Origin of the sequence: Streptomyces sp. NRRL B-3229 (genome assembly GCF_000719505.1) — a bacterium.
Lineage (GTDB): Bacteria > Actinomycetota > Actinomycetes > Streptomycetales > Streptomycetaceae > Streptomyces > Streptomyces griseorubiginosus.
On record NZ_JOGP01000019.1, the window covers coordinates 1 to 56,209 of the forward strand.

The 56,209-nt window shown below is 70.0% G+C and carries 53 protein-coding genes and 2 pseudogenes (1 of these 55 cut by a window edge); 27 read left to right on the forward strand and 28 right to left on the reverse strand.

Annotated elements, in window-relative coordinates; genetic code table 11:
- From IF54_RS0127665 to IF54_RS0127685, 5 genes are all read right to left on the reverse strand, one after another.
- The coding region (locus IF54_RS0127665) for a DUF475 domain-containing protein (protein WP_030323458.1) at nt 1-1,060 on the reverse strand (1,060 nt) is incomplete at its 3' end.
- Nucleotides 1,061-1,186: 126 nt separating this feature from the next.
- Nucleotides 1,187-1,762: a TerD family protein gene (locus IF54_RS0127670; protein WP_030323460.1), complete on the reverse strand. Its 576-nt coding sequence runs from the start codon at nt 1,760-1,762 to the stop codon at nt 1,187-1,189.
- 98 nt (nt 1,763-1,860) lie between these two features.
- Nucleotides 1,861-2,436, reverse strand: coding sequence for a calcium homeostasis/redox stress adaptation protein (locus tag IF54_RS0127675; RefSeq protein WP_030323468.1), 576 nt, complete (start codon nt 2,434-2,436; stop codon nt 1,861-1,863).
- A 115-nt stretch (nt 2,437-2,551) separates the two neighbouring features.
- Complete coding sequence (locus IF54_RS0127680; RefSeq protein WP_030323471.1) at nt 2,552-3,010, reverse strand: peroxiredoxin; 459 nt, start codon at nt 3,008-3,010, stop codon at nt 2,552-2,554.
- Between the two features lie 109 nt (nt 3,011-3,119).
- Nucleotides 3,120-3,551, reverse strand: a complete 432-nt coding sequence (locus tag IF54_RS0127685; protein ID WP_020116104.1) for a DUF3052 domain-containing protein — start codon at nt 3,549-3,551, stop codon at nt 3,120-3,122.
- Nucleotides 3,552-3,895: 344 nt separating this feature from the next.
- Here IF54_RS0127685 and aceE point away from each other — a divergent pair, with 344 nt between their 5' ends.
- Nucleotides 3,896-6,628 (forward strand): pyruvate dehydrogenase (acetyl-transferring), homodimeric type, encoded by a 2,733-nt coding sequence (gene aceE, locus IF54_RS0127690; RefSeq protein ID WP_030323473.1) that lies wholly within the window; start codon nt 3,896-3,898, stop codon nt 6,626-6,628.
- A 132-nt stretch (nt 6,629-6,760) separates the two neighbouring features.
- The gene (locus tag IF54_RS0127695) at nt 6,761-7,498 is read left to right on the forward strand and encodes a potassium channel family protein (protein ID WP_020136456.1); all 738 of its coding nucleotides are present in this window, start codon (nt 6,761-6,763) and stop codon (nt 7,496-7,498) included.
- Nucleotides 7,499-7,838: 340 nt separating this feature from the next.
- On the opposite strand, the pseudogene IF54_RS43580 reads toward IF54_RS0127695, so the two are convergent.
- Together IF54_RS43580 and IF54_RS0127700 are read right to left on the reverse strand one after the other, a co-directional pair.
- A pseudogene (locus IF54_RS43580) lies at nt 7,839-7,970 on the reverse strand (small hydrophobic protein); the annotation flags it as partial.
- A gap of 274 nt (nt 7,971-8,244) precedes the next feature.
- On the reverse strand, nt 8,245-9,864 hold the full coding sequence (locus IF54_RS0127700) for an MFS transporter (protein ID WP_030323479.1): 1,620 nt from the start codon (nt 9,862-9,864) through the stop codon (nt 8,245-8,247).
- A gap of 66 nt (nt 9,865-9,930) precedes the next feature.
- On the opposite strand from IF54_RS0127700, the gene IF54_RS0127705 reads away from it, so the two are divergent.
- From IF54_RS0127705 to IF54_RS0127715, 3 genes are read left to right on the forward strand one after another with little or no spacing between them, the layout of a single operon-like run.
- The gene (locus tag IF54_RS0127705) at nt 9,931-10,566 is read left to right on the forward strand and encodes a TetR family transcriptional regulator (protein ID WP_030323483.1); all 636 of its coding nucleotides are present in this window, start codon (nt 9,931-9,933) and stop codon (nt 10,564-10,566) included.
- 54 nt (nt 10,567-10,620) lie between these two features.
- Nucleotides 10,621-11,838, forward strand: coding sequence for an alpha/beta hydrolase (locus IF54_RS0127710; protein ID WP_030323484.1), 1,218 nt, complete (start codon nt 10,621-10,623; stop codon nt 11,836-11,838).
- Between the two features lie 58 nt (nt 11,839-11,896).
- Entirely contained in the window at nt 11,897-12,754 is an 858-nt protein-coding gene (locus IF54_RS0127715) for a DUF4429 domain-containing protein (protein WP_037820695.1), read from the forward strand.
- Between the two features lies 1 nt (nt 12,755).
- Here the strand turns inward: IF54_RS0127715 and IF54_RS0127720 are convergent, their stop codons facing one another.
- Together IF54_RS0127720 and IF54_RS0127725 are read right to left on the reverse strand one after the other, a co-directional pair.
- Nucleotides 12,756-13,772: an aldo/keto reductase gene (locus IF54_RS0127720; RefSeq protein ID WP_030323486.1), complete on the reverse strand. Its 1,017-nt coding sequence runs from the start codon at nt 13,770-13,772 to the stop codon at nt 12,756-12,758.
- On the reverse strand, nt 13,769-14,236 hold the full coding sequence (locus IF54_RS0127725) for a MerR family transcriptional regulator (protein WP_030323488.1): 468 nt from the start codon (nt 14,234-14,236) through the stop codon (nt 13,769-13,771). Before IF54_RS0127725 ends, IF54_RS0127720 begins: the two co-directional genes overlap by 4 nt.
- Before the next feature lie 97 nt (nt 14,237-14,333).
- On the opposite strand from IF54_RS0127725, the gene IF54_RS0127730 reads away from it, so the two are divergent.
- A complete protein-coding gene (locus tag IF54_RS0127730; RefSeq protein ID WP_030323489.1) occupies nt 14,334-14,804 on the forward strand; it encodes a GNAT family N-acetyltransferase in 471 nt (156 codons plus the stop codon).
- Nucleotides 14,805-14,823: 19 nt separating this feature from the next.
- The gene (locus IF54_RS0127735) at nt 14,824-15,639 is read left to right on the forward strand and encodes a serine hydrolase domain-containing protein (RefSeq protein WP_030323491.1); all 816 of its coding nucleotides are present in this window, start codon (nt 14,824-14,826) and stop codon (nt 15,637-15,639) included.
- Here the strand turns inward: IF54_RS0127735 and IF54_RS0127740 are convergent.
- Nucleotides 15,636-16,289 carry a pirin family protein gene (locus tag IF54_RS0127740; RefSeq protein WP_030323493.1) on the reverse strand — a complete coding sequence of 218 codons (654 nt, stop codon included), beginning with the start codon at nt 16,287-16,289 and terminating at the stop codon, nt 15,636-15,638. The two genes, IF54_RS0127735 and IF54_RS0127740, sit on opposite strands and share 4 nt — an antisense overlap.
- 92 nt (nt 16,290-16,381) lie before the next feature.
- Between IF54_RS0127740 and IF54_RS0127745 the strand changes: the two genes are divergently transcribed.
- The 5 genes from IF54_RS0127745 to fabF all read left to right on the forward strand — a co-directional run bounded on the left by IF54_RS0127745 (nt 16,382) and on the right by fabF (nt 21,307).
- The gene (locus IF54_RS0127745) at nt 16,382-17,587 is read left to right on the forward strand and encodes a PucR family transcriptional regulator (protein WP_030323496.1); all 1,206 of its coding nucleotides are present in this window, start codon (nt 16,382-16,384) and stop codon (nt 17,585-17,587) included.
- A gap of 89 nt (nt 17,588-17,676) precedes the next feature.
- Nucleotides 17,677-18,600, forward strand: coding sequence for an ACP S-malonyltransferase (locus IF54_RS0127750; protein ID WP_030323497.1), 924 nt, complete (start codon nt 17,677-17,679; stop codon nt 18,598-18,600).
- A gap of 16 nt (nt 18,601-18,616) precedes the next feature.
- Nucleotides 18,617-19,615 carry a ketoacyl-ACP synthase III gene (locus tag IF54_RS0127755; RefSeq protein ID WP_030323499.1) on the forward strand — a complete coding sequence of 333 codons (999 nt, stop codon included), beginning with the start codon at nt 18,617-18,619 and terminating at the stop codon, nt 19,613-19,615.
- 77 nt (nt 19,616-19,692) lie between these two features.
- Nucleotides 19,693-19,941 (forward strand): acyl carrier protein, encoded by a 249-nt coding sequence (locus IF54_RS0127760; RefSeq protein WP_007381745.1) that lies wholly within the window; start codon nt 19,693-19,695, stop codon nt 19,939-19,941.
- An 85-nt stretch (nt 19,942-20,026) separates the two neighbouring features.
- Nucleotides 20,027-21,307: a beta-ketoacyl-ACP synthase II gene (gene fabF, locus IF54_RS0127765; protein ID WP_030323501.1), complete on the forward strand. Its 1,281-nt coding sequence runs from the start codon at nt 20,027-20,029 to the stop codon at nt 21,305-21,307.
- Nucleotides 21,308-21,441: 134 nt separating this feature from the next.
- Here the strand turns inward: fabF and IF54_RS0127770 are convergent, their stop codons facing one another.
- A complete protein-coding gene (locus IF54_RS0127770; protein ID WP_030323503.1) occupies nt 21,442-21,936 on the reverse strand; it encodes a DUF3145 domain-containing protein in 495 nt (164 codons plus the stop codon).
- A gap of 250 nt (nt 21,937-22,186) precedes the next feature.
- Between IF54_RS0127770 and IF54_RS0127775 the strand changes: the two genes are divergently transcribed.
- Both IF54_RS0127775 and IF54_RS0127780 read left to right on the forward strand, forming a co-directional pair.
- Nucleotides 22,187-23,071 carry an SGNH/GDSL hydrolase family protein gene (locus IF54_RS0127775; protein ID WP_030323504.1) on the forward strand — a complete coding sequence of 295 codons (885 nt, stop codon included), beginning with the start codon at nt 22,187-22,189 and terminating at the stop codon, nt 23,069-23,071.
- A 10-nt stretch (nt 23,072-23,081) separates the two neighbouring features.
- Nucleotides 23,082-24,053, forward strand: coding sequence for an aldose epimerase family protein (locus tag IF54_RS0127780; protein ID WP_030323506.1), 972 nt, complete (start codon nt 23,082-23,084; stop codon nt 24,051-24,053).
- Nucleotides 24,054-24,148: 95 nt separating this feature from the next.
- Here the strand turns inward: IF54_RS0127780 and IF54_RS0127785 are convergent, their stop codons facing one another.
- Nucleotides 24,149-26,593: a glycoside hydrolase family 3 protein gene (locus IF54_RS0127785; protein WP_030323507.1), complete on the reverse strand. Its 2,445-nt coding sequence runs from the start codon at nt 26,591-26,593 to the stop codon at nt 24,149-24,151.
- Between the two features lie 103 nt (nt 26,594-26,696).
- Between IF54_RS0127785 and IF54_RS0127790 the strand changes: the two genes are divergently transcribed.
- On the forward strand, nt 26,697-27,275 hold the full coding sequence (locus tag IF54_RS0127790) for a TetR/AcrR family transcriptional regulator (protein WP_030323508.1): 579 nt from the start codon (nt 26,697-26,699) through the stop codon (nt 27,273-27,275).
- Between the two features lie 9 nt (nt 27,276-27,284).
- Here IF54_RS0127790 and IF54_RS0127795 read toward each other — a convergent pair whose 3' ends face one another.
- Entirely contained in the window at nt 27,285-27,614 is a 330-nt protein-coding gene (locus IF54_RS0127795; RefSeq protein ID WP_030323511.1) for a YrdB family protein, read from the reverse strand.
- Nucleotides 27,615-27,742: 128 nt separating this feature from the next.
- Between IF54_RS0127795 and IF54_RS0127800 the strand changes: the two genes are divergently transcribed.
- On the forward strand, nt 27,743-29,029 hold the full coding sequence (locus tag IF54_RS0127800; protein WP_051735564.1) for a pyroglutamyl peptidase: 1,287 nt from the start codon (nt 27,743-27,745) through the stop codon (nt 29,027-29,029).
- Here the strand turns inward: IF54_RS0127800 and IF54_RS0127805 are convergent.
- On the reverse strand, nt 29,026-29,838 hold the full coding sequence (locus IF54_RS0127805; protein ID WP_030323522.1) for an EI24 domain-containing protein: 813 nt from the start codon (nt 29,836-29,838) through the stop codon (nt 29,026-29,028). The genes IF54_RS0127800 and IF54_RS0127805 overlap by 4 nt on opposite strands.
- Nucleotides 29,839-30,098: 260 nt before the next feature.
- Here IF54_RS0127805 and IF54_RS0127810 point away from each other — a divergent pair, with 260 nt between their 5' ends.
- A complete protein-coding gene (locus IF54_RS0127810; protein ID WP_030323524.1) occupies nt 30,099-31,253 on the forward strand; it encodes an EstA family serine hydrolase in 1,155 nt (384 codons plus the stop codon).
- 174 nt (nt 31,254-31,427) lie between these two features.
- On the opposite strand, the gene IF54_RS0127815 is transcribed toward IF54_RS0127810, so the two are convergent.
- Together IF54_RS0127815 and IF54_RS0127820 are read right to left on the reverse strand one after the other, a co-directional pair.
- Complete coding sequence (locus tag IF54_RS0127815; RefSeq protein WP_030323526.1) at nt 31,428-31,850, reverse strand: organic hydroperoxide resistance protein; 423 nt, start codon at nt 31,848-31,850, stop codon at nt 31,428-31,430.
- Nucleotides 31,851-31,946: 96 nt separating this feature from the next.
- Nucleotides 31,947-32,945: an NADP-dependent oxidoreductase gene (locus IF54_RS0127820; RefSeq protein WP_020136432.1), complete on the reverse strand. Its 999-nt coding sequence runs from the start codon at nt 32,943-32,945 to the stop codon at nt 31,947-31,949.
- A 100-nt stretch (nt 32,946-33,045) separates the two neighbouring features.
- Here IF54_RS0127820 and IF54_RS0127825 point away from each other — a divergent pair, with 100 nt between their 5' ends.
- A complete protein-coding gene (locus IF54_RS0127825) occupies nt 33,046-33,480 on the forward strand; it encodes a MarR family winged helix-turn-helix transcriptional regulator (protein ID WP_030323529.1) in 435 nt (144 codons plus the stop codon).
- A gap of 203 nt (nt 33,481-33,683) precedes the next feature.
- Here the strand turns inward: IF54_RS0127825 and IF54_RS0127830 are convergent, their stop codons facing one another.
- From IF54_RS0127830 to IF54_RS0127855, 6 genes are all read right to left on the reverse strand, one after another.
- Nucleotides 33,684-34,988 (reverse strand): SCO2400 family protein, encoded by a 1,305-nt coding sequence (locus tag IF54_RS0127830; RefSeq protein ID WP_030323531.1) that lies wholly within the window; start codon nt 34,986-34,988, stop codon nt 33,684-33,686.
- A 160-nt stretch (nt 34,989-35,148) separates the two neighbouring features.
- On the reverse strand, nt 35,149-36,171 hold the full coding sequence (gene yjfF / locus IF54_RS0127835; protein ID WP_030323532.1) for a galactofuranose ABC transporter, permease protein YjfF: 1,023 nt from the start codon (nt 36,169-36,171) through the stop codon (nt 35,149-35,151).
- Nucleotides 36,171-37,247: an ABC transporter permease gene (locus IF54_RS0127840; protein ID WP_030323533.1), complete on the reverse strand. Its 1,077-nt coding sequence runs from the start codon at nt 37,245-37,247 to the stop codon at nt 36,171-36,173. Before IF54_RS0127840 ends, yjfF begins: the two co-directional genes overlap by 1 nt.
- The gene (locus tag IF54_RS43985) at nt 37,244-38,782 is read right to left on the reverse strand and encodes a sugar ABC transporter ATP-binding protein (RefSeq protein ID WP_030323534.1); all 1,539 of its coding nucleotides are present in this window, start codon (nt 38,780-38,782) and stop codon (nt 37,244-37,246) included. The genes IF54_RS0127840 and IF54_RS43985 overlap by 4 nt, the downstream gene beginning before the upstream one ends.
- A 115-nt stretch (nt 38,783-38,897) precedes the next feature.
- On the reverse strand, nt 38,898-39,902 hold the full coding sequence (locus IF54_RS0127850; RefSeq protein ID WP_030323535.1) for an ABC transporter substrate-binding protein: 1,005 nt from the start codon (nt 39,900-39,902) through the stop codon (nt 38,898-38,900).
- A gap of 154 nt (nt 39,903-40,056) precedes the next feature.
- A complete protein-coding gene (locus tag IF54_RS0127855) occupies nt 40,057-41,100 on the reverse strand; it encodes a LacI family DNA-binding transcriptional regulator (RefSeq protein WP_030323537.1) in 1,044 nt (347 codons plus the stop codon).
- Nucleotides 41,101-41,527: 427 nt separating this feature from the next.
- Between IF54_RS0127855 and IF54_RS0127860 the strand changes: the two genes are divergently transcribed.
- The 9 genes and pseudogenes from IF54_RS0127860 (at nt 41,528) to IF54_RS0127900 (ending at nt 52,681) form a co-directional block, all read left to right on the forward strand.
- A complete protein-coding gene (locus IF54_RS0127860) occupies nt 41,528-42,685 on the forward strand; it encodes a mandelate racemase/muconate lactonizing enzyme family protein (RefSeq protein ID WP_030323539.1) in 1,158 nt (385 codons plus the stop codon).
- Nucleotides 42,682-43,686 (forward strand): zinc-dependent alcohol dehydrogenase, encoded by a 1,005-nt coding sequence (locus tag IF54_RS0127865; RefSeq protein WP_030323542.1) that lies wholly within the window; start codon nt 42,682-42,684, stop codon nt 43,684-43,686. Before IF54_RS0127860 ends, IF54_RS0127865 begins: the two co-directional genes overlap by 4 nt.
- A gap of 108 nt (nt 43,687-43,794) precedes the next feature.
- On the forward strand, nt 43,795-44,766 hold the full coding sequence (locus IF54_RS0127870; protein ID WP_030323544.1) for a hypothetical protein: 972 nt from the start codon (nt 43,795-43,797) through the stop codon (nt 44,764-44,766).
- A 140-nt stretch (nt 44,767-44,906) separates the two neighbouring features.
- Complete coding sequence (chvE, locus tag IF54_RS0127875) at nt 44,907-46,013, forward strand: multiple monosaccharide ABC transporter substrate-binding protein (protein WP_030323546.1); 1,107 nt, start codon at nt 44,907-44,909, stop codon at nt 46,011-46,013.
- Between the two features lie 49 nt (nt 46,014-46,062).
- Complete coding sequence (gene mmsA, locus IF54_RS0127880; RefSeq protein ID WP_030323548.1) at nt 46,063-47,613, forward strand: multiple monosaccharide ABC transporter ATP-binding protein; 1,551 nt, start codon at nt 46,063-46,065, stop codon at nt 47,611-47,613.
- Complete coding sequence (gene mmsB / locus IF54_RS0127885; protein ID WP_030323550.1) at nt 47,610-48,854, forward strand: multiple monosaccharide ABC transporter permease; 1,245 nt, start codon at nt 47,610-47,612, stop codon at nt 48,852-48,854. Before mmsA ends, mmsB begins: the two co-directional genes overlap by 4 nt.
- A gap of 78 nt (nt 48,855-48,932) precedes the next feature.
- Nucleotides 48,933-49,985: pseudogene (locus IF54_RS0127890) on the forward strand (aldose epimerase family protein); the annotation flags it as partial.
- A gap of 175 nt (nt 49,986-50,160) precedes the next feature.
- Nucleotides 50,161-51,864, forward strand: a complete 1,704-nt coding sequence (locus IF54_RS0127895) for a pyridoxal phosphate-dependent aminotransferase (RefSeq protein WP_030323552.1) — start codon at nt 50,161-50,163, stop codon at nt 51,862-51,864.
- 13 nt (nt 51,865-51,877) lie between these two features.
- Nucleotides 51,878-52,681 (forward strand): alpha/beta fold hydrolase, encoded by an 804-nt coding sequence (locus tag IF54_RS0127900; RefSeq protein WP_078852129.1) that lies wholly within the window; start codon nt 51,878-51,880, stop codon nt 52,679-52,681.
- Between the two features lie 3 nt (nt 52,682-52,684).
- Here the strand turns inward: IF54_RS0127900 and IF54_RS0127905 are convergent, their stop codons facing one another.
- From IF54_RS0127905 to IF54_RS0127930, 6 genes are all read right to left on the reverse strand, one after another.
- Nucleotides 52,685-53,215, reverse strand: coding sequence for an SUKH-4 family immunity protein (locus IF54_RS0127905; protein WP_030323555.1), 531 nt, complete (start codon nt 53,213-53,215; stop codon nt 52,685-52,687).
- 28 nt (nt 53,216-53,243) lie between these two features.
- Nucleotides 53,244-53,798: a hypothetical protein gene (locus IF54_RS0127910; RefSeq protein WP_234439070.1), complete on the reverse strand. Its 555-nt coding sequence runs from the start codon at nt 53,796-53,798 to the stop codon at nt 53,244-53,246.
- On the reverse strand, nt 53,791-54,600 hold the full coding sequence (locus IF54_RS0127915; protein WP_030323558.1) for a hypothetical protein: 810 nt from the start codon (nt 54,598-54,600) through the stop codon (nt 53,791-53,793). The genes IF54_RS0127910 and IF54_RS0127915 overlap by 8 nt, the downstream gene beginning before the upstream one ends.
- On the reverse strand, nt 54,597-55,283 hold the full coding sequence (locus IF54_RS0127920) for a hypothetical protein (RefSeq protein WP_030323559.1): 687 nt from the start codon (nt 55,281-55,283) through the stop codon (nt 54,597-54,599). The genes IF54_RS0127915 and IF54_RS0127920 overlap by 4 nt, the downstream gene beginning before the upstream one ends.
- Before the next feature lie 152 nt (nt 55,284-55,435).
- The gene (locus IF54_RS0127925) at nt 55,436-55,891 is read right to left on the reverse strand and encodes a hypothetical protein (RefSeq protein ID WP_030323561.1); all 456 of its coding nucleotides are present in this window, start codon (nt 55,889-55,891) and stop codon (nt 55,436-55,438) included.
- A 56-nt stretch (nt 55,892-55,947) separates the two neighbouring features.
- Nucleotides 55,948-56,209, reverse strand: the 3' portion of a protein-coding gene (locus IF54_RS0127930) for a DUF1330 domain-containing protein (protein ID WP_030323563.1). The gene runs 83 nt beyond the window's last position; only the last 262 of its 345 coding nucleotides appear in the window; its start codon lies off the right edge, out of view — the gene reads right to left on this strand; it ends in the stop codon at nt 55,948-55,950.

Sequence of the window (56,209 nt, forward strand, 5' to 3'; positions counted from 1 at the left end):
CCTCGGCGGCCGCCAGCGCGTTGTTGCGGCGCACGGAGGACCAGAAGGACCAGCCGATCAGGACCACACCGACCAGGCCGGTGATGATCTCGTTGATCTCGTACTGGATGGTGACCATCAGGATCACCGCGAGGGCGCCGATCGCGTAGTGCGCGCCGTGCTCCAGGTAGACGTAGTCGTCCAGGGTGCCCTGGCGGACCAGGTACACGGTGAGCGACCGGACGTACATCGCGCCGATGCCGAGGCCCAGCGCCATCAGGACGATGTCGTTGGTGATGGCGAACGCGCCGATCACGCCGTCGAAGGAGAAGGAGGCGTCGAGGACCTCCAGGTAGAGGAACATGAAGAACGCGGCCTTGCCGGCGCGCTCCTCCTCCTCGTGCTCGCGTTCCTCGTCCTCTTCGAGCTTGTCCTCGAAGTAGCCGGAGAGACCGCCCACGATCATGTAGGTGATCAGGCCCGCGATGCCGGAGATCAGGACCGTCTGTGCCTTGTCGACGTGCGCGCCGCCGTGCTGGTGGGCGTGGGTGGCGAAGGTGAAGGCGGTGACCAGCAGGACGATCAGGGCGATGCAGACCGACAGCATGTCGACCTTGCCGAGCTTGGCCAGCGGGCGCTCGATCCAGCGCAGCCACTGGATGTCCCGGTCCTCGAAGATGAAGTCCAGGAAGATCATCAGCAGGAACATGCCACCGAACGCGGCGATCGCCGGGTGCGCGTCGGTGACCAGCTCCTGGTAGTGGTCCTTGTTGTTGAGGGCGAGGTCGACGGCCTCGATCGGGCCCATCTTGGCGCTGATCGCGACGATGACGACGGGGAAGACCAGCCGCATACCGAACACGGCGATCAGGACACCGACGGTGAGGAAGATCTTCTGCCAGAAGGCGTTCATCTTCTTCAGGATTCCGGCGTTGACCACCGCGTTGTCGAACGACAGCGAGATCTCGAGGATGGAGAGGATCGCCACGACGCCGAAGCCTTCCCACCCCCCGTAGAAGACGGCGGCGACCAGGCCGAGCGCGGTGACCGCGAACGACCAGCCGAAGGTTTTGAGAACCACTGGCTACCCAATCCGTACGTGTACGGGGCTCCCCCGTGCCGCACTCGGCTTTACGAACTTTTGAAGCCGAAGTCTAGTCGGGCCCCGTTCGCCGCCCACCCTGCCCCGGCTTTTGCTCATATCGCGTTATGAGACGTTGACCCCGAAGTCCAGGGCGATGCCCCTGAGCCCCGACGCGTACCCCTGCCCCACCGCCCTGAACTTCCACTCACCCTGGTAGCGGTAGACCTCGCCGAAGATCATCGCGGTCTCGGTGGAGGCGTCCTCGGAGAGGTCGTAACGGGCCAGTTCCTGGCCGTCGGCCTGGTTGACCACGCGGATGAAGGCGTTGCTGACCTGACCGAAGGTCTGGCCGCGGTTGTCGGCGTCATGGATGGAGACCGGGAAGACGATCTTGTCGCAGCCGGCCGGCACCTTGGAGAGGTCGATCAGGAGCGACTCGTCGTCGCCCTCGCCCTCACCGGTGAGGTTGTCGCCGGTGTGCTCCACGGACCCGTCCGGGCTCTTGAGCTGGTTGTAGAAGATGAACCACTCGTCACCCATGACCCGCCCGCCCGCGCACATCAGGGCGCTGGCGTCGAGGTCGAAGTCGGCTCCGGTGGTGGAGCGCGCGTCCCAGCCGAGCCCGACCATCACCTGGGTGAGGTTGGGTGCGGCCTTGGACAGGGAGACGTTTCCCCCCTTGGCGAGCGTGACGCCCATGTGCTGTTCCCTCCCCGGGAGAGTGCTGCTGTGCGGTACCTGCGCGTCCGGCGCCGCACGCAAACGGTGCGACGCCGGACGGGTGACCAGGAGTGGCCCTAGACGTTGACGCCGAAGTCCTGGGCGATGCCGCGCAGGCCCGAGGCGTAGCCCTGGCCGATGGCCCGGAACTTCCACTCGGCGCCGTTGCGGTACAGCTCGCCGAAGACCATGGCCGTCTCCGTGGACGCGTCCTCGGAGAGGTCGTAGCGGGCGATCTCCGCCTCGCCGGCCTGGTTCACGACGCGGATGAACGCGTTGCGCACCTGGCCGAAGGACTGCTGGCGGTTCTCGGCGTCGTAGATCGAGACCGGGAAGACGATCTTGTCGACGTCGGCCGGGACCGCGGCGAGGTTGACCTTGATCTGCTCGTCGTCGCCCTCGCCCTCACCGGTGATGTTGTCGCCGGTGTGCTCGACGGAGCCGTCCGCGCTCTTGAGGTTGTTGAAGAAGACGAAGTTGGCGTCGCTGGCGACCTTGCCCGCCGAGTTCAGCAGCAGTGCGCTGGCGTCAAGGTCGAAGTCGGTGCCGGTCGTGGTGCGGACGTCCCACCCCAGACCGACGATGACCGCGGTCAGGCCCGGGGCCTCCTTGGTCAGCGATACGTTGCCGCCCTTGCTGAGGCTGACTCCCACGAGTCCTCCATAGGTTTGCTGGTGTGTGATGCTGCCGGATCAACGATTCGATCCTAGTGAGGGGTTCCCGGCCCACGCAGTCCCTGGAGGCGAACAATCACCGGGTGTCGAACTCTCAGAGGGTGTCGAGCGCCTTCACGTACTCGTTCAGGTCCCGGGCGTCCGGCAGGGCGTTGACGACGGTCCAGCGGACCACGCCCTCCTTGTCGATGACGAAGGTGCCGCGGACCGCGCAGCCCTTGTCCTCGGCGAAGACGCCGTAGGCGCGGGAGACCTCGCCGTGCGGCCAGAAGTCGCTGAGCAGCGGGTACTCCAGGCCCTCCTGCTCGGCGAAGACGCGCAGGGTGTGGATGGAGTCGTTGGAGACGGCGAGCAGCTGGGTGTCGCGGTCGGAGAACTGCGGAAGGTTGTCACGCAGCTCGCACAGCTCACCGGTGCACACGCCGGTGAAGGCGAAGGGGTAGAAGAGCAGCACGACGTTCTTGCTGCCGCGGAAGTCGGACAGCTTCACGGTGCGCCCGTGGTTGTCCTTGAGCTCGAAGTCGGGGGCCTTGTCGCCGACCTGGATCGCCATCGCGTGGATGTCCCTTCGGGAGCTGTTCGAGTGACGCAACCACCCTACGCAGCGATCACCGCACGGAAGCGGACGGGCCGGTCGTACCGGCCCGTCCGGTCCCACGGGGCTACTTCTTGGACTTGGCCGCCTTGGGCGTCACCAGCCGGCTGCCGCTCCAGTCCTTGCCCACGCTGACGCTCTTGGAGGCGGACAGGCCCGCCGTCGTCGCGGCTTCGGAGATGTCGCTCGGCTCCACGTAGCCGTCCCGGCCGGTCTTCGGCGTCAGCAGCAGGATCGAGCCGCCCTCCTCGATGTACGTGGTGGCGTCCACCAGCACATCGGTCAGGTCGCCGTCCTCGTCACGGAACCAGAGCACCACGGCATCGGCGACGTCGTCGTAGTCCTCGTCCACAAGGTCGCTGCCGATTACCTGCTCGATGGCCTCGCGGAGTTCCTGGTCTACGTCGTCGTCGTAGCCGATCTCCTGGACCACCTGCTCGGGCTGGAACCCCAGCCTCACGGCAGGGCTCGTCTCCGCGTGGTCCGCGGTCGCGCTCACGGGGTGCCTCCTGATCTTGGTCTTTGGGTATGTCTCAGCCACGCGCGTGCGCGAAGCAATGGCCGTAGTCCACACGGGCGGGGCGGATCGCGCAAGTACCCGGCGTTTCTGACGGCCGAAACGGTGACGTTCCGGAACGTGTCACCCCAACTCCAGGCACATCGTCGCGGTCACGTCGTGACGCATGCCACACCTTTCTGCCCTCTTTGCGTGTTTGGGAACCATACCCGGGTAAAGGGCCTCGGGTTACCCCGGAGTAGAGATGACGTTTGGCCCCCCGAGGTACACGATGGGGAGCGGTGCAGACATCTAGAAATACGGCCCTCTGACAGGTAAGGAACAGCGTGGCTTCCGGATCCGATCGCAACCCGATCATCATTGGCGGCCTTCCGAGTCAGGTTCCTGACTTCGATCCCGAGGAAACCCAGGAGTGGCTCGACTCCCTCGACGCCGCCGTGGACGAGCGCGGCCGGGAGCGGGCCCGCTATCTGATGCTGCGGCTCATCGAGCGGGCCCGCGAGAAGCGTGTGGCCGTGCCCGAGATGCGCAGCACGGACTACGTGAACACCATCCCGACCAGGGCTGAACCGTTCTTCCCGGGCAACGAGGAGATCGAGCGCAAGATCCTGAACGCCACCCGGTGGAACGCGGCCGTGATGGTCTCGCGCGCCCAGCGTCCCGGGATCGGCGTCGGCGGCCACATCGCCACCTTCGCCTCCTCCGCCTCCCTCTACGACGTCGGCTTCAACCACTTCTTCCGCGGCAAGGACGAGGGCGACGGCGGCGACCAGGTCTTCTTCCAGGGCCACGCCTCCCCCGGCATCTACGCCCGCGCCTTCCTCCTTGACCGGCTGAGCGAGGCCAACCTCGACGCGTTCCGCCAGGAGAAGTCGAAGGCCCCGCACGGCCTGTCCTCCTACCCGCACCCGCGGCTCATGCCGGACTTCTGGGAGTTCCCGACCGTGTCGATGGGCCTCGGTCCGATCGGCGCGATCTACCAGGCCCGGATGAACCGCTACATGCACGCGCGCGGGATCGCGGACACGAGCAAGTCGCAGGTGTGGGCGTTCCTCGGCGACGGCGAGATGGACGAGCCCGAGTCGCTCGGCCAGCTGACCATCGCCGCCCGCGAGGGCCTGGACAACCTGACCTTCGTCGTCAACTGCAACCTCCAGCGCCTCGACGGCCCGGTGCGCGGCAACGGCAAGGTCATCCAGGAGCTGGAGTCGGTCTTCCGGGGCGCCGGCTGGAACGTCATCAAGCTGATCTGGGACCGCAGCTGGGACCCGCTGCTCGCGCAGGACCGCGACGGCATCCTGGTCAACCGGATGAACACCACCCCGGACGGCCAGTTCCAGACCTACGCCACCGAGTCGGGCGCCTACATCCGCGAGCACTTCTTCGGCGACGACCAGCGGCTGCGCGCGATGGTCGAGGGCATGACCGACGACCAGATTCTCCACCTGGGCCGCGGCGGGCACGACCACAAGAAGATCTACGCGGCGTTCAAGGCGGCCGTGGAGCACAAGGGCCAGCCGACGGTCATCCTCGCGAAGACCGTCAAGGGCTGGACGCTGGGCCCCAACTTCGAGGGCCGCAACGCCACGCACCAGATGAAGAAGCTGACGGTCGACGACCTCAAGGGCTTCCGCGACCGGCTGCACCTGCCGATCTCCGACAAGGAGCTGGAGTCGGGCGCGCCGCCCTACTACCACCCGGGCCGGGACTCGGAGGAGATCCAGTACATGCACGACCGCCGACAGGGTCTCGGCGGTTACGTCCCCACGCGTGTGGTGCGCGCCAAGCCGCTCGCGCTGCCGGACGACAAGACGTACGCGACCGTGAAGAAGGGCTCCGGGCACCAGTCGATCGCCACGACGATGGCTTTCGTACGGCTGCTCAAGGACCTCATGCGGGACAAGGAGCTCGGCAAGCGGTTCGTGCTGATCGCGCCGGACGAGTACCGCACCTTCGGCATGGACTCGTTCTTCCCGAGTGCGAAGATCTACAACCCGCTCGGGCAGCAGTACGAGTCGGTGGACCGCGAGCTGCTGCTGGCGTACAAGGAGTCGCCGACGGGCCAGATGCTGCACGACGGCATCTCGGAGGCGGGCTGCACGGCCTCGCTGATCGCGGCGGGTTCGGCGTACGCCACCCACGGCGAACCGCTGATCCCGGTCTACGTCTTCTACTCGATGTTCGGTTTCCAGCGCACCGGCGACCAGTTCTGGCAGATGGCGGACCAGCTGGCGCGCGGTTTCGTCCTGGGCGCGACCGCGGGCCGTACGACCCTGACCGGTGAGGGGCTCCAGCACGCGGACGGCCACTCGCAGCTGCTCGCCTCGACCAACCCGGGCTGCGTGGCGTACGACCCGGCGTTCGGGTTCGAGATCGCGCACATCGTGCAGGACGGTCTGCGGCGGATGTACGGCCCGGACAGCGAGGACGTCTTCTACTACCTCACCGTCTACAACGAGCCGATCCAGCATCCGGCCGAGCCGGAGAACGTGGACGTGGAGGGCATTCTCAAGGGCGTCCACCGCTTCAGCGAGGGTGTGGCGGGGTCGATCCCGGCGCAGATCGTCGCGTCCGGTGTGGCGGTGCCGTGGGCGGTCGAGGCGCAGAAGATCCTCGCCGAGGACTGGAACGTCAAGGCCGACGTCTGGTCGGCGACCTCCTGGAACGAGCTGCGGCGCGACGCGGTGGCCTGCGAGGAGCACAACCTGCTGCACCCCGAGGAGGAGCAGCGGGTGCCGTACGTGACGCGCAAGTTCGCCGGCGCGGAGGGTCCGTTCGTGGCCGTGTCCGACTGGATGCGGGCGGTTCCGGACCAGATCGCGCGGTGGGTGCCGGGGACGTACCAGTCGCTGGGCGCGGACGGGTTCGGCTTCGCGGACACCCGCGGGGCGGCCCGGCGGTTCTTCCACATCGACGCGCAGTCGATCGTGGTGGGCGTGCTGACGGAGCTGGCGCGGGAGGGGAAGGTGGACCGGTCGGTGCTGAAGCAGGCGATCGACCGGTACCAGTTGCTCGATGTGTCGGCGGCGGATCCGGGGGCGGCGGGGGGCGACGCGTAGTCGTTTCACTGCGGGCCGGTGGGGGTTGCTCGCGCCCACGCGGCGGAGCCGCACATCGATGCAGCCCCGCGCCCCTGAAGGGTGGTGAGGCCTGCGGCCCACCACCCTTCACCCTTTCCTTACGATGCGGACATGAAGGAACAGTCGGCGCAGGACCGTTGGGAACAGCACACTCAGCGGCCCCTGCTGGCCCTCGCGGTGTTGTTCGCCGTCGCCTATGCCGTGCCGATCGTGGACACCTCGGCGGGGCATTCGCTGACGGCGGCGTGCACGGTGGCCGAGTGGGTGGTGTGGGGCGTCTTCGCGGTCGACTACCTGATGCGGTTGTCGCTGTCGCGGGACCGCCGGGGGTTCGTACGGCAGCACTGGATGGACCTGTGCGCCGTGGTGGTCCCGCTCATACAGCCCCTGCGTCTGCTGCGGCTGGTCTCCACGCTGCTGCTGGTGGGGCGGCGGGCGCGGATGGCCTCGCAGATCAGGGTGACGACGTACGTGGGCGGGGCGGTCGTCGGGCTGCTGATGTTCGGCTCGCTGGCGGTGCTCTCGGTGGAGCGGGACTCACCGAACGGGAACATCCGGACGCTGGGTGACGCGGTGTGGTGGTCCTTCACCACGATGACGACGGTCGGCTACGGCGACCACGCCCCGACGACCGGCCTGGGCCGGATGATCGCGGTCGGGCTGATGCTCTCCGGCATCGCCCTCCTCGGTGTCGTCACCGCGAACATCGCCGCCTGGTTCATCGAACGCTTCGAGAAGGACGACGTGGAGGAACGCGAACAGACGGAGGCGATCAGAGCCCTGACGGAAGAGGTAAGGGCCCTGCGAGCCGAGGTGGCGGCCTTGCGCAAGACGTCCGTCGGGGGCTGACAGGGACTCCGCCGAGGGCGTGGCCGATTCGGGCTCTCACGTCGGCAGACATGAGGCGGGCCCCCGGTCGTCCCACCGGGGGCCCTTCCCTCACACGCCCCGGGTCAGAACAGACCGCTGCCCGGGGTAGCCGCTCCGTACTGACCCCTCTGGGGGACACCCCCAGACCCCCGGCGATGATTCCGAGCGTCGCGCGATCCGGCCCGCTCCGCGACCACATGGAGCCCGGTGCCGTGCAAGCCGTCGGCAGACATGAGGCGGGCCCCCGGTCGTCCCACCGGGGGCCCTTCCCTCACACGCCCCGGGTCAGAACAGACCGCTGCCCGGGGTAGCCGCTCCGTACGAAGAAACCGGCCACCGCGCAGATGACTCCGATGATTCCGAGCGTCGCGCGATCCGGCCCGCTCCGTGACCACGTCCGGCCACGCGATCGGGGGTACCTGCGCGTTCCCTGTCCGAAGCCCGCCATCATCAACTCCCTGACACCCTCGCTTGGTTGGGTTCGTCTTGGGTTCAACGATGCGAGTACCCCGGTTCAGGCCGATAATCCTCCGGCCTTGCGGCGCGCCGCCCCCCTCCGGCAGCGCGCCGCAGCGCCGTCCGCCCTCCCCGTCACACGAGATGTGCCGTGCGGAGGGCTTGACTTACTGTGACCTGCGGCGCGCACCGGGTGCGAGAAATCTTTAGCCCCTTCACCCTGATAGGGGAAGAACGCTGACATCCCGTCAGGCGTGACCTGCGGTTTCTCAGATGTGGCCGACGCCCGCGCCCGCCTCCGCGTTCACCCCGCGCTTGGTGAGCAGCGCCACCAGGACGGCGAACGCGGCAACCCCGGCGGCGACCAGGGACGCGAGGCTCATCCCGGAGATGAAGGTGTCGTGGGCGACGTCGGTGATCTTCGCGACGATCTCCGGCGGGGTCCCCTTGGCGACCGGCGGGACACCCACCTGCACCGCCTCCGACGCCTGGTCCAGCTGGGCCGGCGTGAGCGGGGGCAGGCCCGCCTCCTTCCAGTTGCCCGCGAGGTCGCCGTCCACCTTGGAGGCCATCACGGCGCCCAGCACGGCCGTACCGAGGCTGCCGCCGATCTGCATCGCGGCCTGCTGGAGACCGCCGGCCACACCGGACAGCTCCATGGGCGCGTTGCCGACGATGACCTCGGTGGCGCCGACCATCACCGGCGCGAGGCCGAGGCCGAGCAGGGCGAACCAGAGCGACATGACCGCGCTGCCGGTGTCCGTCTCCAGCGTCGACATGCCGAACATCGCGATCGCCACCGACGCCATACCGCCGGCCAGCGGGATACGGGGGCCGAGCTTGGTGATCAGCACGCCCGCGAGCGGGGAGCCGACGATCATCATCCCGGTGAGCGGGAGCAGGTGGAGACCGGCGTCGATCGGGCTCATGCCGTGCACGTTCTGGAGGTAGAAGGTCACGAAGAACAGGCCGCCCATGAACGCGATCGCCATGAGGACCATCAGGACCACACCCGCCGACAGCGGCAGCGAGCGGAACAGCGCGAGCGGGATCAGCGGCTCCTTGACCTTCGTCTCCCAGAGCGCGAAGAGGGCGAAGCCCGCCAGGGAGGCCAGGATGAAGGTCCAGGTCAGTCCGTCGCCCCAGCCCCAGGTCGGGGCCTTGATGAGCGCCCACACCAGGCAGAACATGGCGCCGGACAGCAGGGCTATGCCCAGCAGGTCGAAGGAGCGCGGGGCGTTCTCCGCACGGTGGTCGAGCAGGATCAGCACACCGAGGACGAGCGCGAGGACGCCCACCGGCACGTTGATGAAGAACACCGACTGCCAGTTGACGTGCTCGACGAGGACACCGCCGAGGATCGGGCCGCCGGCGGTGGAGGCGCCGATGACCATGCCCCAGATGCCGATCGCCATGTTGAGCTTCTCGGCCGGGAAGGTGGCCCGCAGCAGACCGAGCGCGGCCGGCATCAGCAGCGCCCCGAACAGGCCCTGGAGGACGCGGAAGGTGACGACGGCGGCGATGGAGCTGGAGAGCCCGATCGCGCCCGAGGCGGCGGCGAAGCCGACCACGCCGATCAGGAAGGTCTGGCGGTGGCCGAAGCGGTCACCGAGCTTGCCCGCGGTGATCAGGGCGACCGCCAGGGCGAGGAAGTAGCCGTTGGTGATCCACTGGACGTCCGCGAAGCTCGCCTTGAGATCGGCCTGGATGGCCGGGTTGGCGATGGCCACGATGGTGCCGTCCAGGGCCACCATCATGACGCCGACAGCCACGGTCAGGAGAGTGAGCCACGGGTGGCCGCGCAGCCCGGAGGCGGGCACCTGATCCGACGCGGACGGCGACGCCCCGTCCCCCGGTCCCGTCGTGTCGAGGGTGGTCTGACTAGTCATGTGTTCGAGGCTAGTGACAGCCACTGACAATTGACAAACCAATTCACAAGTCGGTAACTGACACCAATGGAAACCCTGCGCGAACGCAAGAAACAGCGCACCCGGGAGGCACTGCTCCGGGTCGCCGTCGAACTGTTCACCACCCGCGGCTACGAAGGCACGACCGTCGACGACATCGCCGACGCCGTCGGCGTCTCGCAGCGCACCTTCTTCCGCTACTTCGCCGGCAAGGAGGACGCGGCCCTCGCACTCGACGGGATGACGGTCGCGCGCTTCGTCGAGGCCGTACGCGAGCGCCCCGCGCACGAGCCCCCGCTCCAGGCGCTGCGCCAAGCCGTGCTGGAGGGCTGGGACACCCTGCACGAGGTCGTGGACTCGGTCGTACCGGTGGAGCGGTTCCTCGCCCTGTACCGGGTGATCGAGTCGACCCCCGTGCTGCTCGCCGCCCATCTGCGGCGCTCGGTGGAGGCCGAGGAGGTCCTCGCGCAGGTGCTCGCGGAACGCGAGGGCCTCGACCCGGAGACCGACCCGCGGCCCCGCCTGACGGTGGCCGCCTTCGGCGGGGTGATGCGGATGACGGAACGCCGCTGGCTGACGGACGGGGACTTCAGCCTGGAGGCCATGCGGGAGCTGACGGTCTCCCACCTGGAACTGCTGGGACCGGCCCTGGCGGGCGAGTGGCTTCCTTACACCAAAACGTGATACCCGTCACTCGATTAACCCGAGACCGTCCCGTTCTCCTAGTGTGTCCTTTCAGTGACTTCCTTCGACACCTCCCCGCAACTCAACGTCTGGCGCGTACTGCTCGCGCTGGCCGTGGTGTTCGTGATGCTGGCGACCACCGGGTGGACCGCGCTGCACAACCAGCGCGAGACCACCCCGCTCCAGGCCTCCCTCGACTCCTGGACGCACGGCCGGCTCCACGGACACCGGCTGCCCGACCCGGACGCCTCCCCCGCGCTGCTCTCCCGGTACTTCGCGAAGCTCAGCTCGCAGGAGCGCGTCCACCTCGCGCAGCACTACCCGCTCGCGGTCGGCAACATGAACGGCGCCCCGGTCGGACTGCGCTACCAGGCCAACCGCCTCGCGCTGCTCCAGGCCCGTGGCGTCGAGCGTGAGCGCATGCACGACCCCCGGCTCACACCGTCCGGTCAGCAGGAGGCGGGCGAGCGGATGCACCGCTTCGAGGCGCTGACCGCCCCCGACCGCCACATCCTCGCCTTCGACCCCGACGGCTCCGGCCGGATCGCCGAGGTCTTCGGCGATCTGCGCACGGCGGAGCGGGTCTCGGTCGTCGTGCCGGGTGTCGACACCGACCTGCTCACCTTCCAGCGCACCAACCGCAGCTGGTCCGCGCCGGTCGGCATGGCCAAGGCCCTGTACCAGGCCGAGCGCGAGGCGCGCCCGGCCACGCGGACGGCGGTGATCGCCTGGGCCGACTACACCGCCCCCGCCGGACTCGGCATCGAATCGGCCACCGCGATGCGCGCCGAGAGCGGCGCCGTACGGCTGAACGCGCTGGTGCGCGCGCTGCCCGGCGCCACGCCCGTCTCCCTGTTCTGCCACAGCTACGGCTCCGTGGTGTGCGGGGTCGCCGCGCACACGCTGCCCGCCCGGGTGGCCGACATCGCGGTGGCCGGCAGCCCCGGGATGCGGGTCGCCAACGCCTCCCATCTGCGCACCTCCGCGCGGGTGTGGGCGATGCGGGACGCCGACGACTGGATCCAGGACGTGCCGTACCTGGAGGTCGGCGGGCTCGGCCACGGGGCCGACCCGGTGTCCTCCGCGTTCGGTGCCCGGGTGCTGTCCGCGCAGGGTGCGGACGGACACGCCGGTTACTTCCAACCCGGAACGGAGAGTCTCGACAACTTCGCCGACATCGGCGTTGGCGCATACCGCTCGGTGCGGTGCGCCCACGAGGACGAAGCCTGCCGCGCCGGTTTGTCCGGCACGGCCACGGCCGGACGCGCGTAGAGACCGCAGGAACCGCGCTCTGCGCGAGGAGGGGACGAAGGAGCTCGTGCCGCATACGATGACCCGCATGGGTGACGTACTGGCCGGATTTCATGCCGCCTGGGAGTTCGACTCCGACTCCGTGCTCATCCGCTACGAACGGGGGATTCGCACACCGAAGCTCTTCCAGGCGCTGGGCGAACGCCGGATTCCCCTGGAGGCGATCTCCGGGGTGACGCTGTCGCCCGGCAAGCGGGGCACAGTGGTCCTGCACGCCGTGCCGCGACCGGGGGCGGACCCGCTCATGGAGGCGGCGGCGGGGCAGCTGAAGGAAGGGTGCGATCCGTACCGGCTGGTGCTGCCTGCGGACAAGGAGACGCTCGCCGAGTACTACCGGGACGAACTGAGCGCGCTGCTGAAGGAGGACGACGAGGAGGCGGAACGTTTCCTGGTCGCGGCGCCCGAAGTGCCGTTGCAGTTCAAGGCGTACGACGGGAAGGCGTCCTTCGACGGCCGCACCGTCGGCTTCCGGTGGTTCTGGACGGGAGCGTCGTCGGCGAAGTGGAAGGCCGGGGACCAGAGTTTCCCGGTGTCCGAGCTGACGGGTGTCGAGTGGCGGTCACCGGAGGTCTTCGAGGGGCATCTGCGGCTGCTCCGCGGGGAGCCGGGGCCGGTGCAGGCGGACCAGGACCCGGCGGCCGTGGTGTTCGGACTGGGGTACGGGCCCGTGCACGAGTCATTGCCCTTCGCCGCCGCCGTGCTGGCCGCGGTGAAGCAGCGCGGGGCCACGGCGGCGGTCACGGCCGTGGCCGCGCCGCGCCGGGACCCCGCGGACATCGCCGAGCGGATCCGCCACCTCGGGGAGCTGCACCAGGCCGGGCTGGTCACCGACGAGGAGTTCTCCGTGAAGAAGGCGGAACTGCTGGCGGAGCTCTAGCTCACTCCCGGCCCGCCGACGAGAACCGCATGTCCGCGTACCGGTCGCCCGCCACCTGGCCGGCGATCGGCTCCAGCAGCTCCAGTTCCTCCTTGGTGAGCTCGATGCCCGTCGCCGCCGCGTTCTCCTCCACCCGGGCCGGCTTGCGGGTGCCCGGGATCGGGACGACCGGGAGGCCGTGGACCTCGGACTGCTGCTGGACCCAGGCCAGGGCGACCTGACCCAGGGAGACTCCGTGGGCGTCGGCGACCTGGCGGATCGGCTCCAGCAGGGCCGCGTTCGCCGCCGCGTTGTCGCCCGTGAAGCGGGGCTGCTGGCGGCGGAAGTCGTCGGCGGTGAGGTCCTTGGCGGCGTCGGTGAAGGAGCCGGTGAGGAAGCCGCGGCCGAGCGGGGAGTACGGGACGAGGGTGACACCGAGTTCACGGGCGGCCGGGACCACCTTGGCCTCGATGTCCCGGCTGAACAGGGACCACTCCGACTGCACGGCGGCGATCGGGTGGACGGCCTGGGCCGCGCGCAGCTCGCCCGCGGTGACCTCGCTCAGGCCCAGGTGCTTGACCTTGCCCTCGCGCACCAGCTCGGCCATCGTGCCGACGGACTCCTCGATCGGCACGTTCACATCGCGCCGGTGCATGTAGTAGAGGTCGATGACGTCGACGTCCAGCCGCTTCAGGCTCGCCTCGACGGCCTGGCGGATGTAGGGCGGGTCGTTGCGGATGATCCGCCGGGTCGGGTCGTCCGCGGGTATCGACAGGGCGAACTTGGTGGCGATCACGACCTCGTCGCGGTGGGCCTTGAAGAACGGGGACAGGAACTTCTCGTTCTCCCCCTGCCCGTAGGCGTCCGCCGTGTCGTAGAGGGTGATCCCGAGCTCCAGGGCCCGCTCCAGGGTGGCCCGGGACGCCTCCGCGTCCACGGGGCCGTACGCGAAGCTCATGCCCATGCAGCCGAGTCCCTGGACGCCGACCTCCGGGCCGTTCTCGCCCAGTCGTGCGGTGGGGATCCTGCTGTCGGTCATCCTGCCTTCTCCTTCTCCCAGTCGGCGCTGCCGGCCTCGGCGTAGAAACTGATCTTGTGGTCCAGAACGGCGAGGGTGTCCTGGAGCTCCGCGATCCGGGCCAGCACGTCCCGGCGGGTCGTCTCCAGCAGCTTGAAGCGGTCGCCGAAGGTCTGGTCGCCCTCCCGCACCAGCTCCGCGTACCGGACCATGTCGGCGACCGGCATGCCGGTGAGCCGGAGCTTGCCGACGAAGGCGAGCCAGTCGAGGTCGCGGTTGCTGTAGCGGCGCTGGCCGGTGTGCGAGCGGTCGATGTGCGGCATCAGGCCGATGCGCTCGTACCAGCGCAGGGTGTGCGCGGTCAGGCCGGTGAAGGCGACGACCTCGCTGATCGTGTAGCTGTCCTGGCCGTTGGGGCGCCGGTGCGGGTGGGGCGGGGCGGCACAGCTGTCGGTCCTGGTACTCGTGGTCTCCATCACCGTCATGACCTCAACGCTATGGCCTTGGAGTGCACTCGAAGCAAGCGGTACCGGTAAGAAATCGGCAGGACCGCGCACGGATCGGGTGACTAGCCTGCGGGACATGAGTCTCGTACGCCGGGCCCTGCCCGAGGACGCCGAGGAAGTGCTGCGGCTGCGCCAGGTGATGATCGACGCGCTGCCCGGTGGGGACGCCTCCACCGCGTGGCACGCGCAGGCGCTGCCGTCGCTGCGGCAGAGACTGGGCGAGTCCGACGGGGACTTCGCGGCCTTCGTCGTCGATCACCCGGACCGGCCGGGGGCGTTGGCCGCGCTGGTGGTCGGGACCGTCGACTACCGGATCGGCAAGGCGGGCAACCCGCACGGTCTCGCCGGGTACGTCTTCAGCGTGGCCACCGATCCGGGCGCCCGGCGGCGCGGGTACGCGCGGGCGTGCATGGACGAGCTGCTGGCGTGGTTCCGCGAGCGGGGTGCCGGACAGGTCATGCTGACCGCGTCCCCGGAGGCCGAGCCGCTCTACGCGGACCTCGGCTTCGTCATCAAGCCGGACCCCACGATGATTCTGAAGCTGTGAGCGGCTTAACCTCGACGGCATGTCGTTGCAGAGCCTCGCCCTGATCGAGAACTGGCCGGTTCCCACCTCCGCGGCGGGGGTGGTGCGGGCCGACGGCACGGTCCTCGGCACCCATGGTCCGGTGACCCACCGCTTCCCGCTGGCCTCGGTCACCAAGCCGCTCGCCGCATACGCCGTCCTCGTCGCGTACGAGGAGGGCGCGATCGAGCTCGACGAGCCGGCCGGGCCGGGCGGCTCGACCGTGCGGCATCTGCTCGCGCACACCTCGGGGCTGGCCTTCGACGAGCACCGCGTCACCGCCCCGCCAGGGGAGCGCCGGCTCTACTCGAACGCCGGGTTCGAGCAGCTCGGCGACCATCTCGCCAAGGCCACGGACATCCCGTTCGCGGAGTATCTGCGGCAGGCGGTGCTGGAGCCGCTGGGCATGACGTCGACGTCGCTGGAGGGCTCCCCGGCGAAGGACGGGGTCTCGACGGTCGAGGACATGCTCCGGTTCGCGGCGGAGGTGCAGGCACCGCGGCTGCTGGACCCGCGCACGGTCGCCGAGGCGATGACGGTCCAGTACCCGGGCACGAAGGGCGTGCTGCCCGGCTACGGCCACCAGAACCCCAACGACTGGGGTCTGGGCTTCGAGATCCGGGACTCCAAGTCCCCGCACTGGACGGGCTCCTCGTCCTCGCCGCGCACCTTCGGGCACTTCGGCCAGTCCGGCACGTTCCTGTGGATCGACCCGGACGCGCGGGCGGCCTGCGTGGCCCTGACCGACCGCCCCTTCGGGCCCTGGGCGGTCGAGGCGTGGCCGCCGTTCACCGACGCGGTGCGCTCCGAGCTCTAGGACATCTCCCACAGCAGCAGTTCGGCCCCGGTCACCGCCACCGCGTCCAGTTCCTTCGCGTCGGTGACCCGGGCCGCGTCACCGGGGCCCAGCTCCTCGCCGTCCAGCCGCACGTCACCGCGCACGACATGGACGTAGAGGAACGGTGCGTCCGGTACCGCGGTCCGCTCCCCCGCGGCCAGCCGCCGCACGTGCAGCATCGCGCCGGCCTCCGGTATCGCGTACGGCGTCGAATCGGCGATCCCCCGGACGATCTCGTACGACGGCTCGCCGCCCGGCTCCAGGGGCGCCAGCCAGGTCTGCACGAAGGTCAGCGGAGTGTCGGCGTCGTTGCGCTCGACGTGCCGCACGCCCGCGGCGGCGCTGAGCCGCTGCACGTCACCGGCCCGCACGACCGTCGCGTGCCCGGTGGAGTCGCGGTGCGTGAGCTCCCCCTCGACCACCCAGGTCACGATCTCGGTGTGGCTGTGCGGGTGCTCGTCGAACCCGGCACCGGGCAGCAGCCGCTCCTCGTTGCACGCGATCAGCGCGCCGAACCGCAGATTGCCGGGATCGTAGTGCGGCCCGAACGAAAAGGCGTGCCACGACTCGATCCCACCCCCGGGATCCCCGCCTGGATAGCGCTCGCCGGCGCGCCATACGTCCGTCACGGGACCACGGTAGACCCGCCGCAACGTGTCCGGACCGTCAAGCACAACCCCGGCGGCGCGCACTGACGTCCGGATAAGGCAGTCTTGTCCACGTGCCCGAACCCGAACTCCGCAAGTCCGATCCCGCCGCGTCCGTCGTCCACGCTCACGCCGCGACCCTGAAGCGGCTGGAGAAGTCGTCCGGGTCGCTGGCCCAGCAGGCCATCGCGCGGATGGACGAGACGCTGCCGTGGTACCGGGCGATGCCCCCGGAGAACCGTTCCTGGATCGGGCTGGTCGCCCAGGCCGGTATCGCGGCCTTCACCGAGTGGTTCCGGCGTCCCGACGCCCCGCAGGCCATCTCCACCGACGTGTTCGGCACCGCTCCGCGGGAGCTGACCCGGGCCATCACGCTGCGGCAGACCGTCGAGATGGTGCGCACCACGATCGAGGTGATGGAGAGCGCGATCGACGAGGTCGCGGCCCCCGGTGACGAGTCCGTGCTGCGCGAGGCCCTGCTGGTCTACGCCCGTGAGATCGCCTTCGCCACCGCCCAGGTCTACGCCCAGGCCGCCGAGGCACGCGGTGCCTGGGACGCCCGCCTGGAATCACTGGTGGTCAACGCCGTGCTGAGCGGAGAGGCCGACGAAGGCGCCGTGAGCAGGGCCGCCGCGCTCGGCTGGAACGCGCCCGAGCATGTGTGCGTGGTGCTGGGCACGGCCCCCGACGGGGACTCCGAGCTGACCGTGGAGGCCATCCGGCGGGCCGCCCGGCACGCCAAGCTCCAGGTGCTGACCGGGGTGCTCGGGGCGCGGCTCGTCGTCATCGCGGGCGGCAGCGACAACCCGCTGGCCGTGGCCAAGTCGCTGATCGGACCGTATGCGGCCGGACCGGTGGTCGCCGGTCCCGTCGTACCCGATCTGCTGGCCGCGACCCGGTCCGCGCAGGCGGCCGCCGCGGGACTCAAGGCGTGTTCGGCCTGGCAGGACGCCCCGCGCCCGGTGCTGGCGGACGACCTGCTTCCGGAACGTGCGATGGCCGGTGATCCCAGTGCGCGCGAGCAGTTGGTGGAGGAGATCTACAGACCGCTGGAGGAGGCCGGTTCCGCGCTCCTCGAAACCCTGTCCGTCTACCTCGAACAGGCGTCCAGTCTGGAGGGTGCGGCCCGGATGCTTTTCGTGCATCCCAACACCGTGCGCTACCGGCTTCGACGTGTGACTGACGTCACCGGCTGGTCGCCTTCCGATGTACGGTCGGCGTTCACCCTGCGGATCGCGCTCATCCTGGGGCGTCTGGCCGACGGTGATCTCCAGCCCTAGGCTTTTGTCGGGGGCCAACAAAACCCCCACACGTTCTTCGTCCCTGTCCCCACGGGCGGCTTGGGCCGCCCTCAAGAGAGAGTGTGAGAGTGCTCGTACTCGTCGCTCCCGGCCAGGGCGCCCAGACGCCCGGCTTCCTGACCCCCTGGCTCGAACTCCCCGGTGCCGCGGACCGCGTCGCCGCGTGGTCCGACGCCATCGGACTGGATCTCGCCCACTACGGCACACAGGCCGACGCCGACGCCATCCGGGACACCTCGGTGGCCCAGCCGCTGCTGGTCGCGGCCGGGATCCTGTCCGCCTCGGCACTCGGTGCCATCGCCGACATCGCCCCCGGAGCGGTCGCCGGGCACAGCGTCGGTGAGATCACCGCCGCCTCCTTCGCGGGCGTCCTGGACGACACCGCCGCCCTCACCCTCGTCCGCAAGCGGGGTCTGGCCATGGCCGACGCCGCCGCGATCACCGAGACCGGCATGTCGGCGCTGCTCGGCGGTGACCCGGAGGTCTCCGTCGCGCACCTGGAGAAGCTGGGCCTGACCCCGGCGAACGTCAACGGCGCCGGTCAGATCGTCGCCGCGGGCACGCTGGAGCAGCTCGCCGCGCTGAACGACGACAAGCCCGAGGGTGTCCGCAAGGTCGTCCCGCTCAAGGTCGCCGGCGCCTTCCACACGCACCACATGGCCCCCGCGGTCGACGCGCTGGCCAAGGCCGCCGCCGACCTGACGCCGGCCGACCCGACGGTCACGTACGTCTCCAACAAGGACGGGCAGACCGTCGCCACCGGCGCCGAGGTGCTGGAGCGGCTGGTCGGCCAGGTCGCCAACCCGGTCCGCTGGGACCTGTGCATGGAGACCTTCAAGGAGCTCGGCGCCACCGCGCTCATCGAGGTGTCCCCCGGCGGCACGCTGGTCGGCCTCGCCAAGCGCGCGCTGCCCGGTGTCACGACGCTGGCGCTCAAGACCCCCGACGACCTCGACGCTGCTCGCGAGCTCATCGCCGAGCACGGTGCCTGAGAAGGAGCACGAGAGCATGTCGAAGATCAAGCCCAGCAAGGGCGCCCCGTACGCGCGCATCCTCGGGGTCGGCGGCTACCGTCCGACCCGGGTCGTGCCGAACGAGGTGATCCTCGAGACGATCGACTCCTCCGACGAGTGGATCCGCTCGCGCTCCGGCATCCAGACCCGGCACTGGGCGAACGCCGAGGAGACCGTCGCCGCCATGTCGATCGAGGCGTCCGGCAAGGCGATCGCCGACGCCGGGATCTCCGCCGAGCAGATCGGCGGCGTGATCGTCTCGACCGTCTCGCACTTCAAGCAGACCCCGGCCGTGGCGACCGAGATCGCCGACAAGCTGGGCACGAACAAGGCGGCCGCCTTCGACATCTCGGCGGGCTGCGCGGGCTTCGGCTACGGCCTCACCCTCGCCAAGGGCATGATCGTCGAGGGCAGCGCGGAGTACGTCCTGGTGATCGGCGTCGAGCGGCTGAGCGACCTGACCGACCTGGAGGACCGGGCCACCGCCTTCCTGTTCGGCGACGGCGCCGGCGCGGTCGTCGTGGGTCCCTCCCAGGAGCCGGCCATCGGCCCCACCGTGTGGGGTTCCGAGGGCGACAAGTCCGAGACGATCAAGCAGACCGTGGCGTGGAACGAGTACGACAGCTCCACGGACAAGTTCCCTGCGATCACGCAGGAGGGCCAGGCGGTGTTCCGCTGGGCCGTGTTCGAGATGGCGAAGGTCGCCCAGCAGGCGCTGGACGCGGCCGGGATCAGCCCGGACGACCTGGACGTCTTCATCCCCCACCAGGCCAACGAGCGGATCATCGACTCGATGGTGAAGACGCTCAAGCTGCCGGAGCACGTCACGGTCGCGCGTGACGTACGCACCACCGGCAACACCTCGGCCGCCTCGATCCCGCTCGCGATGGAGCGGCTCCTGGCGACCGGCGAGGCGAAGAGCGGCGACACCGCGCTCGTCATCGGATTCGGGGCGGGTCTCGTCTACGCCGCCACTGTCGTTACCCTCCCCTAGGCACTCCGTGCCGGATCGACCGGTCCGGGACGGAAAACACTGCCAACCCTCTGGATAAGAAAACGAAGGAGCGCCAAATGGCCGCCACTCAGGAAGAGATCGTCGCCGGTCTCGCCGACATCGTGAACGAGATCGCCGGCATCCCGGTTGAGGACGTCCAGCTGGACAAGTCCTTCACCGACGACCTGGACGTCGACTCGCTGTCCATGGTCGAGGTCGTCGTCGCCGCCGAAGAGCGCTTCGACGTCAAGATCCCGGACGACGACGTCAAGAACCTCAAGACGGTCGGCGACGCGACCGACTACATCCTCAAGCACCAGGCCTGAGCCCCTGCTTGGGCCGGACGCTGACCGGCCCCGCCACCCGGCGGTGGCGCCGCTTAATCCTCGTACCGTTGGAGAAAGATTTCCCGTGAGCCCGACCAATCGCACCGTGGTCGTCACCGGTATCGGCGCAACCACACCGCTGGGTGGCGACGCAGCCTCTACCTGGGAGGGTCTGGTCGCCGGCAAGTCCGGCGTCAAGCCCCTCGAGCAGGAGTGGGCCGCCGACCAGGCGGTCCGTATCGCGGCGCCCGTCGCCGTGGAGCCGACCGAGGTGATCCCGCGGCCGCAGGCCCGGCGCCTCGACCGTTCGGCACAGTTCGCACTGGTCGCCGCCAAGGAGGCGTGGGCTGACGCGGGCTTCGAGGGCAAGGCCGGCGAGGAGGGCTCGGTCGGCGACGTCGACCCGGACCGCCTCGGCGCCGTCATCGCCTCCGGCATCGGCGGTGTGACGACCCTCCTGGACCAGTACGACGTGCTGAAGGAGAAGGGCGTCCGCCGCGTCTCCCCGCACACCGTTCCCATGCTCATGCCGAACGGCCCCTCGGCCAACGTGGGCCTGCTGGTGGGCGCCCGGGCGGGCGTGCACACGCCGGTCTCCGCGTGCGCCTCGGGCGCCGAGGCCATCGGCTACGCCATCGAGATGATCCGCACCGGCCGCGCCGACATCGTCGTCGCCGGTGGCACCGAGGCGGCGATCCACCCGCTGCCCATCGCCGCGTTCGGCAACATGATGGCGATGTCCAAGAACAACGACGACCCGCAGGGCGCCTCGCGTCCCTACGACACCGCCCGGGACGGCTTCGTCCTCGGCGAGGGCGCCGGTGTGGTCGTCCTGGAGTCCGCGGAGCATGCCGCCAGGCGCGGCGCCCGGGTGTACGCCGAGGCGGTCGGTCAGGGCATCTCCGCCGACGCCCACGACATCGTGCAGCCCGAGCCGGAGGGCCGGGGCATCTCGGCCGCCCTCCAGCACCTGCTCGAGAACACCGACCTGGACCCGGCGGAGATCGTGCACGTCAACGCGCACGCCACGTCGACGCCGGCCGGTGACATCGCCGAGCTCAAGGCGCTGCGCAAGGTGTTCGGGGACGACGCGGACCACATGGCGGTCTCGGCGACCAAGTCGATGACCGGTCACCTGCTGGGTGGTGCCGGTGGCATCGAGACGGTCGCGACCGTCCTCGCCCTGTACCACCGGGTGGCCCCGCCGACCATCAACGTCGAGAACCTCGACCCGGAGGCGGAGGCCAACGCCGACGTCGTCCGCGGCGAGGCGCGCAAGCTGCCCGTGGAGGGCCGTATCGCCGCGCTGAACGACTCGTTCGGCTTCGGCGGGCACAACGTGGTACTGGCGTTCCGTACGGTCTGAGAACGCCGTCAGCTGGAAATGGCCCGGTCTCCGTGGGGAGGCCGGGCCATTCGCCGTCTCGGTGTCTGTCGTCGGCCTGGTGCGGGTCGTATGTGGCTGGTCGCGCAGTTCCTCGCGCCCCTTAAGGGGCGCCTTCACACCACCTGGTGCAGCCAGCGGACCGGGGCGCCCTCGCCCGCGTACCGGAACGGCTCCAGCTCGTCGTCCCACGGCTTGCCCAGGAGTTTGGCCAGTTCTGCTTCCAGGTCGGTCTCGCCCCTCTGGGAGCGCGTGAGGGCTGCCCTCAACCTGTCCTCCGGGATCAGGATGTCGCCGTGGATGCCGGTGACCGCGTGGAAGATGCCGAGTTCGGGGGTGCAGCTGTAGCGCTCGCCCTCGGCGGTGGCGCAGGGCTCGGCCGTGACCTCGAAGCGCAGCAGGTGCCAGCCCCGCAGCGCCGACGCGAGCTTGGACGCGGTGCCGACCTCGCCCTTCCAGGAGAACTCCGAGCGCCAGGTGCCGGGCGCGGCGGGCTGCCGGATCCAGTCGAGGTTGACGCGCGTGCCGAGCACCCCGGCGATCGCCCACTCGACGTGCGGGCACAGCGCGCGCGGCGCGGAGTGCACGTACAGAACTCCACGTGTCGTCACCGGGACCTCCGGGCAGAGCGGGACAGGTCTTGCTGGCCGGCACGGCGGCGATGCCGACCGGCCACGTTGAGGGCGAGGCTACCGTGCGGCGGCGCAAGGAGTGTGACGTACCGTCGGTCCCGATGCCCCGAAACGCCCGCCATTCACCCGGCAGGACGCTAGTACGGGTCCCGATCGTTCCCTCGGGGCCGCCGGGAACTCGGGCGCGTTGTTATGAACGGACCACCATTTCACGAGGGGAACACCACGGATGCGCATGCAGGGCCACCGCTCGCGGGCCGTCGCCGCCGTCCTGACCGCGGCTCTTGTGGGCGTCGCCGGGTGTGACACCGCGGGCGGCGACTCCGCGGCGCCGACCGCCAAGGCGAAGCCCTCGCCGAAGCCCACGCCCGCCTGGGACAGCAGCCCGGCCTCGCTGGCCGCCGTCGGCGACTCCATCACCCGCGGCTTCGACGCGTGCGGGGTGCTGACCGACTGCCCCGACGTGTCCTGGGCCACCGGGGGCAGCGCGCAGGTCGACTCCCTGGCCGTACGGCTGCTGGGGAAGGCCAAGGCGGCCGAACGGAGCTGGAACTACGCGGTGTCCGGGTCGAGGATGGCCGATCTGTCCGCGCAGATGTCCCAGGCGGCCTCGCGCGCGCCGGCGCTGGTGACGGTGATGGTGGGCGCCAACGACGCCTGCCGGGACTCCACGGCGGCGATGACCCCGGTGTCCGAGTTCCGGGCCGGGTTCGAGGACGCCCTGAGCGTGCTGCGCCAAAAGGCGCCCAAGGCGCAGGTGTACGTGGCGAGCGTGCCCAACCTCAAGCGGCTGTGGTCCCAGGGGCGGACCAACCCGCTGGGCAAGCAGGTGTGGAAGCTGGGCGTGTGCCCGTCGATGCTGGCCGACGCGGACGCCCTGGACGCGGCGGCGACCGAGCGCCGGGACACCGTGCAGAAGCGGGTGGAGCAGTACAACGCCGTGCTGAAGCAGGTGTGCGCGAAGGACGCGCACTGCCGGTACGACGGGGGCGCGGTGTACGACTACCGCTTCGGCACCGACCAGCTCAGTCACTGGGACTGGTTCCATCCGAGCGTGAACGGCCAGGCACGGCTGGCGGAGATCGCATACCGCAAGGTCAAGGCCGTGACTTAAAGTTCCGCACATGAACGAACTCTTCGCCACGCTTCCCGACGGCACACCGGTCCACCGCTGGACCCTGGAGCGCGCGGGCGTGCGCGTGCGGATCCTGTCCTACGGCGGGATCGTGCAGTCGGTCGAGGTCCCGGACCGGCAGGGGCGGACGGCGGACGTGGTGCTGGGGTTCGCCGATCTGGACGGGTACCTGGAGCACTCCGGTCCCTATCTCGGTGCCTTCATCGGGCGGTACGCGAACCGGATCGCGGGCGCCCGTTTCGAGCTGGACGGGCGGACGTACGCGCTCGCGGCGAACAACGCGCCCAACTCCCTGCACGGCGGGGAGAACGGCTTCGACAAGCGGGTGTGGGACCTGGAGCCGGCCGGGGAGTTCGGGGTGCGGCTGAGCCGGGTCAGCCCGCACGGCGAGGAGGGCTTCCCGGGCCGCCTTGAGGTCTCCGGGACCTACGCGCTGGACGAGTCGGGCGCGCTGCGGATCTCGTACGAGGCGGTCACCGACGCGCCGACCCTGGTGAACCTGACCAACCACAGCTACTTCAACCTGGCCGGGTCCGGGAACGCGGGCGGGCACGAACTGCGGATCGACGCCTCGCGGTTCACTCCGGTCGACGCGGACCTGATCCCGACGGGGGTCGAGGAGGTCGCGGGCACCCGGTTCGACTTCCGTCGGACGCGCAAGGTCGGGGCCGGGTACGACCACAACTTCGTGCTCGACAAGGGGCTCACCGATCAGGCCGTGGAGGTGGCCGAGCTGTACGACCCGGCGTCCGGGCGGGTGCTGGCGGTGTCGACCACCGAACCGGGGCTCCAGCTGTACACCGCGGACCACCTGCCCGAGCCCTTCGCGCCCGGCGACGGCATCGCGCTGGAGACCCAGCACTTCCCGGACTCCCCCCACCGCCCGGAGTTCCCGAGCACGGTGCTGCGGCCGGGTGAGGTGTACCGGTCGGAGACGGTGTACGGGTTCGCCGTCCGCTAGGAACGGCTTCTCGGTCCGCCGGAGAGAGACGAGCCCCGGCCCAGGGGTCAGGTCCCGGGCCGGGGCTGCTTGTGCGGGGGCCGTGCCCCCTGATATCAGACGTTAATCGTCGCGGTGACCCGGCGGTCCTCGATCGAGCGTCCCACCTGGATCTCGTACGAACCCTTCACATAAGCCCACGACGAGGTCTTCTCGTCCCAGATCTCGAAGGCCCGGCGCGGGATCTCCACGGTGACCTCGACGCTCTCGCCGGGGCCGGCCTCGGCTCCCGCGAACCCGGCGAGCCTGCGGCCCGGGCGCTCGGCGTCGGGCTCGGGCGCCAGGTAGACCTGGACGACCTCGCGGCCCGCGCGGCTGCCGGAGTTGCGCAGCCGGACCCGCACGGTGGCGCCCTGGACCTCGACGGACTCGTAGGTCCAGTCGGTGTAGCCGAGGCCGTGGCCGAACGGGTAGGCCGGGGTGCGGCCCGTCTTCTCCCAGGCCGGGTAGCCGATGAAGACGCCTTCGTCGTAAGGGAGTTCTCCGTCCACCGGGGCGACCCGGGTGACCGGGGCGTCGGCCAGGGTGCCCCAGGTGGTGGGGAGGCGGCCACCGGGTTCGTGGGCGCCGGTGAGGACGTCGGCGAGGGCGGCGCCGCCCTCCTGGCCGGGGAACCAGCCGAGCAGGATCGCGGCGACGTCCGCGCGCCAGGGCAGCTCCACCGGGGAGCCGGAGTTCACGATCACGACGGTGTTCGGGTTGGCGGCGGCGACCGCGCGGACCAGGTCGTCCTGCCGGCCGGGCAGGGTGAGGTCCTTGCGGTCGTAGCCCTCGGACTCGACGCGGTCGGTGGTGGCGACCACGACGACGGCGGTGTCCGCGTGCCGGGCCGCCTCCACGGCCTCGGCGATCAGCTCGTCCGGGTCGCGCCGCGGGTCCCGGTGGGCGAGGGCGAACCCCACGACCTTCATGGGGAGGTCGTCGGGGAGGTCGACGACGTGGGTGAGGGAGACCTCGACCGGTTCGCCCGCGGTCAGTTCGACCTCGGCGCGGGGTTCTGGCGCGCCGAAGAAGGAGATGAACGGGTCGTCCTTGTCGGTGCTCTGGACGTCGTCGTAGTGGGTGGTGCCGTCGACGGCCAGCCTGAAGGCGCCGAGTCCCTTGATGCCGAAGGTGTGGGGGCCGGTCTCGCGCGGGGTGAAGGTGCCGGTCAGCTCGACGGTGTGGAGGCGGTCGTGGGTGACGCCCTCGGGGAGGTCCGAACCCATCCACTGGATCTGGCCGTTGGGCGCGGAGCGGGTGCCGAGGACGGTACCGGCCGCGTCCCGGCAGATCGCCCGGAGATCGAACCCCTTGTCGGCGACGGCGAGTTCGGTGTTCGGGTCGGCGCCGATGCGGTAGCTCACCGAGCCCTCGGGGAGGGCGGCGGTGAGGCCGTCGAGCGGGGAGACGATCCGGTCCGGGAAGACGGTGGCGGAGCCGCCGCCGAGGATGCGGGCGTCGCGGGCGGCGGCGCCGCTGAGGGCGACGGTGCCCGGCTTCAGCGGCAGCGCGCCCTGGTTGCGGACCAGCACGAAGGAGCGGCGGGCGATCTCGCGGGCCAGCGCCTCGCCGTCGACGGACGGGGGCAGTTCGGTGACCACGGGTTCGGCGCCGTCCAGGATGCCGACGCGGGCGGCGAGCCGCAGCACGTTGCGTACGGCGGTGTCGACCGTGCTCTCCGCGACCTCGCCGTTCCGTACGGCGCGGGCGAGGGGCTCGCCGTAGACGGTCGCCGGGCCGGGCATGGCGATGTCGAGGCCGCCCTCGATGGCGCCCTTCGTGGAGCGGGCGGCCATCCAGTCGGAGACGTTGCAGCCGTCGAAGCCCCATTCGCCGCGCAGGACTTCGTTGACGAGGTGGTGGTGCTCGGTCATCGTCGTGCCGTTGACCGTGTTGTAGGCGGTCATGATGCCCCAGGGGTGGGCGTGCTCCACGATGTGCTCGAAGGGCGCCAGGTACAGCTCGCGCAGCGCGCGTTCGGAGACCAGGTTGTTCACCGTGAAGCGGTCGGTCTCGGCGTCGTTGGCGACGAAGTGCTTGGCGGTGGTGCCGACGCCGCCCTCCTGGACGCCGGTGACGTAACCGGCGGCGATCCGTCCGGTGAGGTACGGGTCCTCGCTGTAGGCCTCGAAGTGGCGGCCGCCGAGCGGGGAGCGGTGGAGGTTCACGGTCGGGGCGAGCAGGACGTGCACCCCCTTGCGGCGGGCCTCCTGGGCGAGCAACCGGCCGGCCCTGCGCGCGAGTTCGGGGTCCCAGGCGGCGGCGAGGGCGGTCGGGGAGGGCAGGGCGATCGACGGGTCGTCGGCGCTCCAGCGGACACCGCGGACGCCGATCGGGCCGTCGGACATGACGAGGGAGGGCAGACCGATCTCCGGGAGCGCGGGCAGGGACCACATGTCCTGGCCGCCGAGGAGCCTGGCCTTGGCGTCGAGGTCCAGCCGGGTCAGAGCCGCCTCGACGGCCGCCTCACGGGCGTGGTCGGCGGGGGTGGTGGCCTGGTGTCCCTCGGGTGCCGCCATGACGGTGCCTCCTCGTTGAAGTCCGACCGGTCCTCCCATCGTGCATCGACTGCCTGGCGAGCGGTAGGTTTCGTTACCTTGCCGTTATTTCAGGCTCCCGATGATGTCGTACGGTGACGCCATGAACGCCAGGACCAGAAGCGAGGAGCGCCGGGCCGAGATCGTCCGGGCGGCCCTGGAGGTCATCGCCGAGCGCGGCTACCGGGGCGCGAGCCTGGCCGCGGTGGCCGAACGGGTCGGACTGACCCAGCAGGGGCTGCTGCACCACTTCCCGACGAAGGACGCCCTGCTGGTCGCGGTACTGGAGGAGCGGGACCGGTGGGAAGCGGTACCGGCCGGCAGCTGGCGGGTCGACCTGCTCACCTCGCTCGTCGAGTACAACGCGATGCGGCCCGGGATCATCCAGACCTTCTCTGCGCTGCTCGGCGAGAGCGTGACGGAGGGGCATCCGGCGCGGGAGTACTTCACCGAGCGCTACACCCGGGTGCGGGAGTCGATGGCGGTGGCGCTGCGCGCGGAGTACGGCGAGCGGCTCCCCAACGGCCTGACCCCGGAACGCGCCGCGCCGCTGCTGGTGGCCGTGATGGACGGCCTCCAGTACCAGTGGCTGCTGGACCCGGAGTCGGTGGACATGCCGGGGGCGTTCCGGGACTTCCTGCGACTGCTCGGCGAGGAATCCTGAATCCGCCTGCTACTGGCCCCACTTGACGGCCAGGGACTTGCTCACCACGACGAGCACGGCGAGGGCGAGCGCCCACACCGGGGCCCCGGCGGCGAGGAGGGCGAGTGCACCCGCCCCGAACCACAGAGCCTCGAAACCGACTCGGGCCGCGCCGTGCAGCGGGTGCCGTGCCTTCCGCGCCCCGAACTGCGCCCACAGCCCGATCAGCAGGGCGGGCGCGGCAAGGCCGAGCAGCCAGGCCAGGGGTGAGGCGACGTCCCGGGTGAAGCCCCAGTACGCGGCACCCGCCAGGGCGCCCAGCTCGACGAGGAAGAGAACGCCCAGGTTGGCTGCCTTCATGGCCGCAGTATCACCCGGCGGCCGGCACCGCCGCCACGCGCCCCATGGCGTAGACCACTTGGCGCAGGCGATACTGCCGTGGTCCCGCACCACTCGCGCCCCACAGCGACGGAAGGACCCGAACTCCCTTGACTTCCCTGCGCGTTCGGATCGGCATGCTCGGACTGGTCCTGCTGGCGGGACCGGTGGCCCCCACGACGGCCGTGGCGGCCGAGGCGGCGCCCTCGGTCACGGTGGAGGAGCAGCGCCTGGACAGGGCGGTGCCGCGGGAGATCCTGGAGCGGTCCGGGTTCGACGCGGTGACGCGGCACTTCACCCGGGCGCTCGGAGCGGCCCGCTCCTACACCGAGGCACGGAAGGTCGTCGTACGGGAGGGGGCCGGGCTGTGGCGGCGGGCCGTCGACCGGGCGCAGGGGCGGGGGCCGGCCGACGGGGATCTTAGCCGGGACGACGACCGGCCGCTGTACTGGGCGCGGTTGGGGATGACCCGGGACGTGCGCACCTGGGAGCCGTCGTTCGGGCTGACGGACGCACAACGCACGTCCCTGCTAGGCGAGTTGGAGCGGACCTCGCGGGGGCAGGACGCGGTGCGGTATCCGGCCGGTCGGCGGCTGAAGCGGGTGCTGCTCACCGGGTTCGACCCCTTCACGCTGGACCGGGACATACGGATCTCCAATCCGTCCGGGGCCACCGCGCTCGCGCTCGACGGGACGGTGATCGAGACGGCGAAGGGGCCGGCCCGGGTGGAGACCGTGGTGTTTCCCGTGCGCTGGCAGGACTTCACGGAACAGACGGTGGAGCGGGCGCTGCGGCCGTACCTGAGCAAGGTGGACCTCTTCACGACCGTGAGTCAGGGGCGGGTCGGGCGGTTCGACGTGGAGCGGACCAACGGGGCCTGGCGGGGCGGGTTCCCGGACAACGAGAACATCGGGGTGACGGGGACGGTTCCGGTCGGCGATCCGGCCTCGCAGCCGCAGTGGACGACGACCACGCTGCCGTACCAGGCGATCGTGGACGCGGACACCGGGCGGTTCCCCGTCTACGACAACACGAGCGTGACCGAGATCCCGGCGGGAGGGACCGAGGCGGTCGTCCGTCCCGACGGGCCGACCGAGGGGTCCACCGCGCGGGCCGGGGGCGGGGGGAACTACCTCTCCAACGAGATCGCCTACCGGGCCACGCTGCTGCGGGACCGGCTGGGGCTCCACGACGTGCTGCCGGGCGGGCATGTGCACACGCCTGTGCTGGAGTTCGGGGCGGGGAACACCGATCCGGCGACGGGGGCGGTGACGGATCCGGGGTTCGTGCAGAACCGGGTGGACATCATCGCGCAGGTCCGGGCGATCGTGGCGGTGGCGCTGGGGGCGCAGGAGACGCCCGGGGGCCGGAAGACCGACGCAGACCCGACGGACTAGGAGCCTGGAAGCGGCTCCTCCACGCGCTCCCCGTCCTCCTCGTCCTCCGCGTTCCCGTCCCTCGTCTCCTCCCCCAGCAGTTCCCGGGCCATCAGCGTCGCGCCCGCCACGGCTCCCGGCATCAGGAAGACCGCGACGAAGGGGACCAGGAAGGACAGGCCCAGGGGGGTGCCGAAGCCCCAGACGAGGGCCTTGCGGGAGCGGAGGAGGGCGAGGCGGGCCCGGAGGTCGATGCCGCGGCGCTGGAGGGCCACCGCCGTCAGTTCCTCGGTGAGGAAGAAGCCCGTGACGAAGAAGCCGAGCACGGGGACCACCGTCTGCCCGGCCACGGGAATGAATCCGAGGGCGAAGAGGAGGACGGCCCACAGCCCTGCCCGGATCAGGATGCGCAGGCTGTCCCGCGCGGAGATCCAGAGCTCACGCCAGAGCGGGAGGCCGGACTCGGGGGCGGTGCCGTCCGGAGAGACGTCCCGGTCGACCTTCTCGGAGAGGTTCTCGTAGAAGGGCTGGCCGATAAGGAGGGTGACGGCCGTGAAGGTCAGGACCGCGAGGAGCAGCGCCAGGGCGAACAGGAGCACCGCGAGGAAGCCGCGGAACAGGCCCTGCCACGGGCTGGACCAGCGGTCGGCGAAGGGAGTCGCCCAGGACACCATGTCCTCGCCCCAGGTCGCCAGGGACACCAGGGCGCCCACGTAGAGCACCAGGGTGATCAGGCCCGGGATCAGCCCGAAGCCGTACTGCTTGCCGTGCCGGGCCACCCATCGCTGGCCCTTCAGGAGATAGTGGAAGCCCGCCCCGAGATCACGCATGGCCAGAACCCTATCGGGTGTCCGTTCGTACGCGTGCCCCGTCCGGGCGTCAGGGAATGCGCCATCCGGGGCATCCGCGCCACCGACTCCCCCGCGCTGCTGTTGAGTCGAAGAGGTACATCTCGCCGTACCGATCTCAGGAAGCTCCGCAGGAGGTACGCGTGCACATCACGGGCCAGGGGTGTGCGTGGAGCGGTCGTACGCCTCCGGGAACCCGCTGGACGGCGCACGCGAGCCGCGGCTGAAGTTGAGGAGAGCGGATGACGCAGGAGATCCACGGCACCGTCGCGGACGGCTTCGAGGCGGTGCGTGAGGAGTTCGCCGCCTTCGTCGCCGGGGAACGGCCCGACTACGAAGGGCAGTTGTGCGCCCATGTGCACGGCAGGCGGGTCGTCGACCTGTGGGCGGGACCGGACGTCCGGCCCGACTCCCTCTACGGCGTGTTCTCGTCGACCAAGGGCGCCGCGCATCTGGTGGTGGCCCTCCTCGTCCAGGAGGGCACGCTGGAGCTGGACCGCAAAGTCACCTACTACTGGCCGGAGTTCGGGGCCGAGGGCAAGGGCCAGCTGACCCTGCGCGACCTGCTGGCGCACCGGGCCGGAGTGGTGGGCATCGACGGCGGATTCAGCGCGCAGGAACTGGCGGACGACCGGGCGATGGCGGAACGGCTCGCGGACCAGAAGCCGTTCTGGCGCCCCGGCACGGCCTTCGGCTACCACGCGTACGTCATCGGCGCGCTCACCGGAGAGATCGTGCGGCGGGCGACCGGCCGCACCCTCCAGGAGGTGTACGAGGAGCGGATCCGGGCGCCTTACGGGCTGGACTTCCACCTGGGGCTGCCCGCGTCCCTGGAGCCGCGGTTCCGTTCCGTGCAGCCGATGCTGCCGACTCCCGAGCAGCAGGCCCTGCTCGACGCGATGCCGACGGGGCCGCACACCCTGACCGGGATCGCCTCCAACCTCCAGGCGGCGGAACCGACGGAGCTGCTGGACCATGCCAACTCCCGTGCCGTGCGCGCGAAGGGGCCGGCGTCGGCGGGCGGAGTGGCGGCGGCGCGGGGTCTGGCCGGGATGTACGCGGCGGCGATCAGCGAGATCGCGGACCGTCCGCCGCTGCTGAAGCCGGACACCGTCGCGGAGGTGGGGCAGATCCACTCCATCGGCTACGACCTGGTCGCCCGCGCCCACCGGTCCTTCGGCCTCGGCTTCCAGGCCACGGCCGACATGACCCATCCGTTCCTGGGCGCCGGCGCCTTCGGGCACAGCGGCGCCGGCGGCTCGCAGGCCTTCGCCGATCCCCGCAGCGGCCTGGCCTACGGCTACACCCGCCGCCGGATGACGTTCCCGGGAGGGGCGGCGCCGGAGAACCAGCGGCTCGTCAGAGCCGTGCACCGGGCGGCCCTGGCGGCCGTATGACAGCAGGGGCGGCCGCCATGTGCGTGGCGGCTCCGGCGGCTTCGGCCGCTCCGGTCGCTCCGGTCGCTCCGGTCGCTCCGGTCGCTCCGGTCGCTCCGGTCGTATGGCAGAAGCGCGGGCGGCCGCCCCACGTCCAGGGGTGCCGCCCACGCCTGGTAGGCCCAACGAGCCTCGTCAGGTGAGGGTCACGGAGATGTTCCCGCGGGTCGCCTTCGAGTACGGGCAGACCTGGTGGGCCTTCTCCAGGAGGGCGCGGGCCGTGGCCGGATCGGTGTTCGGGATGGTCGCCGAGATCTCGACGATCAGTCCGAAACCGTCGGCGTTCCGGCCGATGCCGACCTTCGCGGTGACCGTCGAGCCGGAGACGTCGGCCTTCTCCTGACGGGCGACGACACCGAGGGCGCCCTGGAAGCAGGCGCTGTATCCGGCGGCGAACAGCTGCTCGGGGTTGGTGCCGTCGCCGCTGCCGCCCATCTCCATGGGCGGGTTCACGATGACGTCGAGCCTGCCGTCCGCGGTGGCGACCCGGCCGTCGCGGCCGTTCTCGGCGGTGGCGACGGCGGTGTACAGGACGTCGGACTGCTGGATTTCCGGCATGCGGGTGTCTTCCTCCTCGGTCCACCGCGACTCGCGCCCACGATCGACGGCGGGATTCGGAAAGAAGTTACCGCATGCCGGAAGTCCAGCACAGGGTCACAGCTTGACGATCATCTTTCCGGTGTTGTCGCCGCGCAGGACCCCGAGGAACGCCTCCAGGTTGTTCTCGATGCCCTCGACGACCGTCTCGCGGTACTTCAGCTGCCCGGAGGCCACCCACGGGCCGACCTCGGAGACGAACTGGGGCTGGAGGTCGTAGTGGTCGCCGACCAGGAAGCCCTCGATACGGCCACGGGTCTGGATCAGCCGGGCGAGGTTGCGCGGGCCGGGGGCCGGCTCGGTGTTGTTGTAGACCGAGATCATCCCGCAGATCGCGATCCGGCCACCCTGGTTCAGGGAGCCGATGGCGGCCTCGAGGTGGTCGCCGCCGACGTTGTCGAAGTAGACGTCGACGCCGTCCGGGGCCGCCTCGCGCAGCTGGTCGCTGACCTTGCCGTTCTTGTAGTTGAAGGCCGCGTCGAAGCCGTACTCCTCGACGAGCAGCTTGACCTTCTCGTCCGAGCCGGCCGAGCCGATGACCCGGGAGGCACCCTTGAGCTTGGCGATCTGGCCGACCTGGCTGCCGACGGCACCCGCGGCGCCGGAGACGAAGACCGAGTCGCCCTCCTTGAAGGACGCGGTGCGCAGCAGTCCGGCATAGGCGGTGAGGCCGGTCATGCCGAGCACACCGAGGTAGGTGGACAGGGGCGCGGCGTCGGCGTCGACCTTCACGGCCTGCTTGGCGTCGAAGGTGGCGTACTCGCGCCAGCCGTTGAAGTGCAGGACGTGGTCGCCGACGGCGACACCCTCGGCGTTCGAGGCGACGACCTCGCCGACCGCGCCGCCCTGCATGACCTTGTTCAGCTCGAAGGGGGCCGCGTACGACTTCGCGGCGCTCATGCGGCCGCGCATGTACGGGTCGACGGAGAGGTACTTGTTCCGCACCAGGACCTGACCCTCGCCGGGCTGCCGGACCTCCGCCTCGACCAGGGCGAAGTCCTCGGGCTTGGGCCAGCCGACGGGACGGCTGAGCAGGTGCCATTCGCGGTTGATCATGACAGAGCCTTTCGAGAATCACTGCGATTTACTTCAGTACCTGAAACAACCATGCCTCTGGATATTTCAGGTTGTCAAGTAAAGAGGTACTGTGGTGGGCATGCCCACACCTCACAAGACCCGGCCGGATCCACTGACCATGGAAGTCGTGGAACTCATCGGCGATGTGGTGGCCCGCTTCTACTCGGACTACGAGGACGCGGCCGCGGAACACGCCCTCACCGGGGCGCAGGCGCGACTGTTGAGTCTGCTGTCCCTTGAACCGCTGCCCATGCGCAAGCTGGCGCAAAAACTGAAATGTGAGCCGTCCAACGTCACCGGGATCGTGGACCGGCTGGAGGCGCGTGGGCTGGTGGAGCGGCGGCCCGATCCGGCGGACCGGCGGGTCAAGGTGGCGGCGGCGACGGAGGAAGGGGTGCGGGTGGCCCGGTCGCTGCGGGAAGGGCTGCGGTTCGCGCGGGAGCCGCTTACGGGGTTGTCCCAGGAGGAGCGGGAGTCGTTGCGGGATCTGTTGCGGCGGATGCGGGACGCGTAGGGGGTTTCGCGAGTGCCGGGTGCTGTGCGTTGCCGGGTGCGGGTGCGTAGTGGCTGGTCGCGCACGCGGCGGAGCCGCATATCGGTACAGCCCCGCGCCCCTGAGTGGGTACGGCCCAGGCCGGTTGGAGCCGCACCCCCCTAGGGGCGCGGGGAACTGCGCGACCAACCCCCACCGGGCCGCGGACGCATGACGGCCCAGGGCTAGGTGCACCACCAGAGGAAGCGGTCGCACTGTGTGGGGGACGGGGTCGGGCTCGGGGCCGTCGTCGTGGGGGTGGCCGTGGGGGCAGAGCCGCCGTTCGTCGCCGTGGCCGTCGCCCTGGGGGTCGAGGCGCCCGGACGCGTGGTGGTCGTCGGCCGGGGGTCGGGGCTCTTGCTCGCGTTCTCGCTCTCGGACGCGGAAGCGGAGGGGGATGCGGAGGCGGACGACGAGGGGGACGCCGAAGCGGCGGCTCCGCCGGAGTCGGTGGCCTTCGACGTCGCTTCGCTCGCGTCCGGGGACGCGCCGCCCTCGGCCGAACCGTCGCCCACCGCCGCCGGCTTCGGGGAGGAACCCGGGGCGTCCATGCCGAGCTCGGCGAGGCTCAGACCGCCGGCCGCGAGCACGAAGCCGGCGGCTATCAGCAGGGTCCTGCGGCGACGCCGGCGGTGGGCGGCGGCTTTGCGGTCCCGACGGCTGGCTCCGCCGGCGGAATCGTCGCCGTCCTCGTCGGAGTCGTCCTCGCCGTGACTGTCCTGGTCGGCGTCCTCGGGGTGGCGGGGGCGGTCGTGGCCGTCCGCGCGCCCCGCGTACTCGGCGCCCACGCCCTCTGCACCCGCGTCCTCGGCACCTCGGCCCCGCGCGCGCCGCCGGGAGGCCCGTCCCTCGGCCGGGCTGCCGTCCGCGGCGGCGGTCTCGGCACCGGCGCCTGGCGGGTCGGTCTGCGAGTCGGGGCTCAGTCCGGGACCGGCGCCGGGACCCGGGTCGAAGCCGAGACCCGAGCCCGAGCCGAACCCGGAGTCGACGCCGGGACCCGGACCCTGGTCGACACCCGGACCGACACCAGAGCCCGTGCCGGAACCGGAGTCGAGGGGGAAGCCGGAGCCGGAGTCCGCACCCGCACCCGCAGCCGCAGCCGCAAGCGCCGGGGCGTGCCCCGCGCTCGACTCGGCGCCCGCGGAATCGTTCGGGTAGGGGACGTCGCCGTGGCCGGCTCCGCCGTACGCCGAGCCGGCCGGCACCGCCCCGACCGCCCCGCCGTACGGAGCCTCGGACGCCGCATGCCCCGCCGTGCCGTATCCCCCGCCGCCGTGTCCGCCCACGGGCGCGGTCGTGTCGTACGGGCCCTGGACGCCGTACCCGCTCTCGGCACCCGCCGCGTACAGCCCCGCCATGCCCCCGTGGGAACCGAACGTGCTCGGGTCGTACGGCGCACGTGCCGTGCCGAGGGCTTCGATCGGAGTGCCGCACCCCGGGCAGGCGAGGGCGCCGTTGAGGTGCCGTCGGCACGGGTCGCAGTAGTCCATGACGCGGGAAGGCTAAGGGCCCCGGGAGCAGGATTCCCGAGGACTTGTGTGAAGGTTGTGTGCGGACCGACGACTTCGGCGCGACGGATTGCGGATGATCCGCCCCATCGCGCCGAAACCGCCTCGCGAAGATCGCCGCGGTGAGCGACGTCTCGTCGTCTCAGGTCGCCTTGCGGGCCGTCATGGCCCGCTGGACCAGGATGAACGCGCAGAGCAGCACTCCGGTGGCGATCTTCGTCCACCAGGAGCTGAGGGTGCCCTCGAACTGGATGATGCTCTTGATCAGGCCGAGCACGAGGACGCCGAAGACGGTTCCGAGGACATAGCCGGAGCCACCGGTGAGCAGGGTGCCGCCGATGACGACCGCGGCGATCGCGTCGAGTTCCATGCCCACGGCGTGCAACGGGTCACCGGACTGGATGTAGAGCATGAAGAGGAGGCCGGCGAGCGCGGAGCAGAAGCCGCTCATCGTGTAGACCGCGATCTTCGTGCCGCCCAGCGGGAGTCCCATCAGCAGGGCCGACTGCTCGTTGCCGCCGATGGCGTACACCCGGCGCCCGAAGCGTGTGTAGTGCAGGACGTAGAAGGCGACGCCCAGGACCACCAGGGCCACGACGGCACCGATCGACAGGTCTCCCACGCCGAGCGGTATCCGTGTCTCGGCCAGGCTGCTCACGGCCGAGTCGCTGATGGCGATCGACTCCTTGCTGATGACCAGGCACAGGCCGCGGAAGAGGAAGAGTCCGGCGAGCGTCACGATGAACGGCTGGATCTCGAAGTTGTGGATCACGTAGCCCATGAGGAAGCCGCCGAAGGCGCCGACGCTCAGGGAGATGGGCACGACGAGCAGCAGGGGCAGCCCCACGTCCTGCACCAGCCAGGCGGTGAGCATGGTGGTGAAGCCGATCACGGAACCCACGGACAGGTCGATTCCGCCGGACATGATGACGAAGGTCGCACCGACGGCGGCGACCAGCAGATAGCTGTTGTCGATGAACAGGTTGAGGAACACCTGCGGTTCGCCGAAGCCGTAGTTCTGGTAGCGGCTGAGGCCTGCGACGTACATCACGAGGAACAGGCCGGCCGTGACCAGGACGGGCAGCCGCCGGTCGCCCAGCAGGCGCGCGGACCGGGACGTGGTCCGGCTCTCCGGTGTCGTGGGGGTCCGGGTGGTCGCACTCATCACGACACCTCCATCTTGGGAGCGTCCTCGGCCACCGCGGCGGGCTCGGCCGGGGCGGCGGATTTCGCGCGGGCGCCGAAGACCTTGGCGCGGAACTTCGGGGACTGGAGCAGGCAGACGACGATGACCACGGCGGCCTTGAAGACCAGGTTGGTCTGGGTGGGCACGCCGATGGTGTAGATCGTGGTGGTCAGGGTCTGGATGACGAGGGCCCCGATCACCGTGCCGCCGATGGAGAAGCGGCCGCCGAGCAGCGAGGTGCCGCCGATGACCACGGCGAGGATCGCGTCGAGCTCGATCCACAGACCGGCGTTGTTGCCGTCCGCGGCCGAGGTGTTGGAGCTGATCATCAGGCCCGCGATACCGGCGCACACGGCGCAGAACACGTACACCATGATCTTGATACGGCGGGACCTGATGCCGACCAGGCGGCTGGCCTCGGCGTTGCCGCCGACCGCCTCGACGAGCAGGCCGAGGGCCGTACGGCGGGTCAGCACCACGGTGACGGCCACGACGGCGGCCACCACGAAGATGGAGAAGGGCAGGGTCAGCCAGTAGCCGCCGCCGATCAGCTGGTACGGGTCGCTGTTGACGGTGATGATCTGGCCGTCGGTGATCAGCTGGGCCACGCCCCGGCCGGCGACCATGATGATGAGGGTCGCGATGATGGGCTGAATGCCCATCCGGGCGACCAGGAAGCCGTTCCACAGGCCGCACACGACCGCCGCCACCAGGCCGAGACCCATCGCCAGCAACACGCCGGACAGGGCGTTCTGGTCAGCCTGGTGGCTGAGGTACGAGCAGGTCAGGGCCCCGGTGATGGCGACCACGGCGCCGACCGACAGGTCGATGCCGCCGGTGGCGATGACCAGGGTCATGCCGACCGCCACCAGGATGAGGGGCGAACCGAACAGCACGATCGAGACGAGGCTGCCGTAGAGGTGGCCGTTCGTCATGTGGATCGCGAAGAAGTCGGGCGTGAAGGGGACGTTGACGAGCAGCAGGGCGACCAGGACCGCTACCGGCCAGAAGAGGTGATGGCGCGTCAGTGCTCGCCAGCGGGAGGGGGTGGTCACTGGTGTTCTCCGCTCGCGATGGTCTCGAGGATCTTGCTGGTGGTGATCTCGGGCCCGTTGGTGAGCTGCGCCACCAGCTTGCGGTCGCGCAGCACTCCGATCGTGTGGCTGAGCCGGAGCACTTCCTCCAGTTCGGCCGCGATGTACAGCACGGACATGCCGTCCTCGGAGAGGGAGACCACCAGCTTCTGGATCTCCGTCTTGGCGCCGATGTCGATGCCGCGGGTCGGCTCGTCCAGGATCAGCAGTTTCGGCTGGGTGATCAGCCAGCGGGCGAGCAGCACCTTCTGCTGGTTTCCGCCGCTCAGCTGCCCTACGCGGGCTTCGGGGTTGGCGGGGCGGATGTCGAGGGCCTTGATGTACTTGGCGACGAGTTCGTCGCGCTGCGAGGCCGGGATGGGCCGGGTCCAGCCGCGGGCCGCCTGGAGCGCGAGGATGATGTTCTCCCGCACGGTGAGATCGGGGACCAGGCCCTCGGTCTTGCGGTTCTCCGAGCAGAACGCGATTCCGGCGCCGATGGCGTCGTTCGGGGCGCTCATCGAGACCGCTTCTCCGCCGACGGTCAGCTTGCCGCTGTCCGGCTGGTCGGCGCCGAAAAGCAGCCGGGCCAGTTCGGTTCGGCCGGAGCCCAGCAGGCCGGCGAGACCGACCACCTCGCCCTTCTTGATCTCCAGGTCGAAGGGGGCGACACCGCCGGTCCTGCCGAGGCCCTCCGCCTTCAGCAGCGGCTCACCGACGTCCGCGTGCAGCTGCTGGTCGTGGAGTTCCTCCAGCTGGTCCAGTGCCTTGCCGATCATGAGCTCGATCAGCCCGACCTGGTCGAGGTCGCGGACCATGTGCTCGCCGACCAGGGCGCCGTTGCGCAGGACGGTCATCCGGTCGCAGACCTCGTAGATCTGGTCCAGGAAGTGCGACACGAACAGGATCGCGACGCCCTCGTCCCTCAACTGCCGCATCAGACGGAACAGTTCGAGGACCTCGTCGCGGTCGAGGCTGGACGTCGGCTCGTCCAGGACCAGCACCTTGGTGCCGGAGCCCTCTCCGTCGCTGTCGCCGGTGCCCACCGACCGCACGATCGCGACCAGTTGCTGCACGGCCAGCGGGTAGGCGGACAGGGGCGCGGTGACGTCGATGTCGAGTCCGAGGCGGTCGACGAGCTTCGCCGCCTCGCTGCGCATGCGCTTCCACTGGATGCGGCCCGCGCGGGTGGGTTCGCGTCCGATGAAGATGTTCTCCGCGACCGACAGGTTGGGGCAGAGGTTGACCTCCTGGTAGACCGTGCTGATGCCGGCCTGCTGCGCCTGAAGCGGGCTGCCGATCCGTACGGGCTTCCCGTCCAGGGTGATGGTGCCGCCGTCCAGGGTGTGGACCCCGGTCAACACTTTGATCAGAGTGGACTTCCCGGCACCGTTCTCGCCCATCAGGGCGTGGATCTCGCCGGGGAAGAGCCGGAAGTCGACGCCCGACAGAGCCCTTACCCCCGGAAACTCTTTGACTATGCCCGTCATCTCCAGGACGGGCTGCGGCTCTGCCATGGCAGCGCTCCTCGTGGAATCGGCTCAGGCCCACTGCGGGCCGGGCCCGCAGGGAGCCCGCCGGACCGAGGTGTTCTCGGCCGGCCCCTGGCTCCCTGCCGGTGGGTGCGGTCGGTCAGTACTTGCGGGTCGGGAGTGCGGCCTTGGCCTGGTCCTGCATGAAGTCGCCCTCCTTGGTCTTGATCCAGCGCTCGACCGAGCCGCCGTCGTGGACCGTCTTCACGACCTCCATCAGCTGGGGGCCGAGCAGCGGGTTGCACTCGACGATGGCGTTGATCTTGCCCTCGGACATCGCGATGAAGCCGTCCTTCACACCGTCGATCGAGACGATGAGGATGTCCTTGCCGGGCTTCTTGCCGGCGGCCTCGATGGACTGGATGGCGCCGATGGCCATGTCGTCGTTGTGCGCGAAGAGGACGTTGATGTCCGGGTTGGACTGGAGGAAGGCCGCCATGACCTGCTTGCCGCCGGCGCGGGTGAAGTCACCGGTCTGGCTGACGACGATCTTCCAGTCGTCCTTGTGGTCGGCGTCCATGACCTCCTTGAAGCCCTTGGCGCGCTCGATCGCGGGTGCGGCGCCGGTGGTGCCCTCCAGCTGGGCGATCTTCACCGGGCCCTTGACGCCGGCCTTGGCCAGCACCTTCTCCAGGATCTTGCCGGCGCGGCGGCCCTCGTCGGTGAAGTCGGAGCCGACCAGGGTGACGTAGAGGGAGTCGTCGGAGGTCTCCACGGAGCGGTCGGTGAGGACCACCGGGATCTTCGCCGCCTTGGCCTCCTTGAGCACCGCGTCCCAGCCGGTGACGACCACCGGGGAGAAGGCGATGACGTCCACCTTCTGGGCTATGTAGCTGCGGATGGCGGAGATCTGGTTCTCCTGCTTCTGCTGGGCGTCGGAGAACTTCAGGTTGTACCCCGCCTCCTTGGCGGCCTCCTTCACCGAGGTGGTGTTGGCGCTGCGCCAGCCGCTCTCGGAGCCGACCTGGGAGAAGCCGAGGGTGATCGCCTTGCTGCCACCGGACGAGGTGCCGGTGGAGCCCTTGTCCTCCTTGGCGCAGGCAGCCAGGGCGCCCGTGGCCGCCACGCCGATCGCGGCGGTGAGGAAGTTTCTCCTGTTGAGCATGTTTCTTCTCCTTTGAAGAGCCGGCCCGGGACCGGACCGTTGGTCCTCGACGGACCCTGGTGCGAGGGGCGGACGCTCACTCATGTCCACCCCATCGATCATCATTCGAAATACCGATCACACTGATGTGCGAATGAGATCGGCTGGTGCCGTGTCAGCCGGGGTCTCCCGGCTGGGGCGAGTGCGGAAACGTACTGGCGCGGACGACGAGTTGGGGTTCGATCCGGACCCCCTGGACCCCGGAGGGAGACCGGCCCTCGATCAGGTCCAGCAGCAGGGAGATGCTCCGCTTGCCGACCTCCGCGAAATCCTGCCGGACGGTGGTCAGCGGCGGAGCGAAGAACTCCGATTCCGGGATGTCGTCGAAGCCGACCACCGCGACGTCCTGGGGAGTGCGCACCCCCGCTTCCCGCAGCGCCCGCAACACTCCCAGTGCCATCTGGTCGTTGGCGACGAAGACGGCGGTCAGCCCACGGCCCACCCAGCCGGCCAGTTCCTGGCCCGCCCGGTAGCCCGACAGCGGACTCCAGTCGCCATGCAGCGGGGCCGGCGGCTCGATGCCCGCTGCCTCGAGAGTGGTCCGCCAGCCGACGGTCCGGTCGACCGCCTCCTGCCAGTCCTCGGGTCCGGCGAGATGCCAGACCGTCGCGTGGCCGGCGGCCAGCAGGTGACCGGTGGCCAGCCGGGCGCCCAGATGCTGGTCCACGTTGACGCTCGGGATCTGCGCGCCGGACCCGGTCCCGACGGCCACCACGGGGTAGGGGCGCCGGAGTTCGGCCAGGGCATCGGCGGCCGACCGCTGCGGGGCGAGGACGATCACGCCTTCCACTCCGCCCTCGCCGAGGTGGTCAAGGGCTTCGGAGAGCGTGTCCACGACCAGCTTGCGCAGATTGACCGTCGAGACGGTGTACCCCTCGGCCCGCGCCGCCTCCTCCAGCGCGAACAGCGTGCTGGCCGGGCCGTAGAGGGTGGTGTTGGACGCGACCACACCCAGCGTCCGGGTGCGTCGGGTGACCAGGGCCCGTGCGGAGGAGTTGCGGCGGTAGCCCATCTCCTCGATCGCCCGCAGGACCTTGGCGCGGGTCTCCTTGCGCACGTTGGGGTGATCCGCGAGAACGCGGGAGACGGTCTGGTGGGACACCCCTGCCACGCGGGCCACGTCCGCCATGGTGGGCGGCCGGAGCTGCAAGTGCCGCATGGTCGCACCTCCCTGGTGATCGTCGGCCGTCATGGCCTGCGGTGTGGACGGACGTGGGCGTGCCGCCGAGGTCACGTCGGAATTCCGGACATTTCCAAGTGAACTGCTGGTGAAGCCAGTTGGAGAACTGCCGACACGACGCTCAACCCCCCTCAGCCGTCGCTCGTTGATGCGGAGGTTATTGTGAGCGCTAACAATTCACGGCGGTCAAGGGGGCTGCGGCCGGAAGTCGTCACGGTTGCGTAACGCGACCTACACACAACGACCCCAGGACGGGCCGGTCCCGCACGGCCGTAGCATCGGTCAAGTGGGACGTTCGACCGGCCGGAGCATTGACACTCCCCCTACACCGTCCTTACGGTCGAGCCAGCATTTCGAACATGATCCGAAATCTCGAACGGTCCGAAAGTCTTAGGGAGTGGCTGACGTGCGTATCACGGGACTCAGTACGCATGTGGTCGGAACGCCATGGCGCAACCTCACGTACGTGCAGGTGCACACGGACGAAGGCGTCACCGGCGTCGGTGAGACCCGGATGCTGGGCCGCACCGACGCGCTGATCGGCTACCTGAGGGAGGCCGAGCGCAATCACATTCTCGGCTCCGACCCGTTCGCTGTCGAGGACCTCGTCAAGAGGATGAAGTACGGCGACTTCGGCCGCGCCGGCGAGATCGTGATGTCCGGAATCGCCGTGATCGAGATGGCCTGCTGGGACATCAAGGGCAAGGCCCTCGGGGTGCCGGTCTGGCAGCTTCTGGGCGGCAAGGTCACCGACAGGGTCAAGGCGTACGCCAACGGCTGGTACACGACGGAGCGCACGCCCGAGGCGTACCACAAGGCCGCCCTCGGTGTGATGGAGCGCGGGTACAAGGCGCTCAAGATCGACCCCTTCGGCACCGGCCACTTCGAGCTGGATCACGAGCAGAGCCTGTACGCCGTCTCCCTGATCGAGGCCGTACGGGACGCCATCGGCCCGGACGCCGAGCTGATGCTGGAGATGCACGGCCGCTTCTCGCCGTCCACGGCGGTCCGGCTGGCCAAGGACCTCGCCCCGTTCAAGCCGGCCTGGCTGGAGGAGCCCGTTCCGCCGGAGAACCTGAAGGCGCTGGAGAAGGTCGCCGCCAAGGTCGACATCCCGGTGGCGACCGGTGAGCGGATCCACGACCGCATCGAGTTCCGCGAGCTCTTCGAGAGCCAGGCCGTGGACATCATCCAGCCCGACGTCGGCCACCTCGGCGGCATCTGGGAGACCCGGAAGCTGGCCGCCACCGCCGAGACCCACTACGTGCTGATCGCCCCGCACAACGTCGGCGGCTCGGTGCTGACCGCCGCCTCCCTCCAGGTCGGCTTCAGCACGCCGAACTTCAAGGTCCTGGAGCACTTCAACGACTTCGCCGACGCGGAGATCAAGAAGGTCGTCAAGGGCGCCCCGCAGGTCGTGGACGGCTACTTCCACCTCTCCGACGCCCCCGGTCTCGGTGTCGAGCTGGACGTGGACGCGGCCGCCGAGTTCCCGCAGCAGCAGGCGCGTTTCGACCTGTGGGCCGAGGGCTGGGAGCAGCGCAGGCCGAAGGGCACCCAGTGAGCTGTCAGGTCGTCGTCGAGGCGCCCGGCGAGCACCGGCTGGAGGAGCACACGCTTCGTGAGCCCCTGGCCGGCGAGGCGCTGGTGCGCGTCCACGCCGTGGGGATCTGCGGCAGCGACCGCGAGGTGTACCAGGGCAACCGGCCCGAGGGGTACGTCCGTTACCCCCTGATCCCCGGCCATGAGTGGTCCGGGACGGTCGAGGCGGTGGGTGCGGGGGTGCCTTCGACTCTCGTCGGCCGCAAGGTCGTCGGGGAGGGCTTCCGCAACTGCCAGGTGTGCGCGCGCTGTCACGCGGGCGAGACAACGTTGTGCACGGCGGGGTACGAGGAGACCGGGTTCACCCAGCCGGGTGCGATGGCCCCCACCCTCACGCTGCCCGCGCGTCTGCTCCATGTCCTGGCCGACAGCGCCGATCTCACCGCCGCGGCGCTCCTGGAGCCGGCCGCCTGTGTCGCGGCCGCCCTGCTCAAGATGAAGCCGGTGCCCGGCGAGCGGGTGGCCGTGGTGGGGGCCGGAACGCTCGGGATGTTCGCCGTTCAGTTCCTGAGGGCGAGCTCGCCCGCCGAGCTGCTCATGGTGGGCACCCGGCCGGACCGGGCAGGGCTCTCGAAGGCTTTCGGCGCCGACGACTTCCGCACGCGGAACCAGGAACTACCCGGTGACTTCGACATGGTCGTCGAGACCGCCGGGTCCGCCTCCGCCGCGCGCATGGCGACCTCCTTGCTGCGGCGCGGCGGACGCCTGGTCCTGACGGGCATCCCGGCGCCGGGCGCGCTGGGCCTGGACCCGACGGACCTGGTCGTACGGCAGCTGGAGGTGCACGCCGTCTTCGGGGCTCCGCCGTCCGCCTGGGCGCACGCGGTGCGGGTCTTCGGCGCCGGCGTGTTCGACCCTCTGCCGCTGATCACGCACGAACTGCCGCTGCACGCCTTCCCGGAGGCGATCGAACTGGTCGGGTCCGGTGATCCGATGGTCGGAAAGGTGCTGCTCCGCCCCTAGACGTACGTCGGTACGGGGTGACCTGACCACCCCGTACCGACGTACCCCAAGCCCCGCACGATCCGAGCCGCGAACCTTGTCCGAAATCTCGAACGCGAAGGACAGCACGTGACGACCGACGCTTCCGCCCCGGAGGCCCGCAGACCCGGTGAGCCGGCGCTCACCGCGCTCGGCCTCGGCGCGCCCGCCCCGGATCCCGCGGACGCCTCGCCGCACTCGTTCCCCGGCGGCGGCCGCTGGCGTACCGAGATCCCCTCGTGCGAGGGCCCGGAAGCGCTGGCCGTGGTCCTGAAGGAGGCCTCGCGGCTCGACGTGCCCATCCACCGGATCAGTCAGGGCAGCGGTGTGTGGATGCTGACGGACGCCGAGATCACCGAAATGGTCGAGGGGACGAACGAACGGGACATCGAGCTCTGCCTGTTCACCGGTCCGCGCGGCACCTGGGACATCGGCGGCTCGGTGCGCAGCGACTCGCGCGGCGGGGGCATGCGGGCGCGCGGGCACGACGCCGTGGCCGGCTGCGTCGAAGACGCCCTGCGAGCAACGGAGTTGGGCGTCAGATGCCTGCTCGTGGCCGACGAGGGCGTGCTGTGGACACTGCACCGGGCACGCACCGCCGGCCTCATCCCGAACGACACCACCCTGAAGCTGAGCGCGCTGGTCGGGCCGGTGAATCCGGCGGCGTTCGCGGTCTACGAGAACCTGGGCGCCGACTCCATCAACGTGCCCAGCGACCTGACGCTCGGTCACCTCACCGAGATCCGGCGGGTGTCGGCCGCTCCGATGGACATGTACATCGAGGCACCCGACGACCTCGGCGGTTATGTGCGCATGTACGAGGTCGCCGAACTGATCCGGCGCGGCGCACCGCTGTACCTCAAGTTCGGCCTGTCCAAGGCCCCGGGGATCTACCCGTACGGCCACCACCTGCGCGATCTCGCCCTCAGTACGGCCCGGGAACGGGTCCGTCGGGGGCGGCTCGCCCTGGATCTGCTCGCCCGGCACGGAGCGGACGGCGACATGGCGCCGCCCGGTTCCCGAATGCCGGGCGTGCTGAAGCGTTTTGACACACCCTCATAACGGTTCTGACCAAGCCCCTTCACAGAACCGGACGTAGTCCCACAGAATCCCACACGCCTCTTCCTCGGTCGGAACCCGCACCTCCTGCCGGAAACCCGAACCACCAGACCGAGCCCGTCCCGACATCAAGGATGATGATCATGCGTACTCGCCGTGCCGCACTCGCCGCCATAGCCGGCGCCGCCTCTCTCGCCCTGACCCTCTCCGCCTGCGGCCAGAACAGCGAGGGCGGCAGCAAGGAGTCGTCCGGAAGCGCCAAGGGCGGCACCATCGGCATCGCGATGCCGACCAAGTCCTCCGAGCGCTGGATCGCCGACGGCAACAACGTCGTCAAGGAGCTCAAGGCCAAGGGCTACAAGACCAAGCTGGTCTACGGCGAGGACGACCCCGACCAGCAGGTCTCACAGATCGAGAACCTGATCACGCAGGGCGTCAAGGGCCTGGTCATCGCGGCCATCGACAACAAGTCGCTCAACAACGTGCTCCAGCAGGCCAAGGACGCCAAGATCCCGGTCATCGCCTACGACCGTCTGATCCTCGGCACGCCGAACGTCGACTACTACGCCTCCTTCGACAACGAGAAGGTCGGCCGGCTCCAGGCCAGCTACATCGTCGACAAGCTGGGCCTGAAGAGCGGCAAGGGCCCCTTCAACATCGAGCTGTTCGCCGGCTCCAACGACGACAACAACACCAAGTACTTCTTCGGTGGCGCGATGAGCGTGCTCCAGCCGTACATCGACAGCAAGAAGCTCGTGGTCAAGTCCGGCCAGACCAAGCTCACCCAGGTCACCACGCTGCGCTGGGACGGCGCCACCGCCCAGAAGCGCATGGAGGACATCCTCACCTCGACCTACACCAGCGGCAAGGTCGACGCGGTCCTGTCGCCGTACGACGGCATCTCCATCGGCATCATCGCCGCGCTGAAGTCGGACGGCTACGGCAAGGGCAGCAAGCCGCTCCCGGTCATCACCGGCCAGGACGCCGAGCTCGCCTCGGTTAAGTCGATCATCGCGGGCCAGCAGACGCAGACGGTCTACAAGGACATCCGCAAGCTCGCCAAGGTCGCCGCGAACATGGTGGACGACGTCCTCAACGGCAAGAAGCCCGAGGTCAACGACACCAAGACGTACGACAACGGCACCAAGGTCGTCCCGGCCTACCTGCTCCAGCCGGTGAGCGTCGACAAGTCCAACTACACCAAGGAACTGGTCGACACGGGCTTCTACAAGGCCAGCGACCTCAACTAGTCGCTACCTCCCTGTCGGCCCCATCCCCCACTGATTGAAAGGCACGACCATGGCGGGACCCGTCCTGGAAATGCGCTCGATCGTCAAGACCTTTCCCGGCGTCAAAGCGCTGTCGGACGTCACTCTGACCGTCCGGCAGGGCGAGGTCCATGCCATCTGCGGTGAGAACGGCGCCGGGAAGTCCACCTTGATGAAGGTGCTCTCCGGCGTCCATCCGCACGGCACGTACGAGGGCGACATCCTCTTCGAGGGAGAGATCGTCTCGTTCAAGGACATCCGGGCGAGCGAGCAGCACGGCATCGTGATCATCCATCAGGAACTGGCCCTGGTGCCGTTCCTGTCGATCGCGGAGAACATCTTCCTCGGCAACGAACACGCCTCGGGCGGGTTCATCAACTGGAACGAGACGCTGAAGCACGCCACCGAGCTGCTGCGCCGGGTGGGTCTGAACGACCACCCGGAGACCCGGATCGCCGACATCGGCGTGGGCAAGCAGCAGCTGGTGGAGATCGCCAAGGCGCTCTCCAAGAAGGTGAAGCTGCTCATCCTCGACGAGCCGACCGCGGCTCTGAACGACGAGGACAGCGGCAAACTCCTGGATCTCATCCTGGAGTTGAAGAAGCAGGGCATCACCTCGATCATCATCTCCCACAAGCTCAACGAGATCCGCCGGGTCGCCGACTCGGTGACGATCATCCGCGACGGGAAGTCGATCGAGACCCTGGACGTGAAGGCCCCGGAGACCACCGAGGACCGGATCATCTCGGGCATGGTGGGCCGCGACCTGGACCACCGCTTCCCCGACCGCACGCCGTACGAGGGCGAGGTGGACGCGGCCCCGGCGCTCGAGATCCGCAACTGGACCGTGCACCACCCGATCGACCAGCAGCGCAAGGTGGTCGACGACGTGTCGATCCATGTGCGCCGCGGCGAGATCGTCGGCATCGCGGGCCTGATGGGCGCGGGGCGCACCGAGCTCGCGATGAGCGTGTTCGGGCGTGCCTACGGCCGGCACGCGGGCGGCCAGGTCTTCAAGGACGGCAAGGAGATCCGTACCAAGACCGTCTCCGAGACGGTCGGGCACGGCATCGCCTATGTCACCGAGGACCGCAAGCACTACGGCCTCAACCTTATCGACGACATCAACCGCAACATCTCGCTGACCGCCCTGCACAAGGTGGCCAAGCGCGGAATCGTCGACGAGCACGAGGAGCGCAAGGTCTCCGAGCGGTTCCGCAAGTCCATGAACATCAAGGCGCCGACGGTCTTCGAAACGGTCGGCAGGCTGTCCGGCGGCAACCAGCAGAAGGTCGTCCTCAGCAAGTGGATCTTCGCGGGTCCCGAGGTGCTGATCCTGGACGAGCCCACCCGCGGTATCGACGTGGGCGCCAAGTACGAGATCTACACGGTCATCGACCAGCTGGCCGCCGAGGGCAAGGCGGTCGTCTTCATCTCCTCCGAGCTGCCGGAGCTGCTCGGCATGTGCGACCGCATCTACACCATGGCCGCCGGACGGCTCACGGGTGAGGTCCCGCGCGCCGAGGCCACGCAGGAAGTGCTGATGCGCCAGATGACGAAGGACAAAGAGGTAACGCGATGAGCACCGATGTGACGAAGGTTCCGGCCGCGGTGCCGCCCGGCAAGGGCGGGGGGTCGTCCTCCGACGAGGGCCTGCTCCAGCTGATGGTCGGCGGACTGCGCCGCAACATGCGGCAGTACGGCATGCTGATCGCGCTCGGCCTGATCGTCGCCCTGTTCGCGGTGTGGACCGACGGCGATCTGCTGCTGCCGCGCAACGTCTCCAACCTGGTGCTCCAGAACAGCTACATCCTGATCCTCGCGATCGGCATGATGCTGGTGATCATCGCGGGACACATCGACCTGTCGGTCGGTTCGCTGACCGCGTTCGTGGGCGCCTTCGCGGCCGTGCTGACCGTGCAGCACGACGTGCCCTGGCCCCTCGCGCTGGTGCTGACCCTGGTGGTGGGCGCGGTCGCGGGCTCGGTGCAGGGCTATCTGATCGCGTATCTCGGCATACCGTCGTTCATCGTCACCCTGGCGGGCATGCTGCTCTTCCGCGGTCTGACGGAGATCCTGCTGGAGGGCCAGACCCTCGGCCCCTTCCCGGACGGACTCCAGAAGCTCGGCAACGGCTTCCTGCCCGAGGTCGGCCCGAACACCAACTACCACAACCTCACCCTGCTGCTCGGCTTCGCGCTGCTGGCCTTCGTGATCTACCAGGAGGTCCGCGACCGCAAGCGCCAGCAGGAGTTCGCGCTGGACGTGCTGCCCAGGAACGCCTTCCTGCTCAAGCTCGTCGCGATCGCCGCGGCGATCCTCGCGGTCACGATGCTGCTCGCCAGCTACCAGGGCGCGCCGATCATCCTGATCGTCCTGGGCGCGCTGGTGGTCGGTTACGGCTATGTCATGCGCAACGCGGTCTTCGGCCGGCACATCTACGCGATCGGCGGCAACCTGCCGGCCGCGAAGCTGTCCGGCGTCAAGGACAAGAAGGTCACCTTCCTCGTCTTCCTGAACATGGGCGTGCTCGCGGCCCTGGCGGGTCTGGTGGTCGCCGCCCGTCTGAACGCGGCCTCCCCGAAGGCGGGCCTGAACTTCGAACTCGAGGCCATCGCCTCGTCGTTCATCGGTGGCGCGTCCATGAGCGGCGGTGTGGGCACCGTCCTCGGCGCGATCATCGGCGGTCTCGTCCTCGGTGTGCTGAACAACGGCATGAACCTCCTGAGCGTCGGCACCGACTGGCAGCAGGTCATCAAGGGCCTCGCCCTGCTGGCCGCCGTCGGCTTCGACGTGTGGAACAAGCGCAAGTCCGGTTCGTAGACCCGAACGACCCGATCGGATCGGGCCCCGCCGCGAGGCGGGGCCCTTCCCATGAGGGCCCTTCCCCTGAGGAGAGGAAAGCCGGTGAAGACGCTCTTCGGCGAGCTCGCCGACGGCACCGAGATCCACAGCTGGTCGCTGGAGAACGGCGGCACCCGCCTCGAAGTCCTGTCGTACGGCGGGATCGTGCGATCTCTGGAGATCCCCGACCGGCACGGCCGGTACGCCAATGTCTGTGCGGGCCTCGCCCGGATCGAGGACTACGCCGCCTCCAGCCCGTACTTCGGCGCGCTGATCGGGCGGTACGGCAACCGGATCGGCAAGGGCCGGTTCACCCTGGACGGCGAGAGCCACCAACTCTCCGTCGACGACGGCGAGAACAGCCTGCACGGCGGTGCCGAGGGCTTCGACCGGCGGGTGTGGGACGTCGAGCCGTTCACCAAGGGCTCGGACGTCGGCCTGCACCTGTCCTACACCTCGGCCGACGGCGAGATGGGCTACCCGGGCACACTCACGGCGACGGTGACCTACACCCTCACCGAGCGCGGCGACTGGCGCATCGACTACGAGGCCCGCACCGACAGGGCCACCGTCGTCAACCTCACCAGCCACGTCTACTGGAACCTCGCGGGCGAGGGCAGCGGCACGATCGCGGACCACGAGCTCGCGATCGCCGCCTCCCGCTGGACGCCCACCGACCCGGGGCTGATCCCGACCGGTGAACTGGCGCCGGTCGACGGCACCCCCTTCGACTTCCGCGAGACCAAGCCGATCGGCCGGGATCTGCGCACCGGACACCCCCAGTTGCTCGCCGCCAAGGGCTACGACCACAACTGGGCGCTGGACAAAGGGATCACCGCCGAGCCCGAGCACGTCGCGACCCTGCGCGACCCGGCGTCCGGCCGCACCCTGAAGATCGCCACCACCGAGCCCGGGCTCCAGTTCTACTCGGGCAACTTCCTCGACGGCACCCTGGTCGGCCCCTCCGGCCGCACCTACCGTCAGGGCGACGCCCTGTGCCTGGAGACGCAGCACTTCCCGGACTCGCCGAACCAGCCGTCGTTCCCGTCCACGGTGCTGCGGCCGGGCCAGGAGTACCGGAGCACGACGATCCACGCATTCGGTGCCTGACCTGCCCTGATGAGGTAATCGGGCCCGTGGTTCCCGAACTCACACTTCTTTCACACCCGTTGAACGGCGCCACGCAGGCATCCGTATGTAGGGGCGGCCCGTGCTCCCCCGCGCGGGCCACCCAATGACGACGGGCCCGGACGTCCCCGCCGGACCCGCCCCATACGGAGGTTCCATGGCCGACAACGTCACCTCGTTGTTCCGCAGCTCTGCCGCGCACAGCCCGTCGATGGCGGCGCTGACGCGCGAGGGCGGGGACGGGGTAGGGCCGGTGGACTTCTGTATCCCCTGCAATCCCTACTTTCCCACTCCGGCGATGATGGACACCATGGCCGCGCGGCTGAAGGACATCATCACCTACTACCCGAGCAGCGCCGACACGATCACCGCCGAGCTGTGCAACCTGCTCCAACTGCCGCCGCAGGCCGTGGCGATGGGCAACGGCTCGACCGAACTGATCACCTGGATCGACCATCTGCTGGTCCGTGAGTCGCTCGCCGTTCCGGTCCCCACCTTCGGCCGCTGGACCGACCAGCCGATGGAGACCGGCAAGCGGGTCGACATGTTCCCGCTCCAGGAGTCCAGCGGATTCGCCCTGGACCTCGCGCAGTACGCCGATTTCATACGGACCCGGGGGACACGGGTCGCGGTCATCTGCAACCCCAACAACCCCGACGGCGGCTTCCTCCACAAGCACGCGCTCGTGCAGTTCATGGACGCGATGGCCGACCTGGACCTCATCGTCATCGACGAGTCGTTCCTGGAGTTCGCGGACGCCGAGCAGGAGCCGAGCGTCGTCCAGGAGGCGATGGTCCGGCCGAACGTCATCGTGCTGCGCAGCCTCGGCAAGAACTTCGGCCTGCACGGCATCCGCTTCGGCTACATGGTCGCCAACCCCTCCCTCGCGGGCCGGGTCCGCTCGATGCTGCCGAAGTGGAACCTCAACGCCTTCGCCGAGTACGTGGTGTTCATGCTCAAGGAGCACGGCGCCGAGTACGCGCAGAGCCTGCACCAGGTCCGCCGGGACCGTCTCGACATGGCGAGCCAGCTGGCCGCGCTGCCCGGCCTGACCGTCTACCCCTCGCAGGGCAACTTCCTCTTCGTGCGCCTGCCGGTCGGCGCCGAGGGGACCGTGGTGCGGGACCGGATGCTCAGCGAGCACCGCATCCTCGTCCGCGAGTGCGGCAACAAGATCGGTTCTTCCAGTCGCTTCCTGCGGCTCGTGGTGCGCCCCCAGGTGGACGTGCGTCGCCTGGTGTCCGGCCTGGAACAGGTGCTCTACGGGACCAGGAGGGGAGCCGCCGTGCCCGAGCTCGCTCAAGGGACCAGCTACAGCTCGGGTACGGCGGCAGTGGACCGGCTGGTCGGACAGACCAACGGAGCCGGAATGCAGGGTCTGGCGGCGATGGCCGTCGGTGGCGGCTCGGTGGGGGGCGGCATGCCGATGCCGGTCGCGCAGCCGGTGCCGGTCGCGGTGGCCGCGGCCCCGTCGATGGGGGCGCAGTCGATGGGGGCGCAGTCCATGGGCGCGGGGATGCCCGCACCGGCCCAGATGCCGACGCCCGCCCAGATGCCGACGCCCGCCCAGATGCCGGCACCGGCACCGATGCCGACCCCGGTTCCTGCCCCTACCCCTGTCCCCGCTCCCATGCCGATACCGGCGCCCGCCCCGCCCGCTCCGGCACCGATGCCCTTCGGCGCGCCGGTCGGACCGACGCCGCCCGGGGTACCGGCCCGCGGCGGCCTCACCGCGGCCCAGGTGCGGGGCATGACGGCCCCGGCGCCCACCGGCCCGGAGGAACTGTCGACCGCGCCCGCCACCGGCTGGCCCAACGCGCAGAGCTGGCCGAACGCGGCGGGGATGGGGCAGGTCGGCTGACCGGCCTCCGGGGGTGACCGGTGTGCACGTGACGGTGTGGGACGACCGGGGCGGTGGCGGGGCGGAGACCCCGGCGCTCTTCGTCCACAACATCTTCACCTGGGGGGACGACCCCGAGTACGGCTTCGCCGGGCAGCGGCCCCTCGCGGCCGGTCGGCGGCTGCTCCTGATGGACCGCCGGGGGTACGGCGACAGCCCGGACACCGCGCGCGGTGACTTCGAGGTGGACGCCGGGGACGTCGTGGGGCTGCTCGGCACCGGCGCGCATCTCGTCGGGCACGGCAACGGGGGTGTCGTCGCGCTCCTCGCCGCCGCGCACCGCCCCGACCTGGTCCGTTCCCTCGCCCTGATCCAGCCCTCGGCCTTCACCGCGGCCGCGGACCGTCCGCTGGTCGCGGCGCTCCTCGACCGGGTGCGAGGCCTCGCACCGACGGTCACGCACGACGTCACCACGGAGCGGTTCCTGCGGGAGTCCACGGAGAGCGTCGGACTGCCGGTGCCCGAGCCCACTCCGCGCCGGCTGCGTGCCGTCGCCACCTCGATGCGGGAGCGGCCGGTCTGGGAGGCCGAGATCCCGCTGGAGGCGATCCGGGGCGCGAGCGTGCCCGTGCTGGTCGTCTGCGGGACCTGGGAGGACGCCCCGGCGGCGTACCGCGAGCACGTGGGGCTGCCCCTCATCGAGGTGGCGGAGTCGCTCAGGGACTCCCTCGACGCCCGCCTCGTGCGGATGCCCGGGTACTACCCGCACACCCAGCGGCCCGCCGACGTCAACGCCGTGCTGCGGGAGTTCTGGGGCAGCGTGACCGGGGTGTCGTAGGGCTCAGCCGACCTGCTCGAAGACCATCGACCACCAGCTGTCCGGCTGGGCGAAGGCGTACGGGTCGCGGGCCTTGAGGTACTCGACGAGTTTGTCCGTGTAGGGGGCGCGGTCCTGGACAGCCGCCCGCTCCAGGTGCTTCGTGCGCAGGGCGAAGCGGTACAGGAACTCGACGAGGTCGGCGAGGGTGCGGTTGGCGATCTCGGCGCTCGGCTCCTCGTCGAAGGAGAGCAGGATGACGTAACCGCGGTCCAGGTCGAGGCAGTAGCGCATCTCGGGGTCGTCGGTGGGACCGCCCAGGACGAGGATGTGGGTCTCCTCGCCGCCCGCGGCGACCGGCACCACCGTGAAGGGGTCGGGGCCCTCGTCGGCGGTGTCGAGGGTGAACAGCACGTCGACGAACTTCGGCAGACCGACCTCGCACAGCACCTCGGCGTCGGCCTCGGACAGCCCGTGCTCCTCGGCGACGGCACGGTCCAGCGTGACCACGCGGTCCGCGCCGAACAGCTCCGTCATCTCGTCATGGGTGGCCATGCGTCCCCTTCTCCCCTTCCGTCCCGCGTCAGCCGCTGAGGCCGGCGCGTCGCAGCAGCTTCAGCCAGTCGTCGTACTCCACCAGCTCGTCGTCGACCAGGGCGAGCCGTTGGTACTCGGCGGGATCGGCCAGCCGGTCGAGGAAGAACTCCTCGATCCCGGACGCCAGCCGCTCGAAGCGCTCCGCGTCCACCCAGTCGGGGCCCGCCTCCGGGGCACCGAGGACCCCGCCGTCCGCGCGGTCGAGGAAGACCGGGGCCTCCTGGATCATGCCGACGCAGTAGAGCTTCTCCGGGGACAGCGGCAGCGGCGAGTCGACCACGGGCTCGCAGTAGAACTGGTGCTCCTCGGCCTCCTCCAGGCCGAAGAGCTGCACCGACGGACCGCAGCTCACGCCGTCCACCACCCGGCAGAAGTCCAGGTAGGCGCGCGGCACCCCGTCCGCCGCCGCGTCGGCCGCGCCGGCCTCGTCGAGCGTCCCGCCGAGCGTGGCCGCGAGCAGGTCCGTGCTGCCCGCCAGCGCCGTCCGCAGCGCGTCCACCGTCTCGGTCAGACGGGACGGTCCCGGGCTCCCGCTAGTCATCTGGCCACCACTTGATGTCGATGTTGATCGGATTGCCGTCCGGCAGATCCTTGATCTGCGGACGTATCTGCTGTGTGCCGATGTCGAAGTTCGTCGTCCGGTCGAGCATCCGCAGGTTACGCCACGCGTCCGGGCCGCCGGTCTGGAGCTCGTTGACGTGGTCGGGCTGCATTTTACGGGCGGCCACCGCGGCCTCTTCGGCGAAGTCGGGGTCGTCCTTGTGGTTCCTGCGGATCAGGGCCTCCAGCGCGCCCTTGTAGTCCGAGGTGATCTTCTTGTCCCGGTAGTCCTCGGTCCTGCCCTTGAACTTGAAGAGCTTGCCCTCCTCACCGAGCCGCTGAAGGGCCCGCGCCTTGCGCTCGAAGGCCGGCTTGGGCATGCCGGGCTTCCACTCCAGGGTGACGGTGTGCGGGTCCTTGGTGGTGTCCGGGCGGTCCTTGCCGATGCCGCCGCCGTCCCGGACGGCGTCCTGGTCACGGGAGCGCTTGACGATGCTCTGGAGCATCGTCTCGATGTTCTTGTCGTTGCGCGCGTGGTTGTCGCCCATGGCGCGCACACCCTTGGACACGTCCTGGAGGTGCTTGTGGAGCTGGTCCTCGGCCTCCTCGATGGCCCTGAGGATCTTCTCCGCGCCGGTCTCGACGGCCGCGGCGAGCGCGCCCTTGCCGCGGGTGCGGTTCAACCCGGCCCGGCTGCGGCGCAGATGGGGACGGGCGCCGGACTCGTGCTCGTCGGCCTGGGAGGTGATCCGGTCGGCGAGCCGGTCGTGGAGGTCCTTGTCGCTGCGTACGGTGTCGCTCACGCGGCGCCGCCCTTCTGGGTGAAGGTCCCCGTGGTGCCGTCGAGCCCTTCCTGCAATCCCTCGGTGCCCGCGCGCAGGGTCTTGCCGGGGCTGTAACCGTCCTGGAGGCCCACGGCGTTGGCGCCGAGCTGGAGGACTAGGTCAGTGGCCATGTTGCCGAGCGCGGAGTAGACGGGGCCCATGGCGACGGACATCAGCTCCTCCACCAGCATGTGCTCCGCCTCCTTCAGCAGCCGCCGCACGATGAGCCGGGTGGCCTGCGTGGCGCCGAGCGCGCCGACCTCGGAGAGACCGAGGGTGAAGGGCGCGGCGGCCTGGGCGGCGATGATCTCGGCGGCGAGGATGCCGAGTTGGACGATGGCGGCCACCTTGGCCCCGGCCACGGCGACGGCGGCCCCGTCGAGGGCCATGGCCCCGAGGTCGGCGGCCTCGCCGAGACGTGCCAGGTGTACGTCGCTGACCTTGCCCCAGTGCTGCTGGAAGGCGGCGGTCGCGATGCCCTCGTTGCCCTCCAGGAACTCGTTGACGACGCTCGCCGTGGCGTCCTTGCCCGCCCGCATCTGCGAGGCGAACGACCGCAGGCCGTCGGCCATGTCGCGGTAGTCGTCCTCGTCGACGTTGGGCCACTCGACACCGATGAGATCCAGCACCCAGGCCGCCTCGTCGGGCAGCACGACCCCCATGCGCGTTCCCCCTTTGTCTTGGCAGGACCATTTCAGGTCACGCTGACGACGGCCGAACTGTACTACGGGGACACGGATTTGCTGCGGTGACGGGTGGGAGAGGGGTTGTCGATGCGGGCGGAGATGTCAAGTGCCCCTGGAGGATCGCCGGTTCAGCGAGGACCGAAGCGGTTGCCGGGCCGGATGCCGCCGAGTTGGTCCGGGCCGCGGAGACCACCCGGACCGCCCGGCGCGCCGGGCCGTTCCGCGCTCCGCCGGTCCTGCGGCGCCCCTTCCGGATCCTTCTCCTCACGTTCCTGCTCCGCGTCGCGAGCCCGCTGCCACTCCCCGAAGCGGGCGCCGGCCTCCCGGGCCTCGGCGTCGGAGCGCAGCTCCCCGGCCCGCCGGACCTTGTCGGCGCCGGAGAACAGGGCGGCGGTGTACTCCGGGTCGGTGAAGGCCTGTTCGGCGGAGAGCCTGCCGCGCAGCACCCCGTTCGCCATCTCCCGCAGCTTCGGATCGGGCCCGGTGCTCAGGGTGCGCAGCGCTCGGAGCAGGCTGCGGGCCCGCTCCTCGTCCTTCGCGACACCGAGCAACTCCCCCTGATCCACCTCGCGTCCGTCCGCCACCCGAACCTCCCCCTTCCGCACGCCGGCCGCCCCAGTATCCAACAGCCCCACGTCCGTTACGAGGAGAGGGCGTCCCGCATGGCCTTCGCGGTGAGCGTCGGGTCGTAACCCTCGGGAACGCCCTCGACGAGGATGATGTCGCCCTGGATGTGGCGCGAACGCAGCGGCGCGATCTCCTGATACGCGGCGGACTCCCACCAGGCCCGCGCCTCACCGATCCCGGGGAACCCGATCACCACGACGTGCCCGGGCCACTCCCCCTCCCGCACCTCGTGCCGGCTCCCGTGCACGAGAAAGCGTCCACCGTACGGCTCGAAG

What these genes read in the sequence shown, in the direction of transcription:
- IF54_RS0127780 (WP_030323506.1), top strand. Translation starts at nt 23,082, where the DNA reads ATGAACGAACTCTTCGCCACGCTTCCCGACGGCACACCGGTCCACCGC.
- IF54_RS0127815 (WP_030323526.1), bottom strand. Translation starts at nt 31,850, where the DNA reads ATGCCGGAAATCCAGCAGTCCGACGTCCTGTACACCGCCGTCGCCACC.
- IF54_RS0127855 (WP_030323537.1), bottom strand. Translation starts at nt 41,100, where the DNA reads ATGCGGCACTTGCAGCTCCGGCCGCCCACCATGGCGGACGTGGCCCGC.
- IF54_RS0127670 (WP_030323460.1), bottom strand. Translation starts at nt 1,762, where the DNA reads ATGGGCGTCACGCTCGCCAAGGGGGGAAACGTCTCCCTGTCCAAGGCC.
- IF54_RS0127790 (WP_030323508.1), top strand. Translation starts at nt 26,697, where the DNA reads ATGTCGTACGGTGACGCCATGAACGCCAGGACCAGAAGCGAGGAGCGC.
- IF54_RS0127755 (WP_030323499.1), top strand. Translation starts at nt 18,617, where the DNA reads ATGTCGAAGATCAAGCCCAGCAAGGGCGCCCCGTACGCGCGCATCCTC.
- IF54_RS0127725 (WP_030323488.1), bottom strand. Translation starts at nt 14,236, where the DNA reads ATGACGGTGATGGAGACCACGAGTACCAGGACCGACAGCTGTGCCGCC.
- IF54_RS0127795 (WP_030323511.1), bottom strand. Translation starts at nt 27,614, where the DNA reads ATGAAGGCAGCCAACCTGGGCGTTCTCTTCCTCGTCGAGCTGGGCGCC.
- IF54_RS0127720 (WP_030323486.1), bottom strand. Translation starts at nt 13,772, where the DNA reads ATGACCGACAGCAGGATCCCCACCGCACGACTGGGCGAGAACGGCCCG.
- IF54_RS0127730 (WP_030323489.1), top strand. Translation starts at nt 14,334, where the DNA reads ATGAGTCTCGTACGCCGGGCCCTGCCCGAGGACGCCGAGGAAGTGCTG.
- IF54_RS0127785 (WP_030323507.1), bottom strand. Translation starts at nt 26,593, where the DNA reads ATGGCGGCACCCGAGGGACACCAGGCCACCACCCCCGCCGACCACGCC.
- IF54_RS0127705 (WP_030323483.1), top strand. Translation starts at nt 9,931, where the DNA reads ATGGAAACCCTGCGCGAACGCAAGAAACAGCGCACCCGGGAGGCACTG.
- IF54_RS0127775 (WP_030323504.1), top strand. Translation starts at nt 22,187, where the DNA reads ATGCGCATGCAGGGCCACCGCTCGCGGGCCGTCGCCGCCGTCCTGACC.
- IF54_RS0127695 (WP_020136456.1), top strand. Translation starts at nt 6,761, where the DNA reads ATGAAGGAACAGTCGGCGCAGGACCGTTGGGAACAGCACACTCAGCGG.
- IF54_RS0127850 (WP_030323535.1), bottom strand. Translation starts at nt 39,902, where the DNA reads ATGCTCAACAGGAGAAACTTCCTCACCGCCGCGATCGGCGTGGCGGCC.
- yjfF (WP_030323532.1), bottom strand. Translation starts at nt 36,171, where the DNA reads ATGAGTGCGACCACCCGGACCCCCACGACACCGGAGAGCCGGACCACG.
- IF54_RS0127895 (WP_030323552.1), top strand. Translation starts at nt 50,161, where the DNA reads ATGGCCGACAACGTCACCTCGTTGTTCCGCAGCTCTGCCGCGCACAGC.
- IF54_RS0127715 (WP_037820695.1), top strand. Translation starts at nt 11,897, where the DNA reads ATGACCCGCATGGGTGACGTACTGGCCGGATTTCATGCCGCCTGGGAG.
- IF54_RS0127805 (WP_030323522.1), bottom strand. Translation starts at nt 29,838, where the DNA reads ATGCGTGATCTCGGGGCGGGCTTCCACTATCTCCTGAAGGGCCAGCGA.
- chvE (WP_030323546.1), top strand. Translation starts at nt 44,907, where the DNA reads ATGCGTACTCGCCGTGCCGCACTCGCCGCCATAGCCGGCGCCGCCTCT.
- IF54_RS0127905 (WP_030323555.1), bottom strand. Translation starts at nt 53,215, where the DNA reads ATGGCCACCCATGACGAGATGACGGAGCTGTTCGGCGCGGACCGCGTG.
- IF54_RS0127700 (WP_030323479.1), bottom strand. Translation starts at nt 9,864, where the DNA reads ATGACTAGTCAGACCACCCTCGACACGACGGGACCGGGGGACGGGGCG.
- mmsA (WP_030323548.1), top strand. Translation starts at nt 46,063, where the DNA reads ATGGCGGGACCCGTCCTGGAAATGCGCTCGATCGTCAAGACCTTTCCC.
- IF54_RS43985 (WP_030323534.1), bottom strand. Translation starts at nt 38,782, where the DNA reads ATGGCAGAGCCGCAGCCCGTCCTGGAGATGACGGGCATAGTCAAAGAG.
- IF54_RS0127810 (WP_030323524.1), top strand. Translation starts at nt 30,099, where the DNA reads ATGACGCAGGAGATCCACGGCACCGTCGCGGACGGCTTCGAGGCGGTG.
- IF54_RS0127910 (WP_234439070.1), bottom strand. Translation starts at nt 53,798, where the DNA reads ATGACTAGCGGGAGCCCGGGACCGTCCCGTCTGACCGAGACGGTGGAC.
- IF54_RS0127735 (WP_030323491.1), top strand. Translation starts at nt 14,824, where the DNA reads ATGTCGTTGCAGAGCCTCGCCCTGATCGAGAACTGGCCGGTTCCCACC.
- IF54_RS0127760 (WP_007381745.1), top strand. Translation starts at nt 19,693, where the DNA reads ATGGCCGCCACTCAGGAAGAGATCGTCGCCGGTCTCGCCGACATCGTG.
- IF54_RS0127830 (WP_030323531.1), bottom strand. Translation starts at nt 34,988, where the DNA reads ATGGACTACTGCGACCCGTGCCGACGGCACCTCAACGGCGCCCTCGCC.
- IF54_RS0127820 (WP_020136432.1), bottom strand. Translation starts at nt 32,945, where the DNA reads ATGATCAACCGCGAATGGCACCTGCTCAGCCGTCCCGTCGGCTGGCCC.
- mmsB (WP_030323550.1), top strand. Translation starts at nt 47,610, where the DNA reads ATGAGCACCGATGTGACGAAGGTTCCGGCCGCGGTGCCGCCCGGCAAG.
- IF54_RS0127680 (WP_030323471.1), bottom strand. Translation starts at nt 3,010, where the DNA reads ATGGCGATCCAGGTCGGCGACAAGGCCCCCGACTTCGAGCTCAAGGAC.
- IF54_RS0127825 (WP_030323529.1), top strand. Translation starts at nt 33,046, where the DNA reads ATGCCCACACCTCACAAGACCCGGCCGGATCCACTGACCATGGAAGTC.
- IF54_RS0127920 (WP_030323559.1), bottom strand. Translation starts at nt 55,283, where the DNA reads ATGGGGGTCGTGCTGCCCGACGAGGCGGCCTGGGTGCTGGATCTCATC.